This window comes from Streptomyces sp. BPTC-684, from assembly GCF_030028635.1.
Taxonomy (GTDB): Bacteria; Actinomycetota; Actinomycetes; order Streptomycetales; family Streptomycetaceae; genus Streptomyces; species Streptomyces noboritoensis.
In genome coordinates this window covers 2,650,001-2,707,671 of sequence record NZ_CP124863.1, presented here as the reverse complement: position 1 = coordinate 2,707,671, position 57,671 = coordinate 2,650,001, and the positions used below count along the sequence as shown (strand labels likewise).

General features: G+C 70.4%; 36 protein-coding genes, 1 tRNA gene, 5 pseudogenes and 1 riboswitch (2 of these 43 running past the window's edge). Of the genes and pseudogenes, 22 read left to right on the top strand and 20 right to left on the bottom strand.

Translation table 11 applies throughout. The annotated features are described in order from the left end of the window. Positions 1–2,054: the 5' portion of an FG-GAP-like repeat-containing protein gene (locus QIY60_RS12015; protein ID WP_283142407.1), read on the bottom strand. The gene continues 328 nt to the left of window position 1, outside the view; 2,054 of the gene's 2,382 nt are visible here — the first part of the coding sequence; it begins with the start codon at positions 2,052–2,054; the stop codon falls past the left edge of the window. Between the two features lie 1,040 nt (positions 2,055–3,094). Here QIY60_RS12015 and QIY60_RS12010 point away from each other — a divergent pair. Continuing rightward, on the top strand, positions 3,095–3,409 hold the full coding sequence (locus tag QIY60_RS12010) for a hypothetical protein (protein ID WP_283142406.1): 315 nt from the start codon (positions 3,095–3,097) through the stop codon (positions 3,407–3,409). A gap of 203 nt (positions 3,410–3,612) precedes the next feature. Here the strand turns inward: QIY60_RS12010 and QIY60_RS12005 are convergent, their stop codons facing one another. Next, positions 3,613–4,947, bottom strand: a complete 1,335-nt coding sequence (locus QIY60_RS12005; protein ID WP_283142405.1) for a tetratricopeptide repeat protein — start codon at positions 4,945–4,947, stop codon at positions 3,613–3,615. Positions 4,948–5,081: 134 nt separating this feature from the next. Between QIY60_RS12005 and QIY60_RS12000 the strand changes: the two genes are divergently transcribed. From QIY60_RS12000 to QIY60_RS11990, 3 genes are all read left to right on the top strand, one after another. Beyond that, the gene (locus QIY60_RS12000) at positions 5,082–5,867 is read left to right on the top strand and encodes a hypothetical protein (RefSeq protein WP_283142404.1); all 786 of its coding nucleotides are present in this window, start codon (positions 5,082–5,084) and stop codon (positions 5,865–5,867) included. Between the two features lie 289 nt (positions 5,868–6,156). After that, positions 6,157–7,629 carry an asparagine synthase gene (locus tag QIY60_RS11995; RefSeq protein WP_283142403.1) on the top strand — a complete coding sequence of 491 codons (1,473 nt, stop codon included), beginning with the start codon at positions 6,157–6,159 and terminating at the stop codon, positions 7,627–7,629. Positions 7,630–7,656: 27 nt separating this feature from the next. Beyond that, positions 7,657–8,376, top strand: a complete 720-nt coding sequence (locus QIY60_RS11990; protein ID WP_283142402.1) for a class I SAM-dependent methyltransferase — start codon at positions 7,657–7,659, stop codon at positions 8,374–8,376. A gap of 1,191 nt (positions 8,377–9,567) precedes the next feature. Here the strand turns inward: QIY60_RS11990 and QIY60_RS11985 are convergent. Then, the gene (locus QIY60_RS11985; RefSeq protein ID WP_283142401.1) at positions 9,568–10,104 is read right to left on the bottom strand and encodes a hypothetical protein; all 537 of its coding nucleotides are present in this window, start codon (positions 10,102–10,104) and stop codon (positions 9,568–9,570) included. A 382-nt stretch (positions 10,105–10,486) separates the two neighbouring features. Between QIY60_RS11985 and QIY60_RS11980 the strand changes: the two are divergent. Next, positions 10,487–10,600: pseudogene (locus QIY60_RS11980) on the top strand (NUDIX hydrolase); the annotation flags it as partial. A gap of 630 nt (positions 10,601–11,230) precedes the next feature. On the opposite strand, the gene QIY60_RS11975 reads toward QIY60_RS11980, so the two are convergent. The 4 genes and pseudogenes from QIY60_RS11975 to QIY60_RS11960 all read right to left on the bottom strand — a co-directional run bounded on the left by QIY60_RS11975 (position 11,231) and on the right by QIY60_RS11960 (position 13,610). Next, the gene (locus tag QIY60_RS11975; protein ID WP_283142400.1) at positions 11,231–11,461 is read right to left on the bottom strand and encodes a hypothetical protein; all 231 of its coding nucleotides are present in this window, start codon (positions 11,459–11,461) and stop codon (positions 11,231–11,233) included. A gap of 122 nt (positions 11,462–11,583) precedes the next feature. Next, positions 11,584–12,039, bottom strand: coding sequence for a hypothetical protein (locus tag QIY60_RS11970; RefSeq protein ID WP_283142399.1), 456 nt, complete (start codon positions 12,037–12,039; stop codon positions 11,584–11,586). A gap of 256 nt (positions 12,040–12,295) precedes the next feature. Next, positions 12,296–13,300, bottom strand: a pseudogene (locus tag QIY60_RS11965) (site-specific integrase); the annotation flags it as partial. An 82-nt stretch (positions 13,301–13,382) separates the two neighbouring features. Next, positions 13,383–13,610, bottom strand: a complete 228-nt coding sequence (locus tag QIY60_RS11960) for a hypothetical protein (RefSeq protein ID WP_283142398.1) — start codon at positions 13,608–13,610, stop codon at positions 13,383–13,385. A gap of 7 nt (positions 13,611–13,617) precedes the next feature. On the opposite strand from QIY60_RS11960, the gene QIY60_RS11955 reads away from it, so the two are divergent. Both QIY60_RS11955 and QIY60_RS11950 read left to right on the top strand, forming a co-directional pair. Beyond that, the gene (locus QIY60_RS11955; protein ID WP_283142397.1) at positions 13,618–14,694 is read left to right on the top strand and encodes an IS256 family transposase; all 1,077 of its coding nucleotides are present in this window, start codon (positions 13,618–13,620) and stop codon (positions 14,692–14,694) included. Positions 14,695–14,943: 249 nt separating this feature from the next. Next, positions 14,944–15,699 (top strand): hypothetical protein, encoded by a 756-nt coding sequence (locus QIY60_RS11950; RefSeq protein WP_283146148.1) that lies wholly within the window; start codon positions 14,944–14,946, stop codon positions 15,697–15,699. Between the two features lie 101 nt (positions 15,700–15,800). Here the strand turns inward: QIY60_RS11950 and QIY60_RS11945 are convergent. Beyond that, positions 15,801–16,014 (bottom strand): annotated as a pseudogene (locus tag QIY60_RS11945) (site-specific integrase); the annotation flags it as partial. 256 nt (positions 16,015–16,270) lie between these two features. Here QIY60_RS11945 and QIY60_RS11940 point away from each other — a divergent pair. The 4 genes from QIY60_RS11940 to QIY60_RS11925 all read left to right on the top strand — a co-directional run bounded on the left by QIY60_RS11940 (position 16,271) and on the right by QIY60_RS11925 (position 28,393). Next, entirely contained in the window at positions 16,271–16,420 is a 150-nt protein-coding gene (locus tag QIY60_RS11940) for a hypothetical protein (RefSeq protein WP_283142396.1), read from the top strand. A gap of 164 nt (positions 16,421–16,584) precedes the next feature. Beyond that, the gene (locus tag QIY60_RS11935; RefSeq protein WP_283142395.1) at positions 16,585–17,049 is read left to right on the top strand and encodes a BMP family ABC transporter substrate-binding protein; all 465 of its coding nucleotides are present in this window, start codon (positions 16,585–16,587) and stop codon (positions 17,047–17,049) included. A gap of 252 nt (positions 17,050–17,301) precedes the next feature. Then, entirely contained in the window at positions 17,302–27,885 is a 10,584-nt protein-coding gene (locus tag QIY60_RS11930) for a LamG-like jellyroll fold domain-containing protein (RefSeq protein WP_283142394.1), read from the top strand. Beyond that, positions 27,869–28,393 carry an SMI1/KNR4 family protein gene (locus QIY60_RS11925; RefSeq protein WP_283142393.1) on the top strand — a complete coding sequence of 175 codons (525 nt, stop codon included), beginning with the start codon at positions 27,869–27,871 and terminating at the stop codon, positions 28,391–28,393. The genes QIY60_RS11930 and QIY60_RS11925 overlap by 17 nt, the downstream gene beginning before the upstream one ends. A gap of 590 nt (positions 28,394–28,983) precedes the next feature. Here QIY60_RS11925 and QIY60_RS11920 read toward each other — a convergent pair. The 4 genes and pseudogenes from QIY60_RS11920 to QIY60_RS11905 all read right to left on the bottom strand — a co-directional run bounded on the left by QIY60_RS11920 (position 28,984) and on the right by QIY60_RS11905 (position 30,635). Then, positions 28,984–29,378 (bottom strand): annotated as a pseudogene (locus QIY60_RS11920) (PIN domain nuclease). Further along, positions 29,375–29,607, bottom strand: a pseudogene (locus tag QIY60_RS11915) (type II toxin-antitoxin system VapB family antitoxin). Before QIY60_RS11915 ends, QIY60_RS11920 begins: the two co-directional pseudogenes overlap by 4 nt. A 178-nt stretch (positions 29,608–29,785) precedes the next feature. Then, positions 29,786–29,977, bottom strand: coding sequence for a hypothetical protein (locus QIY60_RS11910; RefSeq protein WP_283142392.1), 192 nt, complete (start codon positions 29,975–29,977; stop codon positions 29,786–29,788). A gap of 211 nt (positions 29,978–30,188) precedes the next feature. After that, a complete protein-coding gene (locus QIY60_RS11905) occupies positions 30,189–30,635 on the bottom strand; it encodes a hypothetical protein (protein WP_283142391.1) in 447 nt (148 codons plus the stop codon). A gap of 797 nt (positions 30,636–31,432) precedes the next feature. On the opposite strand from QIY60_RS11905, the gene QIY60_RS11900 reads away from it, so the two are divergent. The 3 genes from QIY60_RS11900 to QIY60_RS11890 all read left to right on the top strand — a co-directional run bounded on the left by QIY60_RS11900 (position 31,433) and on the right by QIY60_RS11890 (position 33,626). Beyond that, positions 31,433–32,263, top strand: a complete 831-nt coding sequence (locus QIY60_RS11900) for a helix-turn-helix domain-containing protein (protein ID WP_283142390.1) — start codon at positions 31,433–31,435, stop codon at positions 32,261–32,263. A gap of 144 nt (positions 32,264–32,407) precedes the next feature. Beyond that, positions 32,408–33,505, top strand: coding sequence for a PhlD (locus tag QIY60_RS11895; protein WP_283142389.1), 1,098 nt, complete (start codon positions 32,408–32,410; stop codon positions 33,503–33,505). A gap of 47 nt (positions 33,506–33,552) precedes the next feature. Further along, positions 33,553–33,626, top strand: a tRNA-Met gene (locus tag QIY60_RS11890). A 64-nt stretch (positions 33,627–33,690) separates the two neighbouring features. Here QIY60_RS11890 and QIY60_RS11885 read toward each other — a convergent pair. Continuing rightward, a complete protein-coding gene (locus QIY60_RS11885) occupies positions 33,691–34,434 on the bottom strand; it encodes a GNAT family N-acetyltransferase (RefSeq protein WP_283142388.1) in 744 nt (247 codons plus the stop codon). A 117-nt stretch (positions 34,435–34,551) separates the two neighbouring features. Between QIY60_RS11885 and QIY60_RS11880 the strand changes: the two genes are divergently transcribed. The 4 genes from QIY60_RS11880 (at position 34,552) to QIY60_RS11865 (ending at position 38,530) form a co-directional block, all read left to right on the top strand. Beyond that, the gene (locus QIY60_RS11880; protein WP_283142387.1) at positions 34,552–34,845 is read left to right on the top strand and encodes a hypothetical protein; all 294 of its coding nucleotides are present in this window, start codon (positions 34,552–34,554) and stop codon (positions 34,843–34,845) included. A gap of 105 nt (positions 34,846–34,950) precedes the next feature. After that, a complete protein-coding gene (locus QIY60_RS11875) occupies positions 34,951–36,099 on the top strand; it encodes a PP2C family protein-serine/threonine phosphatase (RefSeq protein ID WP_283142386.1) in 1,149 nt (382 codons plus the stop codon). Between the two features lie 155 nt (positions 36,100–36,254). Further along, positions 36,255–36,403, top strand: a riboswitch (cyclic di-AMP (ydaO/yuaA leader). A gap of 62 nt (positions 36,404–36,465) precedes the next feature. Next, positions 36,466–37,494, top strand: coding sequence for a M23 family metallopeptidase (locus tag QIY60_RS11870; RefSeq protein ID WP_283145902.1), 1,029 nt, complete (start codon positions 36,466–36,468; stop codon positions 37,492–37,494). Positions 37,495–37,585: 91 nt separating this feature from the next. Continuing rightward, a complete protein-coding gene (locus tag QIY60_RS11865) occupies positions 37,586–38,530 on the top strand; it encodes an aldo/keto reductase (RefSeq protein ID WP_283142385.1) in 945 nt (314 codons plus the stop codon). Positions 38,531–38,542: 12 nt separating this feature from the next. Here the strand turns inward: QIY60_RS11865 and QIY60_RS11860 are convergent, their stop codons facing one another. The 4 genes from QIY60_RS11860 to QIY60_RS11845 form a co-directional block, all read right to left on the bottom strand. After that, on the bottom strand, positions 38,543–39,934 hold the full coding sequence (locus QIY60_RS11860) for a PrsW family intramembrane metalloprotease (protein ID WP_283142384.1): 1,392 nt from the start codon (positions 39,932–39,934) through the stop codon (positions 38,543–38,545). Positions 39,935–39,989: 55 nt separating this feature from the next. Beyond that, a complete protein-coding gene (gene trmB / locus QIY60_RS11855; RefSeq protein WP_283142383.1) occupies positions 39,990–40,769 on the bottom strand; it encodes a tRNA (guanosine(46)-N7)-methyltransferase TrmB in 780 nt (259 codons plus the stop codon). Positions 40,770–40,830: 61 nt separating this feature from the next. Further along, positions 40,831–42,057: an L-2-hydroxyglutarate oxidase gene (gene lhgO, locus QIY60_RS11850; RefSeq protein ID WP_283142382.1), complete on the bottom strand. Its 1,227-nt coding sequence runs from the start codon at positions 42,055–42,057 to the stop codon at positions 40,831–40,833. A gap of 63 nt (positions 42,058–42,120) precedes the next feature. Next, entirely contained in the window at positions 42,121–43,536 is a 1,416-nt protein-coding gene (locus tag QIY60_RS11845; protein ID WP_283142381.1) for an MFS transporter, read from the bottom strand. A gap of 724 nt (positions 43,537–44,260) precedes the next feature. Between QIY60_RS11845 and QIY60_RS11840 the strand changes: the two genes are divergently transcribed. Continuing rightward, complete coding sequence (locus QIY60_RS11840; protein WP_283142380.1) at positions 44,261–46,372, top strand: asparagine synthase-related protein; 2,112 nt, start codon at positions 44,261–44,263, stop codon at positions 46,370–46,372. 267 nt (positions 46,373–46,639) lie between these two features. After that, positions 46,640–49,798, top strand: a complete 3,159-nt coding sequence (locus tag QIY60_RS11835) for a BTAD domain-containing putative transcriptional regulator (protein WP_283142379.1) — start codon at positions 46,640–46,642, stop codon at positions 49,796–49,798. A 94-nt stretch (positions 49,799–49,892) separates the two neighbouring features. Here QIY60_RS11835 and QIY60_RS11830 read toward each other — a convergent pair whose 3' ends face one another. Beyond that, positions 49,893–51,797, bottom strand: coding sequence for a sigma-70 family RNA polymerase sigma factor (locus QIY60_RS11830; protein WP_283142378.1), 1,905 nt, complete (start codon positions 51,795–51,797; stop codon positions 49,893–49,895). A gap of 268 nt (positions 51,798–52,065) precedes the next feature. Then, positions 52,066–52,926: a helix-turn-helix domain-containing protein gene (locus QIY60_RS11825; protein WP_283142377.1), complete on the bottom strand. Its 861-nt coding sequence runs from the start codon at positions 52,924–52,926 to the stop codon at positions 52,066–52,068. A 323-nt stretch (positions 52,927–53,249) separates the two neighbouring features. On the opposite strand from QIY60_RS11825, the gene QIY60_RS11820 reads away from it, so the two are divergent. Beyond that, entirely contained in the window at positions 53,250–54,680 is a 1,431-nt protein-coding gene (locus QIY60_RS11820) for an NAD(P)/FAD-dependent oxidoreductase (protein WP_283142376.1), read from the top strand. 102 nt (positions 54,681–54,782) lie between these two features. Beyond that, entirely contained in the window at positions 54,783–56,435 is a 1,653-nt protein-coding gene (locus QIY60_RS11815; protein ID WP_283142375.1) for a SpoIIE family protein phosphatase, read from the top strand. Between the two features lie 19 nt (positions 56,436–56,454). Here the strand turns inward: QIY60_RS11815 and QIY60_RS11810 are convergent, their stop codons facing one another. After that, positions 56,455–57,671, bottom strand: partial view of an MFS transporter gene (locus QIY60_RS11810; protein ID WP_283145901.1) — the 3' portion only. The gene runs 61 nt beyond the window's last position; the window shows 1,217 of its 1,278 coding nt (coding positions 62–1,278); the start codon falls outside the window, past its right edge; the stop codon is at positions 56,455–56,457.

The following is a 57,671-nucleotide window of genomic DNA, read 5'->3' as shown; positions in this document are numbered from 1 at the left end:
CCTCGGCCGATCTTGATGCGGCTGCTGAAACTCGCCCCACCGTGGGTTTCGTACAGATACAGGTCGCCTGTCTTGGCCTCACGTGCGAGCAGGTCCGTGCGGCCGTCGCCGGTCAGGTCGCCGGGGGAGGTGAGCGTGTCGTAGATGTTCCAGCCGCCGCCGACCCGCGTGTACCAGGTGGAAGGGGTCAGGGCTTTGCCGCAGTCGGTCTGGTACGCGCGCAGGTCACCGCTGTTGACACGTACCAGCACGTCGTTGCAGCGGTCTGAGTCGATGTCCGTGAACGGGACAGCAGCCGTGACGGTGTTGGCGCCGGCCCAGCCGTTCGCCGTGACCTTGGCATCTACGTCGCCTCGGCCCGTGCCCGCCCGGAAGTCCGCGACTCCTGTGGGGGTGAAGGCCAGCAGGTCGCCGACGCCGTCGAGACGGCCGTTGGGGCCGACGTGGTCGCGCGCGACGGGCAGGGCCCCGGCCAGCGCGGCGGTCCCACTCCGCGTCAGCGCGTCGCCCTGGCCGTCGGCGGGCGATGCGGTGAGGGTCCAGTTGTAGGCGCCGTTGGAGAGGGTCCGGCGGTTCTCGTCGCTGCCGTTCCAGACGGCCTTGATCAGGCCCCGAGTCTCGCCGCCCGTGAAGGTGCGTACCGTCGCGCCTGTCACCTTGTCCTTGATCGTGAGCTGCCAGGAGGCGGCGGGCTTGGAGAGCCACCAGCGCGCTGACCAGGGCGACCCGCTGAGGGCGCTCGCCGCGGCCGGGGTGTCCGAGTCGATGGCGGTCAGTGGCGCGGTGGGGATGCGCGAAGGGATGACATGGAGGGTGTTCTGCCGGTCGGCGTGGATCAGATGCCCGCCGAACCGGTCGACGGTCCACGACTCTCCCGCGACACCGGGAGCGGCCTCGCCGACCTCGCGCGTCTCGGTGGTGCCCCGTACGTCGACGAGGCTGAGCCTGGAGCCGTTGGCTTGGACGAGATAGCCATCCCCCAGCCGGTTGCCGCGCTCGCCCAGTGCGTTGTGGGGAACCGGGCGGTTCGTCTTGGAGGACCCCGCCGTGTCGTAGACCCCGGCCGCGTCCGGGTCTTCCCAGAACAGGCGACTGCCGACGGCCTGGAGGTCGGTCAGATCGCCCTTGGCGAGATGGACGGTGTTCACCGTCTTGCCCGTGCGGACGTCGACGGCCTCGACGGTTCCGGTCTCCTTCGTCTCCAGCCAGAGCGTGCTGCCCCACAGCGCCAGCTCGCCCCGCTCGGGGGCGTTCCTGCTGAGCACCACTGTGTCGGTGTCGAGATCGGCGACTTGGAGCTTGCGCTGGCTGTCCGGGCTGTTCGCCGGGCGGGTGTAGTAGGCGGCGTACCGGCCGGACACGCGCAAGGAACTGCCGTCGCCTTCGATCGGCAGCAGGGTGTCACGGCCTGGCAGCTTCTTGCCCGGGTCGAGCACACGCAGGCTGTTGGACTGGTTCTGGTACCGCCAGAGACTGTGGACGACGCGGCCGTCACCGGTCGCCAGCAGCTCGGGGCAGTCGAAGAGGCCGTGGCAGGTCCCGGTGCCGTATCCGCCGCGTTCCGTGCGGCCGCTCGCGGTCAGCGGAGGCCGGGTGGACAGGCTGGTGTCCCGCAGTTGCTCGGCTCCACCGACCTCGGTGTCGTATGAGCTGAGCTGCCCCTGGGCGGCCGTCACCCGCAGCGGTTGGGCGGCGAGCGGGGTGATCTCACCCAAGCGCCGTACCTCGGGGGCGCCTTCGACTGTTTGGACGGAGTACACCCGCCGGGCCAGACCCTCTCCGGCGCCGATGACGAGCACGCGTCCGTCTGTACCAGTCACGGCGGTGTCGGCGGTTTTGTCGAGCAGGCGGCGGCGGGTGCCGTCTGTCGTGGAGACGGCCCACACCTCGTGGGACAGGGAACTGCTGCCTGCCGGTTCCGCGATGAGCAGATCGTCGCCGGTCATCCCCAGCAGAGTGGCCGAGGCGCTGTAGGGGAGGGCGATTTCGCGCGCGGGGGCGGAAAGATCGGCGAGGTTCATGATCACTACCCGCCCGTCCGCCGTCCACAGCACGGACCGTTCACCACTGAGTACATGATGGAGCGGGCCAGTGGGATAGGTCTTCCACGGTATGGGACGGGCCGTCCCGGAGGAGTCCACCCATGCCGCATGCTGGATACCGTTGTCCCGGTATCCGATCATCAGTCCGAAACCGTTGCTGTTCCCCCGTGGGTTCGTCAGAGTCGCCCCAGTCGGCAGGCCACTCACGGGCCTGTCCACCGTCTGTCCGTCCTCCACGGTAAGGACGTGCAGGCCCAACCCCTCCTCCCGGCTGTTTTGGGTGAACACTGCGTTGCCGACGACGGCCGCGAATCGCTGGCCGTCTGGCATCCGCAGCGTCTGCTCGACGCCCGTGACCATGTTCCGTAGCCGAACGTCGCTTGCCGGGTTGTACCGCCCTTGGAACGCCACTACGTCGCGGCCTGTCCCGATGATCCGCTCACGGTCGCCCCGGACGAGCGGGGTGGCGGAGTCGCCCGCGTACGAGTACCAGCCGTAGCCCGCAAAGTCGGACCCCCGCAGATAGCCGTGCGATCCGGCTGAGACGAGGATGCTGTACCCGTCCTCGTACGGTACGCCCGCGATACTCAATTCCCCCGGCGCGTCGGAAGCCGCAGCCGCGACCCCAACCGTTCCCGCCGACGCGGGCAGAGCCCCGCATGCCATCCCCACCGCTGCGGCGATCGCCACCGCGGCACGCGTCACTGTGTGACGTCTCAAAACGAGATCCTCCCCAAGAAGCGTCGGCACGGCCTCGGCGCGCCGACGAGTGCAGATGAAGCTGCCCGTGCGATCGCGCCCGCCTTGAAGTGGCGGCGGCCCCCCAGCCATGCCGATATGACGATCTCGGGACTTTAACAGCCGGGTTCCGCGGCCCCGGTGAGAGCGGGGAGCCGCCGTCGGGGCCACGGGTCCAGCGGAGGGTCAAGCGATGTGGTTGCCTAGTGCTCTGACCGCATAGGTGCACCGGATTGGGGCTCGCGGGGGTGCCTCTGGGTGTGCCGCGACATCCGGTCCAATGACGCAGGCGCGTGCCTGGCAGGATCTCCTGCATGCTCAAAGAGAAGCTTGACGAGCTTGCGCAGTTGATGGCCGACCACATGGCCAGGCCGTTCCCGCCCGGCTACAGGGGCCTGGATGTCGAGGGCCGGGACATGGTGTTGCTCGACGCGGATGCCTATGGCTATGCCGCAGGCGTCCGTGAAGGTCGGCTCAGCGAACAGCACCGGGCAGGCTTGATGCGACTGACGTCGGCGTTCGCGAAGATCCTCCCGGCGATCGACGACGATTACGCGGCCGGGTACTACACGCACGTGCGCGACATGGCTGTGCTGGCCGCTGAAATCGAGAGCCTGCGCGAGAAGTAGTCCTCCGCCCAGGAACATTCGGGCGCGCTCCTTGCCGGAGGCAGTCTGACCAAGCCGGTGAACCTATGCGGTCACAGCACTAGGGGATGCGCTGAGCGGTGCGGGGGACGCCCAGGCCCCTGATGACACCGAGCGGCACAATAACTGTCCCAAGAGGAAACTGCCCATCTGCGGCACGGGAAGATGCGGCGAGGTGGCGCGGGCTATCCGGGCAGGAGGCGTTCAGGTGTGACGATTCGTGCCTGTTCGTACAGGGCGCGGGCAGTCTGGTTTTTGAGGTACGGGCGGATGCGCGCGTGCATGGTGGTCATGCGCTCGTCGCATTGCCCGGATTCCACGTGCGGATAGATTTCGACGACCTTTCCCCAGGTGCCGCACGCCGCTTCGAGGTGGCCGAGTTCGAGTTGCCGCTCGGCGAGCATGGAGAGGTATCGCACGCGGTTGCGTCGGAATGAGTGATGCCGAAGGTTGTCCGACTGCTGTAGCGACTCGATCGACCCCTTGACGTCGCCCAGCTCGTAGCGGACCTGTCCGACGTGATACAGCAGGGACGAAGGGTTGTACGAGGCGAACGTCGTCGCTCGGGACTCGGCCTTGTCCATGGCCGCTTCGGCTTCCCGCAGATACCTCAACGCGCTGTGTCGGTCGTCGATCTGCGCGGCGGCGTGCGCTTGCTGTCCAGCGAGGAACGCCCGCATTCGGGGGCCTGCTTCAGGGGAGGCCGCTGCCGCCGAGTCGGCGAGCCGCATTGCTGTTTGCCCGTGTCCGAGGTCAACGGCCTGCACGCTCATGCCACGAAGCGTGGTGCAGTAGGTGAGGTGGTCCTTCGCGGCGCCGGCGAGTTCCAGCGCCTTAAGGTAGTACTTCTGTGCGAGGCCGTGCAGCCCTTCGTCGACGGCCATGTACCCGGTGAGGTAGCACAGGTCGGACGCGGCGGATCTCATCGCGTTCCGTACGTGCTCGGGTCCGTCGGCCAGGAGCGCGGGCGCGACCGTGTTGACGAGGAACGCGGCGGCCATGGGGCGCGCGTAGCGTCCGCCGAACTCGTCGTCCAGATCGGAGACGCGCTCGGTCATGGCGATGACCATGTCGACGTCGCTCATGCCGATGCGCTGGGCTCGGCCGGTCTGGACCGCCTCGGCACGGCCGACCACGTCCGGCCAGCCGGGGATGGTGAGGGCGACGGAGAAGAGGCTGGCCCCGAGAACACTCCGCCGGGACGGGTCCATGTCCTGCCTCCCTAAGTCGATCAGCCCTTCCACCGTATCCGGCGGGTCCTGCGCGTGATCGACCGAAATTGGGAAGCCCGCCTCGGCGTGGGTTACGGGGCGTCGTAATCGGCGCGTAAACGCCTCGACGACAAATCGGCGTACTGCGGGGCTGCGGGGAAGCGTTCCCCCCAGCCAGTGGTGGACCGCGGAACCGTTGTACTTGAGCGGGGTGCCGTTCTCTCCGCCGATCAGGTTCACGGCCCGCGCGCACTGGCTCAGCGTCCAGCCGCTCTCCGTGAAGAGGCGCTGTAAGGGCTCGTTCGGCATGCTCGCTCAACTCCCCGCGCCCGCAGGCGCTTTAAACGCTCTAAAGCCGCCGCTCTGCCGCAACGGTACCGCCGCCCGTAGCCGTGCGGTTGCGTAGAGGCAGGAGAGATCGCCAGGGGACGGAGTCGCGAGCCGTGAACGGAAGCAGCGTCACTCACCGGACACCCACCGAGCAGGAAGGCGGCTCGCAGGTCATGGCCAGGGCCTACTGGGCCGAGGTGTTCGCCGAGGGACCTGCCAACGGTGAAACGGTCCGGGTCCTTCTTGGCACCTTCCAGACGCCCTATCGCGGACGCGTCCTGCGATGGCTGCGAGGGCAAGCCCGCCGGATCGCCGACGGGCTCGACCCCAACCCCCGGGCGCCCTGGATCGACGGCCGTGAGCTGGTCCCGGTGTGCCGCGAAGTGCACGACGTGCCGGAGGAGTTACGGCGCTGGTGTGACGACGACGGGGCGCGCCAGGCCGCGTATGACGATCTCGGCAACGGAGACCCGTTCACCCTCACCGCGTCGGACGACACGGCCCAGTATTTCCTGGCCTTGGTCCCGGTGAACGTGCCCTCGACCCGCTCGGGCGGGATCACCTGGGCGGAGGCCAAGAACCACAGGAAGCCCCGCGCGTCGCATTGGCTCGGCCGGTCCTGGCGAGCGGGGCAGACAGCGACCCGGACCCATGGCCTTCCCGCCGCTGGACGGGCTGGCGAGGGCGACCGACCCCCCGTCCGGCGGCGGGACTCCACGCCGCTACCACCGAGGTTCACGGAGGGACGAAACGTGCCCACTGACCAGTGCACACCGCCAGAGCCCGAGTCGGCCGAGGCCGAGCACCAAACGGCCCAGGAGCCTGACCCGACCGCCGAGGTCTGGGGTGTGCCGCACGAGGGTGCCGCGCTGCCGCCGAGGCAGGGCCACCACCGATAGCCCCCGCCCGGCCGGCCTGGGGAGGCACAACGGCCGGGACGGGTCCACTCTCCGCGTGATCGACGCGGAGTCCGCTCATCACTGTAAGCAGGGAGGAGGTAAGGCCATGAACGTTGACGAGCTGTTCACCGGCGAACTGATCACCGGTGTCCCGAGCATGAGCGCGGCGCTGCTCGACAAGATGCCGGGCGGTGGCGACGACAACGGCGACCACTGCAAGTGATCCATACCTAGCGCGGGGCGGGGCTGAACGGGCCTCGCCCCGTCGCGTCAACGAGGAGGTAACCACGTGCTCTCACTGCGTCTGAGACTCGCTGATCTGGCGGCACCCGACTGGCAATGGAAACTTGATCGATGGATCACCGGGGTGAGCTGGATCAAGCCCGTGGCCACGAAGGCGCTCGCCTTGAAGATCGTCGCCAATGGCGCTCGCCACGTCACCGTCGTGGTTCGGGAACGAAGGGAAGGCGAGGCTGAGTTCACTGCGCTGGACATGCGGCCGGGGCGTGTCCATCTCACTGCGGGCGCGTTCGGTACGGCCCCGCTGTATCTCGTGGCGACCGGGGATGACTTGCGCGGCGAATGGGACCTCGCCGAGCTGCGCCCTCGGCTGCGGACCGATCGGCTCGTCCCGCGTGTGATGGCCCGGACCCTGAGCCGACGGCATCGTTACACCATGGACACCCTCTTCGAGGGTGTGTACCGGCTGACCGAGCGCGCTACGGCCGTCTTCACGGCGGCGGGGCTCACCGTGACCTATCCCGAGCCCGCCGAGCACGTGCTGGAGCCCCGCGCGCTCCGGGCCGGCGTGGACCCACTGACCGCGCTGGACTCACTGCTGTCCGAGGTGGTCGACGTGGCGCCGTCACCTTCGGGGCAGGTAAGTCTCGAACTCTCGGGTGGGGCCGACTCGGGCAATGTCGCCGTGTCGGTCTCCGCAGCCGGGTACGAGGTGATCCACAGCTTCGGGTTGTTGCTCAGCGGGCCTCTCGGCGCCCAACAGCGAGAGCGGCGCAGAGTGCTTGCTGATCAGTTCGGCTTCCGGGATACGGCCGTTCCCGCGATGCAGCATCCACCGTTCGTCACCGGCGGCGTGCGTGCCCGGGGAGTGCCGCACGACCCGGCGGGCGAGTTCTATCAAGAGGCGTTCGACGTACTTCGCGAGCAGGCAGCCGCCCGGGGCTGCGAGGTGATCTTCACGGGCCACGGCGGAGACGAGATCAACGCCCACCATTCGAGGACAGGCACAAGACTGCCCCCGCCGGAACCAGTGCCCTGGCTCGGCCCGGCGGCGGCTGAAGCCCTTGCCGAAGTGGACGAGCACCTCGCACCCATTCCCGTCCTTCCCGTACCGACCCTCATGGCGTTCGGGCGTCACAACCCGGGATACCTACGATCCGGAGTCTGGCCCGTCGCCCCGCTCGCACACCCCCGGGTCGTGCGGTTCATGGAACAGCTACCCCACGAACACAAGCGGGGGAAAGCCCTGTTCCGTGATCGGTTACGACGGGCGGGGCTGCCCGAATCGGTCGCCGAGCCAGCCGAGCCCGAGCACTTCCTTCCGCTGATGGACGCGGGGCTACGCACATACGGACTCTGCGCTCTCGATCGGATGTTGCGGGAATCGCTGCTCGTCGATCTCGGTTACGTTGACCATAAGGCGCTCGCTCTCGCCCGTGAGCACGCCGAGCATGCCCCCGTGGTGCCCGATCTGCTGTGCGACACGATCGCCCTGGAAATCGGGCTGCGGGCCCTCTCATGATCAGCCCCGACGCAGAGACCGAGCGACATGGACGCCACGAACGTCTTCTACCGGGACCCGGTGCTGTACGACGCGGTCCAGGCGGACAGCACCAGCGCCGAGACGTGCCAAGCCCTCGTCGAGCAGCATCGGCCGGACGCCGCCACGCTGATCGACTTCGGATGTGGGACCGGACGAGACCTGGAGATCCTGGCCAAGCGGTTCACCTGCGTCGGCGTGGATCTGCAAGCGGGCATGGTCGCGCACGCACGCCGAGCCCGCCCCGCCTTGGACATCCGAACCGGCGACATGCGGTCGTACCGGCTCGGACGACGCCTGGACGCCGTGACGTGCCTCGGCAACTCGCTGGCCTACGTGCACGACAACGAAGCGATCCGGGACGTGTTCGCCACATTCGCCGCGCACGCCAGCCCCGGCGCGGTCCTGGTGCTCTGCTCGCCCGTGTCGCCGATCATCCGGGCAGAGCCACAAACCGCCTCCGTCGCGCCGACACCGAGCACGCAAGCCATGGTCACCATTCGCTACGAGTGGGATCTACGGACGCAGATCAACACCATGCACCGGCATTGGGTGTTCGACTCGGGCACCGAAGCGCGGGACGTGATTCGGCGCCGGGTCCTGTTCCCGCGCGAACTGGAGCACTACGCGGCGGACGCGGGGTTCAAGTTGGTCGACATGGTGAACGAATCCCGGAACGGGACGCTCACCGGCCCGACCGCGTACACGGTGGCCCGGTACTACCCCTGACCCCGGCACGCCATTCGACGCCCTCGCCCTCAGAGGCCGGTTACTCCGGTGAACACTGCGTCGCCTCGGAGGCGCGGGCATGACTGCCGACGGACTGTTCCCGTCCCTCCCGCCTGTACGGGAGGCCGTCTGCATCCGCTGTTACCGAAGCACCACCGCCCCCATTCCCGTCCGCTGGATCGAGAGCAACAGTGGCCCTGGAACGACTCTGTACGCCTGTCCCGACTGCGCGCCCATACTCGGCGCAGGCCCGACCCCCGAGGACGCACGTAGTCCCATGGCCCTCGGAAGGCGCAGATCGCCCCGGGCAAATCACGGCTCACCCTAGGCCGATTGAGTGGCACCCGCAGCTGTCTCTCATCAGACCTCACACGGACGCGGCACGCCGACTGCAGAGCCTGGCGTGCCGCGTATGGCCCAGTGAGCTAGAGATCATTAATAGCTGGGGTTACGGAGGTTCGATGACCCTGAGGTGCCCGTACTACTGCGGGGGAACGACGGACGGTGACATCGTGGTGAGCCACACAAGCGGTCAGCTCTGACGCGCAACAGGGGGTGGGGCAGCACATGTGGGATGCACTGCTCGGAGCTGAGGTCGATGGATCTCGGATCTGCCCGTGCTGTGGAGGTGAGAACGAGCGGAAGTTCGCGCCACAGAGGGAGGGGAACCCGTACTTCTACTGGTGTGACAGTGCGAAGTGCCGAGCGGATCAGGAGTTCATCCGAAAGCGGGCAGCCCTGCATGGGATGACGCTTGAACGGTATGGCGAGATTCTTGAGCGGCAAGGCCGACGGTGTCCAATCTGTGCTAATCACCTGGGGAAGTTCAACAGGGACACCGTGATCGATCATGATCACGAACACTGCAACAGACCGTACTCATGCGGGGAGTGTGTCCGGGGGATCTTGCATCGAAGCTGCAACTCCCTGATCAGCAAGCTGGAGCGAGACCCGGGCATGTTCGACCGGATACGTGAGTACTTAGCCCCCTGAATAGGACCCTGCTGAGGATGCCCTGGGAGATCGACGCGGAGGCCGTGGAGCGCGTCGTGGACTCCGCATCGGGTACCTGACGCTGACTCCATGAGGGGCCATGATCTGCCAGCGGTTGATTTCCCACGTGAGGCCGATGAGGCGAGGAGGCACCTGGAGCCACGAGCGTAATTCGGGGCCGTCGGTTGCGCCCGTTACCTAGATGTCGTCGGCGGCTGTTGTCCTGAGAAAACGCTCAACTTCATTGGCTACACCTGGTTCTGCAGTCGAGGCGCGGGGCCCTAGGCGCGTTGAGCCCTCGTGAACTCCGAGCCCACCCACCCATACGTATCCGAACGATGACTCGCCGTCGATATGTGGACTGACTTGGATATCCATCTGCTTGAGCTTCATGGCGGGCGCCGCAGCGTAGAGGGTGGCTGTCACCCGTCGCTGGGGGTAGAGGTTGAACTCTCGGATGCGGTCGGCGTCGCTCTCGTCGACGAAGGCACTATGGCCATCCCGACCCACGCGAACGTCGTAGTGGTACGGATGTGAGCTCAAATTGATCGTGAAGTACTCGGAACCGCGATTCTCGAACGTCACCTGGAAGCTCACGTAGGTCAGGCCCTTGGCGGCCTGGTCACGGCCACGCTGTGGCACGGCCTTCTTGAGGCTGTGCACGCGCACGCGCAGGCCGGACAATTCTTCGGACTGGTACTCCTGCCAGTCCCCAACGACGTTCGGCACGTCCATGACTTCACCCCCTGCTTGGTCATGGAAGCCTAGAACGGGCAGGGGGAGCCAGAGAACCCGAGGCGAGCCCATGTGAGCCCGAATACCTGCGAATCGGGTGATATCGGGTGATATTGGGTGCCGGGTGGCACCTCCCCTGGCCAGCCATAACGGCATAGGCTGACATGAGGCGTTGGTCGACATCACTCGCCTCTCTTGCTGCCGACCACCCCCTCGGCTCCGTCCGTATCGTCCACCAACTTGATGCACTACAGGGCCAGTTGGCTCCTCGTCGGGATCACTTGTCGGTGCGGGAATCCTGGCGCGCCTCAACGACGTATGACGGGCCAGAATGCTGTTGCTCGCCGACATCGTCCCGCCGCCTAGGGAAGGGCACCGCACGATGAGGCCCACTCCCGCCGACCTCGAAGCCTGGAACGCCTACCTCGCCGAGGGCAACGCCACCCAGGCCCGCAAACGCGCCGCCGCTGACGTCGTCCCCTGCGACCCGGGCGGAAACACCCTCCACCTACAAAGCCGAGTTGGCCTTCGTTCCGTTCCATCAGGTCAGCGCCTGGCTGCGGGACCTGCTCAGCTGTAGGTTCGAAGCCGCGGCCTCCGTGCTGGCGGACGGACACCCGCGTTTCTGCATGACGGACAGCCGATCGGGCACCACCGGTAGCGACCTTCCTTCGGAGCTCACACGAACACGGCACGCCGACTACAGAGCCTGGCGTGCCGCGTCCGGTCGAGTGCGGCTTAGCCCGCGTAACTGCCCCAATGCAGAAACGGCCCGTGTGTGCAGGTCAGCGCCCTTGAAATGTGAGCCCGATGTGAGCCCGGATGCCTTCGGATCGGGTGTCATGAGCCGATCTTGGAGGTCAGGTGGCACCTCCTCTGACCAGCCGCAACGGCATAGGCTGGCATGGCGCGTTGATCGCCATCACTCGTCCTCCCCGTCTTTTAATCCGTTGGTTGTCGGTTCGAGTCCGACATGGCCTACCGGTCGCGGGAGGGGTCTTATGGCCTCTGACCTGCGGCGGAGCGCCCCGACCGGGTTCGACTGGTCGGGGCGCTCCGGCGTTTCGGGCGCTGTGCGGGGCCCGTGCGTGAGCGATGCGTGAGCGGACGTGCCGTCAGGGGCTGGTCAGGAGGCGGACCGGCGGTACATGGACGGATCTGTGAGCAGGGCCAGATGTTCGCGGGCCGCTCGGAGGCTCTGGAGGTGGCTGTTGAAGTCGGCGATGAGCTCGTCGACCTGCTCAAGGTTCAGCGAGGGCCATGAGCCGTCCCCGACGAACTCCATCTCGGGTACTGCATCCTCTGCCCAGCGGATGACCGTGAACTCCATGAGTGCATTGCCGTAGCTTCCGGTCATGGAGTGTGAGAGAGCACGGTGGAGACGGTCCTGAGAGGCGGCATCCTCCCCGCAGTCCCTGCCGGTGCACTGGTTGGCAAGAGCTTCGCAGTGGTCCGCATTCGGGGTCGGGAAAGGGCCCTTCACGATGCTGTCTCCGTCCACTCAGCATGGATCGTGACGAACCGGGCGTGGATTTCATCCAGGACGTCGCATTGTGCGCGGATCTTGGCAATGATCTCGGCGAACTCGTCGGGCGAGAGGTTCTCGATGACCTCGTCTTGGACGGGCTCAAGCACGAGGTGCGGCGCTCGCTCCTTCCGGTTGGTGCTGTAGGGACAGATCTCGACGCGGCCAGCCAGGACCGGGACGAGGGCGGACCCTTGCTCAGGGTCGAACAGAGGTAGCTCCGGCCCGTCGAAGTAAAAGCCGTGCGTCAAGTTGTCCACCGCGCCGGAGTCGTCATTGAAGTGGGTGTCGGTGCAGTACAGCGGGCAGGTCTCCGTGAGCTGGCCGCCTTTCGTAATCCTCCGGACCCAGGAGCGGGGTGGGGCGTCGCCGGAACTGGCTGTTGCCGGTGGAACGGGAGGGTTCGGCATGGGACGACTCCTCTGGTCTCTGGCAATGGGGCGGTGGCGGTGAGCCACCCCCGATGGGCCTCCGCCGTCCAGCCCATTTGCTGTCGCTGTGGCCAGCGCAGATCGGCAACGGCAGACCGGAGGCTTTTGGCCTAGGGGGCTGCCCTGCGGCGGGGGCGGCGATTCGGGTGCCGCCTAGGGCGACGATGCCGATCGGCTCTGCGACGAATTCATATTCGTCGCAGAGCCGACAGAGCGCACCCGGAGCGCGCCTTGATCAGGCTGAGGATGTGGACGGTCGGGCACGGGGAATCAGCTGTGCCGCCGCTTCGGCCGCAGCCTGGTCGACCTCGGGGAGCAAGCTCGTGTACGTGTCCGAGGTCAGCGTGATCGTGGAGTGCCGCAGCGTCTCCTTGATCGTGTGGAGGTCGCCGCCGCCTCCGTGCGTGAGCGTCGCGGCGACGTGTCGCAGGTCGCGGAGGGTGATCGGTGGCAGGTCCGTGGTGGCGAGGATGCGGCGGAAGGTCGCCGAGGCCGTCTCCGGGTGCAGCCACGAGCCGTCTTCCTGCGTGAAGACCTTGCCGGTCGCCTTCCAGGCGTCGCCCCACTTCTCGCGCTCTGCGTTCTGGCATTCTCGGTGCGCCCGCAGTACGGCGACGTTCAGGCTGTCGAGCGCGATGGTGCTCGCGCTGCCGTCCGTCTTGGGCGCCGATTCGTACGGGTCCCAGCCGTCGACGACCAGCTCCTTGGCCGGGGTGATCTGGCCGGCGTCGAGGTCGACGTCCGTCCACTCCTGGCCGACGCCCTCGCCACGCCGCAGCCCACGGGAGCCCATGAGGTGGAAGAGGGGGTACAGCCGGTCCCCTTCGGCCGCGTCGAGGAAGACGCCGAACTGGGCCGGGGTCCAGACCATGACGGCGGAGGGCTTCTCGCCGGTCTCCCGCCAGCGCGCCACCCGCTCCTCGGTCCACAGCAGAGGCTTGGGCCGCTTGCCCGACTCCAGCTCGACGTGGGAGGCGGGGTTGAAGGTGATGTACTGGCGGCTGATGGCGGCGTTCAGTGCCGCCCGGAGCGTGCGGCGGATGCTCTGTCGGGTCGCCGGGCCGGTCGGCCTGCGGAAAGGTTTCATCTCCGCGAGCGCGGCCCGCTCCTTCGCCAGCCGCTCGCGTTCGGACGTGACCGGACGTCCCGGCTTGCTCGGCTTGCACCGGGCGATCTGTGCGACCCGGGCCGCGTTCTCGGACGCGATCGCCTCGTTCTCGTCGGCGATCGCGTCGAACATCTACCAGGGGGACTGTCCTGAAGTTTGTGTTTGGCCTGGTGTGACCCGAGTTGGCATGAGATGAGGTCTCTGCCGGGAAGGATCACAGATGGGCAGCAAGAACGAGCAGGGCGGCCCCCGCGAGAGCGAGCGCCAGGTGCGGACGGGGGCCGAGTTGGCACGCATGGCCGAGCAGAGCCCTGGACTGGCCGAGGAGTTGGTGGAGCGAGCCCGCCGGGAAGGGCTCCAGCTGGTGGGCGAGGGTGGCCTGTTGACCGGGCTGGTGAAGCTGGTCCTGGAGGGTGCGCTGGAGGCCGAGCTGGCCGAACACCTGGGCTATGAGAGGGGTGACCGGGCCGATGCCCGGCGGCGGGAATGTCCGCAACGGCACCAGCCGCAAGACGGTTCTCTCGCAGGTCGGACCGGTCCAGATCGAGGTTCCCCGGGACCGGGCGGGCAGCTTCGCCCCGCAGATCATGCCCAAACACGCCCGCCGGGTGGAGGGTTTCACTGAGACGATCGTGTCCCTGTATGCGAAAGGGCTCACCACCGGCGAGATCCAGGCCCACCTCGCGGAGGTCTACGACGTGGAGGTCTCACGCGACCTGGTCTCCCGGGCCACCGCCCAGATCACCGCCGACATGACCGCCTGGCGCACCCGCCCGCTCGACCGCGTTTACGCGGTCCTGCTGATCGACTGCATCTACATCAAGATCCGCGACGGGGCGGTCGCCGACAAACCCGTCTACATCGCCGTCGGGATCAGCCTGGAGGGCGACCGCGACGTCCTGGGCATGTGGGTCGGCACCGGCGGCGAGGGTGCCAAGCAGTGGATGGCCTGGCTGACCGAACTCAAGAACCGCGGCGTGCAGGATGTGTTGATCGCCTGCTGCGACGGCCTGAAGGGTTTGCCCGATTCGATCAACGGCGTCTGGCCGCAGACCGACGTGCAGCTGTGCGTGGTCCACCTCGTCCGCACCAGCCTCAGATACGCGGCCAAGCAGCACTGGGGCACCATCGCCAAGCAGCTTCGGGAGGTCTATACCGCCAAGACCCCCGACGAGGCGGAGCAGCGGTTCGCGCTCTTCGAAGCCGAGTGGGGTGATAGATATCCGGCCGTGGTGGACACCTGGCGCCGGAGCTGGGAACACGTGATCGTCTTCCTGCGGTTCCCGGCCCCGATTCGCCGGACCGTCTACACGACCAACATGATCGAATCCCTCAACTCCCGCTTCCGCCAGGCCACCCGGCGCCGCGGGCACTTCCCCGACGACGACGCGGCCCTCAAGGTCCTCTACCTGGTCATCCGCAACCCGATCAAGAACCGGCCCAACATCACCGGCAAGACACCGGCCTGGAAACAGGCGATCAACAGCCTCGCCAGCTACTACGGCGACCGCATCACCGACCGCTAAACCACATCACCAGCACCAGGCCACCCACAAAGAATCAGACACTCCCCTGAGAGCGCGCCGGGGTGCGCCAGGCTTTTGCGGCCGCACAGCCGAAGATGCGGTCAGAACCGGTCGGGCAGCGAGCGTATCCGTTCTGATCTGGCTTGTCGTGCTGCAGAAAATCTCAAGCCGAGGCTCAGCTGGCAGGGGGACTCGCAGGATGAGAGCGAAATCTCTGACGACAAAGTCGTTCATGCACGGAGGGCAGCCGTGGCCAAACTGACCGAGGAACAGCGCCGGCAGCGCGCTGCTGCACGTGCCCGGCAGAAGGCTCTCGCTGCCGAGCAGGCAGACCGGCAGGACAACGAGCGGCGAGAACGGTGGGCGCGCGAAGGAATGCGCCTGACCTGGGAAGAGGTCTTGGCCGGAGAACCCTGTAGGGGCTGTGGAGAGCCGATGCACGACAGCTTGGGGGATTGGCCTCCACTGATGAAACTGTCCGAAGAACAGAGGCGGGAGCACGACGCCGCCGAAGCCCGCTTCAAGGAGAAACATCCGAACTGCAAGAGTTCGCGCTGGAGCTACAGCGGGTCTCGGGTCACGCACTGCTCTAGCTGCTGCCCGCCGCCCCCACTGAGTCCCCATACGCTCAGAAAGCTCGCGGACTTCTGCGCCACCTTGCCCTCGAAGGAGGAGCGCAAGAAGGATTTTGACACCTGGAATCTGACGCTGACGTGCGACCACGTTGCCCAGCACATCCAACACCGCGAACATGACCACGTCTCCACTCGCGTCGTGGACTGCCCGGAGTGCGGCGGCGAGCGCCGCGGTGTCGTGCAGAGTGTCCGCGTGGGCCCGGCCTACAGCGACGACGCCATACAGGCAGAACGTGCGGTGGCAGATGAAGAGCGCCTAGCGGGGGAGTTGGCTGCCGCGCAAGAGAAGCTACGGCGCGAAGAGCGCAAGGCGGAGTCGACACGACGCCGCATTGAGGAGATGCAGAAGCAGCTCAAGCCCGAATCCTGACCTCGTGTCGAGGGGCGGCATTGCGTGAGCGGAGGGGGCTGGAGACCTACTTTTCGGGGTTTCGCCGCTTGGCCTTCGAACTTGTCGACCTGGGGCGGGGCGCTCTGGTGAATGTCCCGTGTGATTCGGCTGTCGCTGTGCCCGAGGGTGGAACGATCTTTACGTCGAGACCGACGGCGAGCATGAGCGTGGCCGTTCCATCGCGTAGGTCGTGCAGCTGGATCGGCGGGAGGCTGCGATGAGCCACTCAAAGGGGTTGGTCACATCGTCGGGGTGGACCACGGGGCCGTCCTCCTGGATGAAGACCATGCCGGTCCCTTGATCCTTTATGCGGAATTGTAGGGTCCGCATCGTGAATGCTGTTCAGAATGCGACCGCTGGCTCCTCGCGGCGCCCGATATGCCCAGAACGAAGCCATCGCGTACTTGGTGCGCATGCAGGGCTTGCGCTGCTCCCCTTCGCCACGCTCGGCCTCCTGTGTCCTGTGCCGTCGTTCGTGATCGCCCTGCGTCGGCGCCGGACCTCCGAATGGGTGGCATTCGCCGCCTTCTGTGCGGTATGGGCGTCTTGGGTGGCACAGAACGCCATGACCGCGGAGGCCACGTACGGCGTGGAGTTCGCGGCCGACGCGCTGCTGCTTGCGCTGTCGACGGCCGGGGCGGCGGCCCATGCGTGGGTGGCGTGGCCGACTAAGCGCGGGTCGGCGGGTGGGCAGCGGTGAAGCAGGTCAAGCAGGTCAGCCAGGCTCAGCAGGCGAAGTCTGCCCAGGCGGAGCGGGACAAGCGCGGGCGCCACGTGCGCGCTCGGCGGCGACTTGCGGGTCTTGTCGCCGGTGCGCGGGCGCACCGGCGCCGGGGCTGGCTCGGCGCAGGAGTGGCGGTTGCCGTGGCCGCTGCCGCAATCGCCGGGTCGCTGCTCGCCTTGGACGACAAGCCGGGGCCGCCGGACGCGCGGGCCCGTCAGTACCGGAACGTCGACGCGTGTCTGCTGACCGGGCCGCAGGGCGTCACCGAGAGTACGCCGGGCGCGCCGGTGTGGGCGGGGATGCGGGACGCCTCCTCCGCGACGCACGCCCGGGTCAACTTCGTGCCGGTGACCGGTGAGCAGACGCAGGCCAATGCGACGCCGTTCGTCAACGGTCTCCTCCAGCGCTCCTGCGACGTGGTGGTCGCGGTCGGCAAGGCGCCGGTGGCTGCGGCCGCGGCGGCGGCGAAGGGGCATCCCAAGGTCCGTTTCGTCCTGGTCGACGGGCAGGCCGACGGGGGCAACGTGACGGCGGTCAAGTCCGGTGATGATCTGCGTGCGGAGGTGGCCCAAGCCGTCAAGCGCGGGGTCACTACAGCCGCATAGCGCGGAACCACTAGTTCCGACACGCCTGAATTGGTAAAGACAAGCTAAAGAGGTAGGGGGTGGAGATCCCCGTCTGGGAGGGGTGAGGCAGTATCGCGGGGCTTTGTCTTCTGTAAGCCACGTGTAAGTAAAGGCTGTTTCAAAATGCACGCTAGATGGGCTCGTACGTCCCGTCTGTTGTTCCCGCCGGGTCCGCCCGGTCGCCGTCGGGCCAGAAGGGTCGCCCTTCTGGTCCTGTTGGCGTTTTCGTTCATGCTCACCACCGAGACGGCTCAGGCCACAGGCGCGACGCTGCCGCGCCTGTCGATGCCGAAGTGGTCGCTCTCGGGTCTGTGGGAGTGGGCGAACAAGTCCCCGCTCGACACCCCGGACCAGCAGAGCGGTACGGCCAAGGGCAAGAGCCACTTCGCCACGGTGAAGCAGACCCGCGCCAAGGGCGGCAGCGGCCACAAGCCTGGCAAGGGCAAGGGTGAGCTGACCGAGTACCAGCGGCCGCAGGATCGGACCAAACCTGCCAAGACGGGCAAGGCGGTCGGCAACGCCAAGAGCTTCGACGCGCGCACCAGCAAGCGCGACGCGAAGAAGTCGACGGCGACCTCGGACGTCTTCGCCAACGCCGACGGCTCCACCACGGTGCGCCACTACACCGCCCGCACCAACTTCAAGGCGCCCGACGGCACCTGGAAGCCGATCGACACCACCCTGCGGGTAGGCAGCAGCGGCGTCCTGGCCGAGACCGCCAACTCGCTGGGCGTCGCCTTCGCGCCGGACGCGGCCGCTCCCGAGCTTGCCTCGGTGGGCTTCGGCTCCGGGCGCTCTCTGGCGTACAGCCTGCGCGGCGCCACGAAGGTGCCGGCGGTGGTGGACGGCGACTCCACGGCGACGTACAAGGATGCCCTCAAGGACACCGACCTGAAGCTGTCTCCGCTGGCGGAGGGTTTCAAGGAGCGCCTGGTCCTGAAGTCGAAGGACGCGCCGAACTCGTGGGTCTTCCCGCTGGAGGTCAAGGGGCTCACCCCGAAGATCGCTGAGAACGGTGACGTCGTCTTCACTGACGCCGACGGCAAGATCACGGCCACGATCCCGCACGCGTTCATGGAGGACTCGAAGATCGACCCGCGCTCGGGCGACTTCGCCCAGTCGCGCGCGGTGTCCTACGAGCTGACCACGGTGGACGGCAAGCCTGCGCTGCAGATGACCGCCGACCGCACGTGGCTGGACGACCCGAAGCGGGTCTTCCCGGTCACCGTCGACCCGACGGTGACGGCCAGCAACTCGACGTACACCCAGAACACCATCGGCGGGGACCACTCCACCGAGAACATGATCAAGGTGGGGTCGTACGACTCGGGCACCAACAAGGCGAACTCGTTCCTCCAGTTCTCCTCGCTCGGCACCACGCTGGCCGGCCAGAAGGTCACCGCCGCGACCCTGAACGTGTACGCGATCTGGTCCTCGACCTGCACCGCCGAGCCGTTCAACGTCCACCCGGTCACCCAGTCCTGGACGCCATCCGGCGTGACGAGCTATCCGGGCCCGTCCTACGGTGCCGCGATCGGCTCGGCGACGGTGGCGCCCGGCGCGTCCTGCTCCAATTCCTCCAGCTCGACGAGTGTCGGTGTGAAGATGCCGGTGCCGCTGAACACGACGTGGTTCAACAACATCGCGGGCGGCGGTGCCAACTACGGCCTCGCGATGACCGCGATCACCAGTGACATGCTGCACTGGAAGAAGTTCCACTCGGACAACTCCACCACCGCGGGCTTCCGCCCGGCGCTGGACCTCACCTACACGGCGAATGTCGCGCCGCAGGTCAACGCCCAGTACCCGCCGGAGAACTACCAGGCCAACACCCTGCAGCCGGAGCTGACGACCTACGCGACCGATGCGGACAAGGGACCGAACCCGCTGACGTACGCCTTCGACGTGTTCGACGCGGACTCCAGCGACCAGAACCAGGCCGCGCTGGCCTCCTCCGGCACGCTGTCCAAGGGCGCCTGGTTGGTCCCGGCCGGGAAGCTGAAGTGGTCGAAGAACTACCTGTGGATCACTACCGTCTCGGACGGCGTCAACTCCTCCAGCTACAGCAGTCGGTTCACCACCGCGGTGCCGCAGCCGCCGGTGACCTCAGGCCTGTCGCAGAACACCAACGGTCATGAGTTCGACCCGAGCGACGGCAACTACACCACCGACGACACCGACGCGGACGTCGAGGTCACCGGGCCGTCGCTGTCGATTGAGCGCTCCTACAACAGCCTCGACCCCCGGCTCGACAGTGCCTTCGGTGCGGGCTGGTCGACGATCGCGGACATGAAGGCCGCCGAGGTCAAGGACGGCTCCGGCGCTATCACCAGCGTGGTGATCACCTACCCCGGCGGTGAGCAGGTCGCCTTCGGCCGCAACACGGACGGCACGTTCGTGCCGCCACTGGGCCGCTACGCCCGCTTCCAGGCGGTGAGTGGCGGCTACACGCTGGTCGACAAGGACTTCACCACCTACAGCTTCACCCAGGCCACGGGAAGGGCCGGTGTCTTCGCGCTCGCGTCCATCAAGGACTTCGCGAACCGCACCGAGACCTTCACCTACGCCAACAACCAGCTGACGAAGATCACGAACACGACGTCGAACCGGTCGCTGGGGCTCAGCTGGACGACCCCGGCCGGTGCCACCGCCGCGCACGTCGACCAGGTGTATACCGACCCGTCTGACCCGAGTGACCCCAACACCGCGCAGACGTGGAAGTACGGCTACAGCGGTGACCAGCTGACTTCGGTGTGTCCGCCGGCTGACTGGTCCAAGTGCATCACGTACTCGTACGCCACCGGCAACCACTACCGCACCACGGTCCTGGACCAGGACCCGTTCGCCTACTGGCGCCTTGGTGAGGCGGCCGGAGAAGGCGTCGCCAAGGACGCCGTCGACCTCAACCAGGGCAAGTACAACGGCATCTACCACAATGTGACCACCGGCGGCGCGAACGTGCTCGCCGGGTCCACCCAGCCCACGGCGTCGTTCAACGGCACCAGCAGCTATGTGGAGATACCCAGCGCCCCCGGCGCGACCCCGTCGTACGCCTCGGTCTCGCTCTGGTTCAAGACCTCCCAGACGGGCGGTGTCCTCTTCTACTACGGCGACAAGCCGCTGAGCGATTCCGACCCTGTCGGTACGACGAACTACAACACCCCAGCGGTGTATGTGGGCACCGACGGCAAGCTGCGCGGCTGCTTCGCCTCGTCGCCCGGCTGCTACTCGACGATCGTGTCGTCGGCGTCGGTCAACGACGACAAGTGGCACCAGGCGGTGCTGACGGGCGCGGCGACTACCATGACGCTGTACCTGGACGGTGTGGCGCAGGGCAGCCGGTCGGCGACCATCAACGACTGGGCGCAGCCGTACCTGACGCTGGGCGCGGGTGTGAACACCCATGGCTGGCCGAACATGAACGCGGCCGACCCGCTGGGCCACTTCAGTGGGCAGATGGCCGAGGCGGCCATCTACGCCAAGCCGCTCAGCGCGGATGTGATCGCTGCGCAGTACCAGGCGGCGACCCGGTCGGCCGGGCTGCTCAACAAGATCACGACGCCGAACGGCAAGACCCAGTCGGCCGTGACGTACTCGACCGCCGACGACATGGTCGCCCAGGCGGTCGACGGCGACGGCGGCACCTGGAAGCTCAACCCGGCAACCGTGACCGGCTCCTCGCAGGTCTACCGCTCGTCCGTGATGGGTGTGGAGCCCTCCGGGTACTGGCGTCTGGGCGATACTCAGGGTGCGGCGCAGGCCGCCAACGAGCTGCACACGGGGCTCGGCACGTACAACACGGTGACTCAGGGCGCGGAGGGTCCGTTCGGTCCCAGTGACCAGTCGGCCGTGGACTTCGACGGCGCGTCCTCGTTCGCCGAGGTGCCCTACGGTCCGCTGCACCGCTCCGGCAACCGGGCGATCGAGCTGTGGTTCCGTACGACCAAGCCGGGTGTGATCGCCGCCGACCAGTCGCGCGCGCTCAACGACCCGGCGGGTGTGGGCGGCGACTGGGCACCGTTGCTGTACGTGGGTGCGGACAGCAAGCTGCACGGCCACTGGTTCACCGGCGGCAGCACCGCCACCGCCTTCGGCTCCACGTCGACGGTGACCGACAACGCCTGGCACCACGCGGTCCTCTCCGCCTCCGGCACCACCCAGACGCTGTATCTGGACGGCAAGAAGCAGGGCGACCTCACGGGCGCCGTAAACGACGAGGCCAAGTCGCGCACCTTCATCGGCGCGGGCTTCGCCAAGGGCTGGTACAGCGCCCCGGCGGACATCAGCTACTTCAGCGGCTCGATCGCCGAGGTCGCGGTCTACGGGCACGCGCTCGGCGAGGCCGAGATCGGCCAGCACTACTCGGCCGCGAAGTCGTCCTCGGGCGTCGCTCCGGTCCGCACGGTCAAGCTGACCGATCCGACCGACAAGACGCTCACCTACGTCTACGACGCCGAGCTGAACAACCGGCTGCTGGCCCAGATCGACCGCAACGGCAACCGGACCACCTACGGATACGACACCTCGGGCTTCCTGCACACGGTGACGGACGCCAACAGCAACCGCTCGGTGACCGGCCACGACGTGCGCGGCAACACGGTCTCCACGACCACCTGCCAGAACACGGCCGCCAACACCTGCGCCACCGAGTACTACACGTACTACCCGGACGCCACCACGCTGTTCCCGCCGATGGACCCGCGCAACGACCTGCTGCTGACGGAACGCGACGGCCGCTCCTCGGGCCCCACCGACAACACCTACCTCACCAGCCACACCTATGACGCGGCCGGGAACATCACGTCGGTGACCACGCCGCCGGTCCCGGGCTCGCCGAACGGGCGGACCGCCACCACCACCTACACCACCGCGACCACTGTCGCGGCCGAGGGCGGCACCAACTACGCTCCGGCCGGACTCGTCGCCTCGGTGCGCACGCCAGGCGGGCGCATCACCTCGTACACGTACTTCAAGAACGGCGACCTGGCGCAGGTCACCGACGCCAACGGCGCCTCGATGAAGCACACGTACGACAACCTGGGCCGCCAGATCACCAAGACGGAGGTGTCGGATGCGTATCCGGCGGGTCTGACGACGACGCTGGCGTACGACAAGGACGACCAGGTCGTCTCGGAGATCAGCCCGAAGGTCACCAACCGGGTGACCGGTGCGGTGCATCAGGCGAAGTCGGCCACGGTCTACGACCCGGACGGAAACGTTTCCTCGCAGACGGTCTCCGACGCGAGCGGCGGTGACGCCGCGCGCACCACGTCGATGACGTACGACGCCTACAACCGGGTCGCGACCCGGACGGACCCGGGCGGCGACACCACGGCGTTCGAGTACGACGTCTACGGCAACAAGGTCAAGGAGACGGACCCGGTCGGGAACGTCAACGAGTACACCTTCGACGCAGAGGGCCGTCCGCTCACCACGAGTCTGCTGAACTACACCGGCGATCCGAACAGCCCGTCATCCCCGACGAAGCTGGTGCAGGAGTCCCGGGCGTACGACCCGGGCGGACGCCTCGCATCGATCACTGACGCGATGGGGTGGGTGACCGAGTACACCTACACCGACGACGGCCTGTCCGCGTCCGTGGTCCGCAAGGACCCAGTCAACAGCAAGGTGTTCACCGAGCAGGCGAACACCTATGACGCGGCCGGGAACCTGGTCAAGCAGGTGACCAACGACGGCACCACGACCACCTCGTTCACGGTGGACGCGGCGGACCGCACCACCTCGACCACCCACGACCCGGGCGGCCTCGCCCGCACTACCAAGGTCTCTTACGACCCGGACGACAACGTCGTGTCCGAGACAGAGTTCGATCCGTCGGGCGACACCAGCACCAAGGACACTCGCTACGACCGCCTCGGCAACGTCACCGCCACCACTGTCCACGACGGCTCCACCGCGCCGGTCGGCCGCTGGAAGCTGAACGAGACCAGCGGCACGCTGGCCGACGATTCCTCGGGCGGCAACAACAAGGTCACCTTCGGCACCGGCGTCACCCGCTCCACCGAGCAGGGGGGCAGCGCGGTCTTCGACGGCACCGCCAACGCCTACGGCCAGGCCGCGACAGGGGCGGTGAACACCAACGCTGGCTTCACCGTCTCGACCTGGGTGAAGCTGGCCGACACCACGGCCAACCGCACCTTCGTCTCCCAGGACAGCAGGACCGAGAACGCCTTCCAGCTGGGCTATTCGACCTCACAGGGGTGGTCCTTCAACCGGACGTCCGGTGACGAGGCGAACCCGACCGTGACCCGTGCCGCCTCTGGTACGGCGGCGGTGACGGCCAACACCTGGACGCACCTGACGGGTGTCTACGACGCGGCGGCCGGCGAGATCCGGCTGTACGTCAACGGAGCCCTGAAGGCCACGACTCCGTACAGTGGGTCGTGGGAGGCTACCGGCCCGCTCCAGATCGGCCGCCGGATGTCGGGCGGCACGCAGGGCGAGTACCACAAGGGCGCCCTCGCGGACGTCCAGGTCTACGGCGAGGCACTCACCGCGACCCAGGTCTCCGGCGTCTACGGCAAGACCCTGCCCGCAGCTGACAGCTCGGTGCGCACCACCAGCTGGAAGCTGGACCAGCGCGGTCTGCCGATCGCGATGACCGACGCCAACGGCAACACGACGGACTACGGCTACGACGAGTCGGGCCAGCAGACCAGCGTCACCGAGCCGGCGGTCAACGCCGAGCAGAACGGCGGCACGCCCGCCTCGGTGCGTCCGGTCTCGATGACCGGCTACAACACCTTCGGTGAGAAGACGGAGTCCTCGGACCCACTCGGCAACGTCACGGTCACCGCCTACGACGGGGAGGGCCAGGAGTCTTCGACGACACTGCCCGACTACACCCCGCCGGGCGCCTCGACGCCGGTCAAGTCGGTGTCCTGGAACGAGTACAACGACCTCGGCCAGGTCTCGGCCGAGGTCGACCCGCTGGGCAACCGCACCGAGTACACCTACACCCAGCTCGGTGATGTGGCCTCGGTCAAGGACGCCAACGGCGACCGCACCAAGTACACCTACGACACCAACGGTGACCAGCTCTCGGCGACGCACGCGAACGGCGCGCGCGAGGAGTCGACCTACGACTACCTGGGCCGCGAGCTCACCAGCACCGACATCGTGCGCCAGCCGACCCAGCGGGCGTACACGGCCATCAACTCCTACGACGCGCCGGGACAGCAGCTGTCCCGGAAGGTGAGCCCCGCCGGGGTCTCCCAGTCCTTCACGTACAACGCGCTCGGCGAGGTCACGTCCACCACGGACGGGGCCAACAACACCACGCGCTTCACGTACGACAAGGACGGGGAGGTCCTCACCTCCACCGATCCGGACGGGACCTCGACCCGGAACACGTACAACGGGTTCGGCGATCTGGTCTCCATCAGTGATCTGGACGAGACGGGGAAGGTCCTGCGGACCACCGGTTCGACGTACGACCGGATGAGCAACCGGACCTCGACGACGGACTTCCGCGGGCACACCACCAGCCTCACGGTGGACCCGACGGGTCTGGTCACCAAGGCCGTCCAGCCGGTCTCCGCAACCGAGTCGATCACAACGACCTTCGGCTACGACATCGCCGGTCACCGCACCCGTTTCACCGACGGGCGGGGCAACCCGTTCCTGACCGCCTACAACTCGTGGGGGCTGCCGGAGTCGGCCACCGAGCCGGCCACACCCGCCTACCCGAACGCCGCTGACCGCACCTTCACCACGGTGTACGACGCCAACGGGCAGGTGAAGGAGCAGCGCTCGCCGGGCGGCGTGACCGTCACCAACGACTATGACGCCAAGGGCCGCCTCACCAGGCAGCACGGCACCGGCGCCGAGGCCGCGACGGCCGACCACACCTACACCTATGACTCGGACGACCGGATCACCTCGGTGACCGGCACCGACTCCGACACCGGAAAGGACACCTTCGGCTACGACGACCGCGGCCAGCTGCTGTCGACCAGCGGACCGTCCGGCGCCTCGTCCTTCGCCTACAACGGCGACGGAGCGATGACCTCCCGGACCGATGCCTCGGGCACGTCGACCTATGGGTACGACACCGCGGGTCGTCTGTCCACGGTCAACGACGGGGCCACCGGCTCCGCGCTGACCTACGGCTACGACGTCAACAGCAACGTCAAGTCGATCGACTACGGCACCGGCAAGGCCAAGCGGACCTTCGGCTACGACGCCCTGGAGCAGCTCAAGTCGGACACCCTCACCTCCCCGACCGGCAAGACCCTTGCCTCGGTGAGCTACGGCTATGACGAGAACGGCAACGAGACGTCGAAGACCACGACCGGGGTCGCGGGCGCCTCCGCCAACACCTACACCTACGACTGGGCCAACCGCCTGTCGTCCTGGAACAACGGGAGCACCACCGAGAACTACGGCTACGACGCCTCCGGCAACCGGACGCGCGTGGGCGGCGACACCTACACCTACGACGCCCGCAACCAGCTCACCTCCGACGGGCACAACAGCTACGCCTACACGGCCCGCGGCACGATGAGCTCGATGGCGGACGAGGCGGGCAAGGCCACCTCCATCCGCGCGGACGCCTTCAACCGTGTGATCAACGAGGGTGACCGGACGTACACGTACGACGGTCTGGACCGGGTGCTCAGCGCGAGCGACCCGGGCACGGGCCCGCTGTTCACCTTCGCCTACAGCGGCACCGGCAACGACGTGGCCTCCGACGGCTCGGCGACCTACAGCCGCAACGTCGACGGCTCGCTGGTCGGCGTGAAGGACGTTACCCAGTCGGCGCTGGCGATGACCGATCTGCACGACGATGTGATCGCGCAGTTCACGGCAGGCGGCGAGTCCCTGGTCGGCTCGACCACGTACTCGCCGTTCGGCAAGGTCCAGCAGTCCAGCACCATGCTGGGACGCCTCGGCTACCAGTCCGGCTGGACCGACCCGACCACCGCCAAGGTCAACATGGCGGCCCGCTGGTACTCGCCGCAGACCGGCCAGTTCAACAGCCGCGACACCGCGGACGTCTCGAACGTGGCGGCATCGGTCAGCGCCAACCGGTTCGCCTACGGCGACGACAACCCGATGACCATGACCGACCCCACCGGTCACTGGAGCATCGGCGGCGCGCTGAAGAAGCTCACGAAGAAGGTCACCAAGAAGGTCACGAGCGTCGCCAAGTCGACTTGGCACAAGACCACGGCGGCCGTGAAGAAGGTCGCCAAGGTCGTCAGGACGGCAGCCAAGAAGGTCAAGCAGACCGTCAAGAGGGCCGTCAGGACGGTCAAGCGCGCGGTCAAGAAGGCCGTGCACTACGTCCACGACGCCGTCAAAAAGGTCAAGAAATACGTCAAGAGGACCTACCAGCGCGTAAAGAAGTACGTCCACAAGGTCACCAAGACCGTCAAGCACGCCGTCAAGCGCGCCGCCAAGGCCGTCAAACACGCCGCCCACAAGGTGGTCAAGGCCGCCAAGAAGGTCGGACGGGCGGTCAAGCAGGCTGCCAAGGCAACCGCCCATTACGTAAAGCAGCACGCATCGACCATCGCCTCGGTAGCCACGGGCATCGCGGTGTTCGCCGGATGTACGGCGATCACCGCCGGCGCGGGTGCCATCGGCTGCGCGGCGGCCGCCGGAGCGGCAGCCAACGCAGTCGGCTACGCGATGAGCGACGGCCCGCACACCCTCAAGGGTTTCCTGGGAGCCACGGCGATCGGTGCCGTCACCGGTGTCGTGGGTGGCGCGGCCGGTGGTCTCGCCGTCGGCGCCGCCAGCCGGATGGTCGGCAACATCGCCAGCAACGCGATCCGTGGCGGTATCCAGGGCGCGGTCGGCGGTATGGCCGAAGGCGCATCCAGCTACGGCGTGACATGCGCTGCGAGCCCAGCGGGCTGCAGCGCCAGCGGGGCGGCAAAGGCCACCGCGATCGGCGCAGCAACAGGCGGCGTCTTCGGCGCCGCTGCGGGCAAGTTGGCCAAGGGTCCCTGCCACAGCTTCACCGGTGCCACTTCCGTGGTACTGGCCAGCGGTGCTGTCAAGCTCATCAGCCAGGTGAAGGTGGGCGACTACGTCCTTACTGCCGAGCCCGGCAAGACGGAGAAGGAACGCCACAAGGTCACGAAGGTCCACAAGACCATGCACGACCGTGACTTCGTGGCGTTGACCATCGCCACGAAGAACGGCTCGGAGGTCCTCAACACCACGGCCCTGCACCAGATCTACAACGCGACCACCGACCAGTGGACGCGTGCGCAGGATCTGCGGCCCGGGGACCGGGTCCAGACGGCCAACGGGAAGGAGGCCCAGGTCACCAAGGCTCACGGTTACACCGGTCGCCAGGTCACCTACGACCTCACGGTCGACAGGCTGCACACGTACTACGTGGTCGCTGGCGACGCCGAGCTCCTGGTCCACAACTGCAACGCCGCCGGCGAGGCGGAAGTCAGGATCCCGGATTGGGCTACGGATGATCACGTTAAGCAATTTGAGGCTTACGTGGATGCCGCAAACGACGCGATCAACAAGGGGCAGGTTTCGCCCTCGGGCCGTGTGTCCACTAAGGGTGCTATTCGCAGGGATGCGGCGCGCGAGGCGAAGAGGGAGCGCGCTCGTGCTGAAGCAGCGGGCACCCCGTACAGTGGAGTGGCTGGCCATGCGCCGGATGCCATGTGGCTGGGGCAGGGAAAGCCGCCGACCTGGATAGACATGGCGATGAGGGTGAACAGCAGTCTTTCTGCTCAGGGGCAGCGTTGCCCTGTCGGATGCAAGCCGAAGCGATTCGTCATAGTGGACAATAGGGGCAACAATGGAATGGGTCAGTGAAATGCGGCGGATGGCCGCCGCCAAAGAACTGGTCCGTGAGAACGACGTTGAAAACCTGTGGCGTTATGAAATGCCCAGGTCGCCGGCGAGTCAGGATCGACTGCAGGAGGTATCCCTGGCGCTGGGGCACGGACTCGACAGCGAGTACGCCTCGTTTCTGCTGCAGGCCGATGGCTGGCCCGCAATCATGCAGGACGTCGATCTGTTCGGCACCGAGGAGCTGATGGGCCCGAGCATGGACATGGCGCGAGAGCTTGTTGAGACCCTTGAACCCGAGGGGCTTGCCAACTCACAACTCGATCGAGATGCGCTCCTCCCGATCGCGGCTTCTACTACGACGATCGACTTTTTCGTCATGCCCGTCGTGGGTGGAGGCCAGTCGGCCCCTGTTATCTGGATTGCCGGTGCAGAGGTTGAGCGGTACTCTTCATTCACTGATTTCTTTCGAGCGATGATCGAAGAAAACATCAGTGAGGCTGGCGATCTGCGATCGCAAAACAATCACTGAGTGACAGATGTTTTCAACGGAAAATGACTAGGTAAATCGACGGCATGTTCGGGCATGGGCAAGTTGAAGCAGACTAAAGTCCGCACCGCTGGTCAAGTAATTTTCCGTTAGAATGTCAATTCGGCTCAGGTGGATGTAAAACTGGAGCCCCGTCAGGTACGCCCTGGCGGGGCTCCAGCGTTGTGCGGTCGCAGTTCCTGGGACACGTTGGCGGGACAGGTACGGCTGACTGTGATCGGGGCAGGTCAGATCACAGTCATGCGTGAGCGATGCGTGAGCGGATGCGCCATCACAAGCCACCCGGACCTGGACCGATCGGCAAGCCACCCCTCGCTGACCAGGCAAAACAGGACGGCGGGGGAGCAGCCAATACCGCCCGGCATGATCTTGCCGGGTCTTTTAATCCGTTGGTTGTCGGTTCGAGTCCGACATGGCCTACCGGCGGCGGCAGTGGCTATATAGCCTCTGACCTGCGCTTGAGTGCCCCGTCCGGGTTTCCTGGGCGGGGCACCTCGCGTGGTCGGCAGTGCCGTCGGCCCGGTGTGGGCCCGAGATCCCCGGAGAGGGGTCCCGGAACAGGAACCCGGGGTCTATGGCTTGAGGTCGATCCGGCGGACGGGCTGGGAGGTCGTCCGCGCGATCGTCTCGAAGTCCTGGTCGCAGTGGAGCAGCGTCAAGCCCGGCCTCCTCGGCGACCGCGGCGAGGAGCAGGTCCACGGCTCCGGCGCTGCGGTGCTCGCCCTTCGCGGTGAGCTGTTCCTGGACCACCCGCACGCGTCGGTAGATGCCGTCCGGCATGGGGCACCGGGTGAACTGGTTCAGCCGCAGCCGGATGCTCTCGCGGTCTTCGGCCGAGCGGGCGGAATGGAGCAGCTCCAGCTCGGTGAGGTCGCACAGGGATGTGCCGTTCCCAGACGTCGGTCGCCTGGCGCAGCAGGATCCGGGCGAGAGCGGAGGTGTCGATCAGGTAGTCGGCAACGCTCACCGGGCGGCACCGCGCCGGTAGGTGCGCTTGTCGAGCAGGAGCTCGGCGTCCAGGGCGCCGTCGGCCGTCAGGCCCTGCAGCTCGTGCAGGGCGCGCAGACGACGGTTGCGCTCGACGATCTCGCGCAGGGCGGTGTTGACCGTGTCCCGCTTGGTCGTGTCGTGGTGCCGAGCTCGTTGGCGGCAGCCTCCAGGGCCTCGTCGTCGAGGTCGATGACGGTGCGGGTCATGAGCAGGCTCCCCTCGCGTATATCTCGCTGGATATGTCCAGCTGCATTGCTCAGGATGTACGGCCCGCTGCGGTGCACCACGCGGTCGAGCGGGAGTGTGCGGCGACCCTTCCGGGCCCTGCCCCCCAAGCCGTCGGCCCCCACCGCGCAACGCGCGATGAGGGCCGGGCGGTCAGGCTCAGACGGTGTGTTTGACCTGCTGGGAGTAGACGCCGACGAAGTAGTGGCCGAAGTCCGGGGTGTTGAAGATGTAGTACGGCTCGTTCATCCCGGGGAAGAGCGGCCAGCGCAGGGTCACCGACTTGTACGGGCCGGAGTAGTGGGCCTTTTCCTTCAGTAGCTTGTCGGCCGCGGTGAGTTCCAGGCTCACGGGCCAGGGGATGACGCGGTCTTCCAGCCACGGGTGCGAGGCCGTCGCCTTCCAGCAGCTGGGTGTCGGGGAACTTGTCGCGCACCAGGCGTACGGCCTCGTTGGCCAGCCCGAGGAAGCCCAGGGTTTCGCTCGCCCTGTCCTCACTCCTGGATGGGTGGGAAGGGGACGCGGGGTTCGGGATCCGGGGGTCCCCCGGATCCCGACCGGTCTACTCCTCGTTCATCGGGCTCACGAACTCCAGCGTGAACGTCTCCTGGAACTCCGGCTTCGGCGCGGCGAGTACGAGCTGGGCGCCGCGGTGGCCGGCCCGCAGGGCGAGGCCCTTGTCGGAGAGGATCTTGACGCCGCCGATGACGTGCTCGAACGTGAACTTCGCCCACTCGGGGCGAGGGACCGAGTTGACGTAGAGCTTGTCCTCCTGGATCACCAGGCCCGCCGCCTCGTGGTGGGCCAGGTGGATCACGTACGGCGCGCCGGGGATGGGCTCGGTGGGCTCGATGATCCAGTCCTGCTCGATCGGGAGCGGGTTGAGGCGGTCGGTGATGACGGGGGCGCCGTGCTTCACCGCGTACTCGGTTGCCGTCACCAGGGAGGTCGGGCCGATGATGTGCGCGTGGATCTTGTAGATGCCGGGACGTACCGGGATCGGAGGCATGCGGGAATTCCTCTCGCTCGGTTCGGTTCGCGGTTCGAACGTGCCGCCGACGGACCGTCGGCGGCACGGATCAACCTTCGCCGGGTGCCCCACCGCCGTACAGGATCAGATAACGCCAAAGCGACTGTGACCTGGATCGATCGGTCATAGTTGCGAAAATTGCGATTTTCGGTCATTCCCTGGCAGGGGAGGAACACGAAAAGACGGCCGGTGCCGTGGGGCCGCCCAAGGGGGCGGGCTCCACGGCACCGGCCGTTCAGCCCCGGCCCGCATGCCGGAGCTGGCCGGAGACGGGGGAATGTTGCTCTCCGGCGCGCCGCGGGCGGCCGGTGTCGAGGACGCGACGTATTGGCGATTGTCGACACCGGCCGCTGAATGGGGTACGTGTACGCCGGCCGTCCCCGCGGCACAGGGGCGGCCGCCGCGTCCCGGGTGAAGGGCGGGATGCGGTGTCCGGTGAAGGACACCAAGCAACCGCTTTGGCCTGGGTCGATGCGTACGAGACCCGTGAGGGCTTCGTGCGGAACAGTCTGGAGGGGTACCCCGCCCCCTTTCCAGGGGGCTGAATTGCAGATAATGATCCAGCCATCAACATTCGGCCCCGGACATCAGCGTCACCGAAGAGAAGATCGAAGAGAAGATCGAAGAGAAGGCCGAGAGAAGGCCGACGAAGAGACCGAAGAGGAGGTCGTCGCCGACAGACCGTCACCACCCGTCGTCCCGCCGCGACGACAGCCGTTCGTCCCCGTCCCCCCGTGAACGAAGGTCCCGCTTTGCCGCTCGCCGCCCGTGACCGCATGCCCCTCAAGACGCTCCTCCAGGAACGGCGCGCCGCCATCCGCCCGGAGTCCGCCGGGTTTCCGCCGCGTCAGGCGGGGCCGGGCCGACGGGTCGCCGGGCTCAGCCAGGAGCAGATGGACATCCTTCTGGAGCGCACGCCGGGTACGTACAACCGGTTCGAGAACGGGCAGCTGAACCCCACTGCCGAGTTCCTGACCAATGTGGCCCGCACCCTGCGCCTCAACGAGCAGGAGTGGACGTTCCTTTGGCGGCTCACCCGGCGCGAGTACCCGCCGTACACCCTGCACCGCGACTCCGGCATGTCGGTGCCCGGCGTCTGGCAGCGGGTCGTCGAGCAGATCGACGGGGCGATGGCCTACATCACCGACGCCGCCTGGAACCTGCTCGCCCACAACGCGGAGTTCGCCGCCCTCTTCCCGCGCGGTCAGGTTCCGGCCAACACCATGCGGTGGATGACCCTCGACCCCGAGGCGCGCGAGGACGTGCTGACGGACTGGGAGACCCGGTGGGCGCCCATGGTGCTGCCCCAGTTGCGGCACGGGGTCGAAATGCGGCCCAACCACGTGGAGTTGCGGCGCCTTGAGGCCGAGGTGCAGGCCGACCCCGTCGCCGGGCCGCTCTACCGGGAGGCCGGGGCCACCCCGATCCCGTACCCCGACGGGTCCGAACGGCCCATCCGGCACAGCGAGTTGGGGTCGGGGTGGGTTACGACCTGCGTGGCCGAGCCCGTCACCTCGCCCGGGGCCCGGGTGATGCTGCTCCTCTACACCCCGGGGGCGTCCCTGGTGAGCCGTCACCCGGTGCTGCGTGCGCCGTTGACGAGCTGAGCGCACGACCGGCGTGCCCCAGGGGTGGGGCAACGCGTGGAACGACTCCCTCCGGCTGAGCTCTGTTCGAATTCCCAGGAACGAATTCCAGCCGTCTCAAGTAGGTTGAGGTTTCGCTCGTTGGCCACCCGAGGGAGCCCACTCGTGCCCGCTCACATAGCCCTCCCCGCCATAGTGCTGCCGGACCACCTCATCGCCACGGATGAGATCTGCGCGGACATCCGACGTGCCAACCCCGATCGCCCGCGGCTGGAGGCACACCTGCGGATAGCCCGGGCCACCACCGTCCGTACCCGCCGTTTCACCCGCCCTCTCGACGCCCCGACCGTGGCCGGAAATGCCACCGTCGAGGAGCGCAACAGGGCGGCGTACGAAGACGCGTTGCGGCTCGCGGTCCGCTCCGGGCGCCGGGCCCTGGCCCACGCCGGCCTCGCCCCCGACGACATCGACTGCGTCATCACCAGCCACACCACCTCCTGGACCGTGCCCTCCCTCGACGTCGCCCTCGTCCGGGAACTGGGCCTGCGGCCGGACGTACGGCGCGTCCACCTGTCGACCGTCGGCTGCGCGGGCGGCGCCCACAGCCTGGTCCGGGCGCACGAGGACATCGCCGCGCACCCGGGCTCCCACGTCCTGGTCGTCGTCTCCGAGTGCCTGTCGACCGCCACGTACAACCACACCGACACCAGCCGGGAGTCGATGATCTACAAAGTGCTCTTCGGGGACGGCTCGGGCGCGGTGGTCGTCTCGGACACCCCGGCCTGGAGCGGGCCCAGCTTCGTCATCGAGGACACCTTCGAGTACGTCCTGCCCGACAGCATCGACCGCTACCGGGGCCGCCTCACGGCCGCCGGGCTGCACTTCGACTCCACGGCCGCCGCGACCACCGCGCTCAGCGACAGCCTCCCGGCGGTGCGCAAATGGCTCGGCGGCAGCGGCCGGGCCCTGGAGTTCGCGGTCGTCCACCCCGGCGGGCCCCGGATCCTGGAGGACGCGGCCGCCGGGTTCGGCCTGGACGGCGACCGCGACCACGGCGATCTGCGGCACGCCTGGGCGAGCCTGGCCGCCAACGGGAACCTGGGCGGCTCCGCCGTCCTCGACGTGCTGGCCCGCACCTTCGCGCAGGCCCCCGGCGACCGGCAGTCGGGCCTGATCATCGGTTTCGGGCCGGGGTTCGTGCTGGCCGCCTCGCGGGGCCACTGGTCGGCGGGGGCGGAGGCCCCGCGCACGGGCTCCTCGTAAAGCGGTACGGAGCACCGCCCCGCATGCCGTACAGTTGTGTTTACCGACGCGGGGTGGAGCAGCTCGGTAGCTCGCTGGGCTCATAACCCAGAGGTCGCAGGTTCAAATCCTGTCCCCGCTACTGAAGCCCTGAGGCCCGGCACATGAGAATGTGCCGGGCCTCAGGCATTCCCGGGCCGCCCCGGCTATACCGCCAGTTCCGCCGCCAGGAAGCGCCGGTACGCGAAGCCCAGGTCCTCGTACAGGCGTATCGCCGCGTCATTGGCGCCGTCCACCATCAGGCCCGCCGTCCCGTGCGCGGCCAGCGCCTCGGCGAGCACCTTGGCGACGACCGTACGGGCCAGGCCCCGGCCCCGCGCCGACGGGTGCACGGCGACCCCCGCGAGCAGCCCGACCTCGGGGGACGACCAGGCGAGCGCGGCGACGGCGGTGAGGCGGCCCGCGTCGTCCCGGGTGCCCGCCCACCGCTCGACGCCCGGCGCGCCCGGCAGCGCGTACGAGCCGGGGAAGGCCTCGGCGAGCAGCGCGGTGATCTCCTCGGCGTCGTCGTCCGCCAGCCAGCACGCCTTGCCCTCGTCCGCCGCGCCCGCCTCGGTGGGCGACAGGGGGCGGGTACGGCCCATCCAGCCGAACGCGGCCACCGTGCGCAGCTCCGGCAGTGCCTCCACCAGCGCCCGCACGGTCGTCTCGTCGCCGAGCGGGCGGTAGGACGGGCCGGTCTCGGCGAGCACCGAGGCGACCAGCGGGGCCAGCGACCCGACGGGCCCCGAGACGGCCAGCCGGTCGTGGCGGGACAGATCGGGGGCGGCGACGGCGAAGGCGCGGCCGTCCTCGCTCGCCCAGGCGCGGGAGGGCCCGGTCAGGCCCTGGGCGGCCCACAGGAGCGGCGGGTCGGACGGCAGGGCGGCGGTCGAGCGAAGTTCGTGCATGGGCCACGAGCCTGCGGTCGGCCTTCGCGCGACGTCAAGTTCCGGCGTGCGGGTCGTGAAGCGCCCAGCGGCACCTCACCGGCCGAGAGATGTACGTCAAGTAGTCTCACGGATGCTATGCGTGACCACATGGCGGGGCTGCTGCGAGCGGCGAGGCGGCGGAAGGTGCCCGCCGTGCCGCTGTTCGTCGCCCTGTGCGCGCTGCTGATGTGTCTGTCCCTGCCGCTGTCGCTGCCCCTGTCGCCGGCCGCGCCCTGGGTGACCGCCCCCTCGTACACGAAGGGCGGCGTCCCCTCCGTCCACGGCGCCCCGGCGGCCCGACGCCATGCCCGGGGGACCTGTGTACGGGGCCGGGCCGGGCCCCGCAGGTGCCGGGCGCGGCTGATCGCGACGGGCGCGGAGCGCCACTGAGGCCGCACCCGGTTGGCCGAGGTGAGGTCGCCGCTGGCGGAGAGGCCCGGCACCCTGGGTGGGGCGCGGAACGCCGCTGCCCTGCGGACGGGCTGGAGGCCACGGGTGCGGCAGCGATCGGACGGCGGCGGCCGGGACGGCTCCCGGCGCCTCGCCCTGGTGCGCGTGCTGCCCGCGCTGCTCCTGGTCGTCGGGGTCGTCCTCGACGTGGCGACGCCGCCCGATCTGACCGCCGCCGCCCTCTTCGCGGCCGCGCCCCTGATCGCGGCCCCCTTCTTCGGACCGGTCGGCACCGCCGTCGCGGGTGCGTCGGCGGTCGGGGCGGTGCTGGTCACGGAGTATCTGCACGACATCCCCAGCACCGGCGAGGCGGTCAGCGAGCTGTTCACCGTCACCACCGTCGGCGCGCTCGCCCTCTTCATCAACCGCATGCTGCGGCGCAGCGGTGAGCGGCTCGCCTCGGCCCGGGTCATCGCGGAGACCGCCCAGCGCGCCGTGCTGCCGACGCCCGCCGAGCGCATCGGGGGCCTCCAGGTGGCCGCGCGGTACGAGGCGGCCCAGGCCGACGCGTTCATCGGCGGGGACCTCTTCGCCGTCCAGGACACGCCGTACGGGGTGCGCCTGGTCGTCGGGGACGTGCGCGGCAAGGGGCTTGAGGCGGTGGAGGCGGTGGCCGTGGTCATCGGGGCGTTCCGGGAGGCGGCCGAGCAGGAGGCGACCCTGGAGGCCGTGGCCGGGCGCCTGGAGCGCGCGCTGACCCGGGAGGGCACCCGGCGCGACGGCCTGGACGCCGTCGAGGGGTTCACCACGGCCGTGCTCGCCGAGATCCCGCGCGGCGCCGGGCCCGTACGACTGGTGAACCGGGGTCACCCCGAGCCGCTGCTGCTCCACGCCGACGGGGCCCTGGACGCGCTCACCCCGTCCGACCCTGCGCTGCCGCTGGGGATGGCGGAGCTGGGGGTGTGGCCGGACCGGGCGGAGGCGTACCCCTTCCCGGCCGGGGCGACGCTGCTCTTCTACACCGACGGCCTCTCCGAGGCGCGCTCGGTGGAGCCGCCGGGAGTCTTCTACGACCCGCACGAGCGGCTGCGCGGCCGGATCTTCCCGGGCCCCGACCGGGTCCTGGACGCGTTGGTCGACGACGTGCGCAGACATACGGGCGGGGGCGCCAGCGACGACATGGCGCTGCTCGCGGTGGGGCGGCCCGGGGTGCGGCAGCCGGAGCGGCGGCGGACGATGCCGGTGGTGCCGTGACCGTACGTAGTCGAACGGCATCCCTGTGCATAACAATTGACACACCGTCAACTCTTGCCCCCGACGATCAGGGGGAACCGCTTGGAATCCGGTCCCCCTGTCTATTAACGTTCGATAACGCAGCGCGGTCGTCCCAGCCGTCGCAGAGGCGGCACCGTGCGCACGCGCCGAATCCCGAAAGGGAACCGGGGAACCACCAACTTGGGGTGAATCGGGCACCTTTGCACCTTCGAAGAGGTGCCCGTAGGAGACCTTCCTGCTCCGAACCCGTCAGCTAACCCGGTAGGCGAGAAGGAAGGAAAGGAGTGCGCCTCCGTGGCGTCCAACGAGCCTGCCCTCGGCACCCCGCCGGTTTCCCCCGTCTCCCTGTACGGGACCGCGCCCAGTGACACCGAGGTGTGGGAGGAGTGGAACCCCACCGAGGAATCGGTCGCCACCCGCGGCCGGCACCGGGTCGTCAAGCAGCGCGGCGGGCTCGCCCGCAGCTCCACCGTCCTCGGCGTCGGCGTCATCGCGGCCGTCGGCGCGGGCGGCATGGCCAGCGCGCAGAGCAAGCCGCCGGTCTCCATATCCCTGCCCGACTCGGTCGCGGACAACCTGCCCGACGTCAAGTCCCTGCCGGGCGTGGGCACGCTGATATCCGACATCGCGGGCGACGACGAGAAGCCCGACACCTCCCCGGCCGCCCAGGCCGACAAGGCCGTCGCGAGCGCCCCCCTCACCATGGCGGGCGTCTCCCGGGCCGACGCGGAGCAGGGCGCCACCGGCGCCGGCGAGGCCCTGCGCGCCCGCATCCTCCAGCAGGCCGAGCAGCAGCAGAACGACGCCGAGGCCGAGGCGAAGGCGACCGCCGAGAAGGCCGCGGCCGTGAAGGCGGCGTCCGAGGCGAAGGCCGCGCAGAGCGCCGCCGAGCAGAAGGCGGCGGCCGAGAAGAAGGCCGCCGAGGAGGCCGCCGCCAAGAAGGCGGAGGAGGAGCGGCTCGCCGAGCTCGCCAAGAGCTTCTCGCTCCCGGTCGCCTCGTACACGATCACCTCGACGTTCGGCGAGGCCGGCTCGATGTGGTCCTCCGGCCACCACACCGGACTCGACTTCGCCGCCCCCACCGGCACCCCGCTCAAGGCGATCCACGGCGGCACGGTCAAGTCGGCGGGCTGGTCCGGTTCGTACGGCTACCGCACGGTCATCGAGCTGGAGGACGGCTCGGAGCTCTGGTACTGCCACCAGTCCTCGATCGCGGTCAGCGCGGGCCAGAAGGTGACGACCGGCGAGACGATCGGCCGCGTCGGCGCCACCGGCAACGTGACGGGCCCGCACCTGCACCTGGAGGTGCACACCCCGGGCGGCACGGGCATCGACCCGATGGCGTGGCTGCAGTCGAAGGGCCTGAACCCGTAGGACGTGCGCGTGTGGGGCGGGGGCGCCTCGGGCAGGGGCTCCTCGGGCGGGGGCGCGGAATAGCCGTGCCCCGCCCGCCCGTTCACTCCCCATGACCTCTCTGCGCCCCCTAGGCTCCTCCGACCTCTCCGTCTTCCCGCTCGCCCTCGGCGGCAACGTCTTCGGCTGGACCGCCGACGAGGCCGCGTCGTTCGCGGTGCTCGACGCGTACTCCGCCGCGGGCGGCAACTTCGTGGACACCGCCGACACGTACTCGTCGTGGATCCCCGGCAACAAGGGCGGCGAGTCCGAGGAGATCATCGGCAAGTGGCTGGCCGCGCGCGGCAACCGCGCGGACGTCGTCGTCGCCACGAAGGTCGGCGGGCACCCGGAGTTCAAGGGGCTCGCGGCTCCCACCATCAAGGCCGCCGCCGAGGCGTCGCTGCGCCGGCTCGGCACGGACTACATCGACCTGTACTACACGCACTTCGACGACGAGTCCGTCCCGGTCGAGGAGATCGTCACCGCCCTCGACCAGCTGGTGCGGGAGGGCAAGGTACGTGCCGTCGCCGCCTCCAACATCTCCCCGGAGCGGCTCCAGGACTCGCTGGACTTCTCCGACCGCGAGGGCCTGGCCAAGTACGTCGCCCTCCAGCCGCACTACAACCTGGTCTCGCGCGGCACCTACGAGGGCGCCCTCCAGGACACCGCCGGCCGCTCGGGCCTGGCCGCCGTCCCCTACTTCGCGCTCGCCTCCGGGTTCCTCACCGGCAAGTACCGCCCGGGCCAGGACGTCGAGAGCGCGCGGGCCGGGAGCGCCGCCAAGCACCTGGAGACCGACCGGGGCGCGAAGGTGCTGGCCGCGCTCGACCGCGTCGCGCAGGCGCACGACGCCGAGCCCGCGAGCGTCGCGCTGGCCTGGCTGGCCGCCCAGCCGACCGTGGTCGCCCCGATCGCCTCGGCCCGTACGGTCGAGCAGCTGCCCGCGCTCCTCGCGGTCGCCGACCTGGAGCTCACGGACGCGGAGCTGAGCGAGCTGAAGACCGCGTCGGCGTAGGCGTCGGCCGCCTCAGCGCAGATAGGGGTTGTACGGGGAGGAGGACCGGTCGTGTCCGTACGGGGCCTGGTGTCCGTACGGCGGCCGGTGCCCGTAGGGGTACGGCTGGGGCGGGATCCAGAGGCGGCCCGCCGCGCCCGCCGCGTAGAGCAGCGCGGGTCCGGCCACCGCACGGCGCTCCCACAGGTGGTGCAGCAGCTCCTGCTCGCGGGCCGTGAAGTCCGGGCCCGCCTGGGCGCGGCGGGCCCGGCGGCGCAGGAACGCCAGGGCCGTCGCGAACGCCTCGTACTCCGCGACCGTCCGCGCCGCCCGCTTGCCCCCGTAGGTGCGGTAGGCGAAGTCGCGGGCCATCGAGCGGGCCCGCATCGAGGAGAGCGCGAGTGGTTCGGCCGGGCCCAGCCAGCCCGCCGCCGCGTACGCGGGCAGCTCGGCCGCGACCGTGCGCAGCTCCCGCTGGCGGCTCCAGATCGCCAGCCAGGTGAGCAGGCCGAAGACGGGGACCATGAACGCGGCGTAGACGAGGTAGAAGCCGTACGTCCCGAACGACGACGAGCCGTTCCACAGCGCGTGCATCCCCATCGCGGACAGCAGGCCCAGCACCGGCAGACCGATCCGGCGCCGGCGGCTGCCCGGTACCGCCAGCGCCGCCGCCCCGAATCCGATGCCGGTGCACACCGTGAACAGCGGGTGCGCGAACGGCGACATCACGATCCGTACGAAGAAGGTCGCCGCGGTCGTCGAGGAGAGGCCCGCGGTGTGGCTGACCTGGTCCTCGCCGAAGGCGTTGCCCAGGTAGAGGATGTTCTCGGTGAAGGCGAAGCCGGTCGCGGTGAAGCCCGCGACGACGACGCCGTCGACTATCCCCTTGAAATCCCGTCTCCGGAACAGGAAGAGCAGCAGCACGGCCGCCGCCTTGGCGCTCTCCTCGACTATCGGCGCGATGACGGTCGCGCCGAGGTGGTCGGCGGAGGACGGGTCGGCGGTCGCGGTGGCTATCCACTTGGTCGCGAACGAGTTGGCGATGATCGCCACAAGCGCGGCGGCGCAGGCGCCCCAGGCGAAGGCGAACAGCAGGTTGCGCCAGGGGCCCGGGTCCACGCGGTCGAGCCAGCGGAACGCGGTGCCGAGCAGCGGCACCGGCAGCACCGCGAGCGCAAGGCCCACCAGGAACCCCTCGGTGCCGGTCTGCTCCCGCACGATCGCCAGGATGACCAGACCGCACAGGGCGAGCAGGGTGATCAGCGCGCCGGCCCGGACGGCCCTGGAGCGCCAGAAGTCGCGCCGCGGCCGGTAGCGCCACTTGGCGCGCTCCGGCACGGCGTCGAACCGCGGCTCGGCGCCGCGCTCCGGGACCGGCTGGAGCGGGCCCGGCGGCTGGCGTTGCGGAAGTGACTCGGACGACACCAGACGACCCTAACGAGGGGTACGGACAATCCGCGACGGTGCGTGGGGGCGGCCGTCAGGCGGAGGGCAGCTCGGCGACACGGGTGAAGAGCAGGTCGTGGACCACATGGCCCTTGTCGAGGCCCTGCCCCTCGAAGCGCGTGAGTGGCCGGAACGCGGGCCTGGGCGCGTAGCCGCCGTCCGCCTGGGTGTTCTCGAACGCGGGGTGCGCGTTGAGCACCTCCAGCATCTGCTCGGCGTACGGCTCCCAGTCGGTGGCGCAGTGCAGTACGGCGCCGGGCTTGAGCCGGGGTGCGGCGAGGGTGAGGAAGTCGGGCTGGATGATGCGGCGCTTGTGGTGGCGCTTCTTGGGCCAGGGGTCCGGGAAGTAGACGCGCAGCCCGTCGAGCGACTCGGGCTCCAGCATCTCGCGCAGCAGGATGATCGCGTCGCCGTTGCCGACGCGGACGTTGCCGAGGCCGCCGCGCTCGGCGAGGCCCAGGAGGTTGCCCTGGCCCGGGGTGTGGACGTCGACGGCGAGGATGCCGGTGCCGGGGTCGGCGGCGGCCATCTCGGCGGTCGCCTCGCCCATCCCGAAGCCGATCTCCAGGACGACGGGCAGCCCGTCGAACATCGCCTTCAGGTCGAGCGTGCCGCGCCCGTCGATGTCGAGCCCCCACAGCGGCCACAGCCGCTCCAGGTACTCGCCCTGGCCGGTGGTCACCCGGCTGCGGCGCGGCTGGAAACTGCGGATCCGCCGCTCGTGGTGCGATCCGGCGGGATCGGCGACGGGACCCCCGGGAAACCGGGGCTCGCCCTTGGGGCGACGGGCGGAGGCGGGGGGCTGCTCAGACACAATGACCGGATTCTACGTGCCCGGCCCCCGGGGCCGCCTGCTCACACCCTCCCCCAAGCTCTTAAGGAGCAGGGGGGACCCCCATCGCCCCCAGCACCCCGAGCGCCCGCCGGGCCACCTCGCGGCCGATCGGCAGGGACGCCGTGGCCGCCGGGGACGGGGCGTTCAGGACGTGGATCGTACGGGGGGCCTCGCGGATCAGGAAGTCGTCGACCAGGGTGCCGTCGCGCAGGACCGCCTGGGCGCGCACGCCGGACGGGGCCGGGTGGAGGTCCGACTCCTCGACCGCGGGGAGCAGGCGGCGCACCGCCTCCGTGAAGGCGCGGCGGGAGAGCGAGCGGTGGATCTCGCCCGCCCCGTACCGCCAGTGGCGGCCCGCTATCCGCCAGGAGCCGGGCCAGGTCAGGGTCGAGGCGAGCTCGGCCGGACGGACCGTGCGCCAGTCGTAGCCCTCGCGGGCCGCCGCCGGCACCGCGTTCGGCCCGACGTGGACGCCGCCGTCCACGCCCCGGGTCAGATGCACCCCGAGGAAGGGGAACGCCGGGTCCGGGACCGGGTAGACCAGCCCCTTGACCAGGCCGGGCCGCGCCAGCTCGTAGTACTCGCCCCGGAACGGCACGATCCGCACCCCCGGGTCGTCCCCGGCAAGGCGTGCCACCCGGTCGCAGTGCAGCCCCGCGCAGTTCACCAGCGCCCGGGCCCGCAGCACCGCCCCGGTCGAGGTGCGCACCGCCACGCCCGTGTCGGGGCGGCGCGATATCCGGACGACCTCCGTCCCGTACCGGATCTCCGCGCCCGAGAGCTCGGCCAGGCGCGCCGCCACCGCCGGGTAGTCGCACACGCCGGTCGTGCCGACGTGGATCGCGGCCAGGCCGCGGACCTCCGGCTCGTACTCCGCGATCTGGGCGGGGCCCAGCTCGCGCACCGGGATCCCGTTCTCCCTGCCGCGCTGGACCAGCGCGTGCAGCCTCGGCAGCTCGGCGCGCTCGGTGGCCACGATCAGCTTGCCGGTCACCTCGTGCGGGATGCCCTGCTCGGCGCAGAAGGCCACCATCTCGGCCGCGCCCCGCACCGCGTACCGCGCCTTCAGGGAGTCCGGGCGGTAGTAGATCCCGCTGTGGATCACGCCGCTGTTGCGGCCGGTCTGGTGGCGCGCCGGGCCGTCCTCCTTCTCCAGCACCGTCACCCGGGTGCCGGGAGAGGCCTGTGTCAGGGCATACGCCGTCGACAGACCGACGATCCCGCCGCCGATCACCAGCACGTCGCAGTCGAACCCGGTCACCCGCACACCTCCCACCCGAATAGTGCACTGGCCCACTGACAATGCCCGTAAACCCGTGGGGGAAGTGATCTACGCCGGAGCGACCAGGAGCGGCCGTGCCCGTTCCCGCAGCTCGACCACGCGCGGCTCGTCCCCGTACGGCTCCAGGCGGTGCAGCAGGTCCCTCACGTACTCGGTGGTGCGCGCCGAGGAGATGCGCCCGGCGACCTCCACCGCGCGCGTGCCCGCCGCGCACGCCGCGTCCAGATTGCCCGACTCCAGCTCGGCCACCGCCGACACCACGAGCCGCAGGCCGTGCGAGCGCACGTACTCCTCGGTCGGCCGGGACAGCGCCTGCTCGGTGAAGCGGCGCACCTGGCGCGGGGCCTTCAGATCGCGGTAGCACTCGGCCGCGTCCGCCGCGAAGCGGTCGTACGAGTAGAAGCCCAGCCAGGACGGGTCGGAGTCGCCGTCCCGGGAGCGCTCCAGCCACGCCTCGGACGCCTTGAGCGCGGCCCCGGCCGCGAGCGCGTCGCCCGCCTTCGCGTGCGCGCGTGCCTCGACGAGCCGGAAGAAGCTCATGGTGCGGGCGGTCGCCAGGCCCCGGTTGCGCTCGACGGCGGCCTGCGCCAGGTCCACGCCCTCGTCGGCGAAGCCCCGGTAGGTGGCCTGGAGCGACATCGAGGCGAGGACGTACCCGCCCAGCGGCACGTCGGCCGCCGCGCGCGCGAGGCGCAGCGCCTGGATGTAGTAGCGCTGGGCGGCCTCCTGCTGGCCGGTGTCGAAGGCCATCCAGCCGGCCAGTCTGGTCAGTTCGGCCGTCGCGCCGAACAGGCCCCGGCCGACCTCGTCGGAGTACGAGCCGAGCAGCAGCGGCGCCGCGTCCACTCGTAAGCACTCGGGAACCATCGACGAACGCCAGTCCCCGCCCCCGTACTTGGAGTCCCAGCGGCGCGCGTCCTCCGCCGCCTCCCGCAGTTTGGCCACATCGCTGTGGCCGACCTTCAGCGGTGTCCCGGCCGCCCCGTCGTGGTCGCGTGCGACAGACGAGTCGGCGGGGGTTATGAGCCAGCGGGAGGCGGGGGTCGCGTACGCGGTGACCGCGAAGGATCCGGCCAGCGAATGCCAGATGCCGCCGCCCGCCCGCCGTCCGGCCAGATCGAGCCGGTAGAGCTCGGTCGCGGAGCGGACCGCCTCGCCCACGTCGCGCGGGAACGCCAGACCGACCTCGGGCGCCGGGTCGGCGTCGGCGAGCCCGATCTCGTGCAGCGGCACCGGGCGGCCCAGCTTGGCGCCGATGGCCGCCGCGATCAGATGGGGCGCGGCGCCCTGGGGCACCATGCCCTTGGAGACCCAGCGGGCCACCGACGTCTTGTCGTAGCGAAGGGTCAGGCCGCGCTGAGCTCCGAGGTCGTTGACCCGTCGTGCGAGTCCGGCATTGCTGATTCCCGCGAGGGCGAGAACGGTGCCGAGCTTCTCGTTCGGCCCGCGTTGCTCCCTGGACATGCGCCACCCCTCGACACAGACGGCGTCCCCCGGGGCCGCGCCCCGGGTCCGTCCGGCCGCACAATCGTGTGGCCGAGCCCCCAGGAATATGCCGCCCGCGGAGAACAGCAGTACACCCAGCGTAGTTCGCCGCATCCCGACCGTTAAGAGGCGGTGTTCCGGATGGCGAGATTGTTTTCCGTACGGACGAGTTCGGGCGCCGTTCGTGTGCTCCGGGTGTGTGGCCGTGCGCGGTGCGTGCGCTCTGGCCCGCGCGGAGCGGGGAGCGCTTCCATGTCAGGTGCGTGGGTCGGCCCGCTGAACTGGATCCAGTGGGCTGGGGGACACCGTCGCCTCAATCCCCGCGGGCGGCGGACCGGTCCGGGGGGCGGACAGCGCCTCCCGGACTGTGGGTCTTCTCCGCCGGCTTCGCTGCCGGTTTCATGCCCGCTTCGGGGCGTCCGCCACGCGCGCCCGGGGTGAAGTTGGCCGAAAACCGACGGTCCCGCACCGCCCGGAAACGTCGCTCCCGGCCGCCGGGAGCGCTGTCAATCGGCCATCCGCGGGGGCGCGTTCACTTTTTGCGCGCGCTACCCCGAGGCCCCTCTCGTACGCCATTGTCATGGCAGCATGGTCCCGAGCGCCCTCGGAACCGCACGGACACACCCCGCCGTACGTCCGCGTACGGCCGGTCCCGGTTCCGTCGGCGCGTGCGACGGGTTGTCCACAGGCTGTGGAGGCGGCGATGCGGTGGCTGGTGGGCTGGAGCAGTGTCGCCGCGAGGTTCGGTGCCGTGGGGACGGCCGGCGCCGTGGGTGCGCCCGAGGAGGGGCGCACCGTCCACCCCGTCGGCTCCCAGCTCCTGTGGGGCGACCCCGATCCGCTCTGGGCGGTCGGCGACTGGCGGCCCGACGAGATCCGCGTGGTCAGCGTGGGGGCGGACACCCGGCTCGCGGTCCTCGGCTGCTGCGCCGCCAGTGACGAGGAGCTGCGGGTAGGGCTGTTCGCGGCACGCGGGGGCGCACTGCGGCACCTTTCGGCGTGGCCGGGCAGCTATACGGCGGTTGCCCAGGTCGGCCGCAGGGTCACTGTCGTCGGCGACCTGGCCGGCGCACGCCCCGTCTTCTACACGCCGTGGGCGACGGGTACCGCGTACGCCACGGCCGCCCTGCCGCTCGCCGACCTCATCGAAGCCCAGCTGGACATCGGCCACTTGGCGGCGCTGCTCGCCTGCCCGGACGTACCCGAGGCGCTCGGCGACTCGACCCCCTACGCGGGAGTGCGGCGCATCCCGCCCGGCCACGCGCTGGTCCTTCGGGAGGGCTCGCGGGAGATCACCGGGTACGAGCCGGTCGCCTCGCTCGCCGTGGCCGCCGCCCAGGTCGACGAGGAGAGCGCGGTGAACGGGGTACGGGAGGCGCTGGTCGCGGCCGTACGGGCCCGGCTCACCGCGCCGCGCCACGCCCCCGAGACGCTGCCGCAGGACCCCGGGCCTGTCCCCGGCATGGGCCCCGCCGAGCGGCGCGCCGCGCGCGGGGGCCCGGCGCCCGGCATCGGCGCCGACCTCTCGGGCGGCCCGGCCTCGGCCACCCTCGCCCTGCTCGCCGCCGGGCTGCCCGGCAACCCCGGCACGGTGCTCGGCCACGGCACCGGCGCGGGCGAACGGCTCCTCGCGGTCACCTTCAACGACCTCGCCGTGCCCGGCCGCAGGAGCGAGGCCGAGCTGGAGCGGGCCGGGGCGATCGCGGCCAACCCGCGGCTGCACCACGTGGTGGTGGCGGGCGACGAGGAGGCCCTGCCGTACGCGGAGCTGGCGGGCCCGCTCACCGACGAGCCGGGCCCTTCGCTGGTCATCGCCGAACGCCACCGCCGCCGGCTCGCGGCGGGCAGCGCGGACCACTTCACGGGCAGCGGGGCGCGCCAGGTCCTGGACGCCCATCCCGCCCGCCTGGCCGACCTGCTGATGGACCGTCAGCGCCGCCACCTCCTCCGCCCGGCGGCAGCGCTCGCCAAGGCGGGTGGCCCTTCGGCGCACTCCCTGTTCGTCCCGCTCACGGTGTACCGGGCGGCGCGGAAGCTGGCCCGCACGCCGTACCGGACGGGCATCGAGTCGGCGGCCGAACGGCTGCGCCGCGACGCGGACCTGGCCGTGGCGGAGGCGGAGAGCCCGCTGGACGCCTCGCTCGCGTCCCTGGCCTGGACGCGGCCCGGTCCTGCGGCGCGCTGGCTCACCGGGGAGGCGCTGGCTGAAGTATCGATCCGGCTGATGGCGTCGGCGACGCGCCCGGCGACGGTGCTGCGGCCCGGCGAGGCGCGGGCGCGGGCCGCGCTCGCCCGGTACGCCGCCGACCACCGCGTCCTGGAGCAGGCCGCCGAGATCCGCAGCCAGCGGCTGCACGCGCCGTTCCTGGACAACCAGGTGGTACGGGCGTGCCGCGTCCTGCCCGAGGCGCTGCGGGTGCAGCCGGGCGCCCGGGCGGCGATCCTGCGGACGGTGCTGGCGGGTTCGGGGGTCCGCGACCTCCCGGCCGGCTGGGGCGCTCCGTCGCACGCCTCGTCGTCGGCGGCGGTACGGGCGGGCCTGCGCCGCTCGATCGACCCGCTGATCGCGCTGTTCGAGGCGCCGCTGCTGGCGGACGCGGGCCTGATCGAGGCCCGCACGGTCCGCCGCGCCCTGCGCGCGGCGGCGTCGGGCGAACGCCTCCCGCTGGACGGCCTGGCGGACCTGATCTCCACGGAACTCTGGCTCCGCCGCCTGCTGTCCCGCCGGGGGACGTGCTGGACGGGGACGGCGGCGCCGAAGCAGCGGGCGGTGGCGGGAGGGGTGGCGCCGTCGCGCCCGCCGCTGCGAGCGTAAGCCTCCTGGGGCTGCGCCCCCGGGCCCCGGTTTGCCTGCGGACCGTGCTGGGTCGCTCGCGCAGTTCCCCGCGCCCCTAAGATGCGCCCCTGCGGGGCGCCCAGGGGGATGCCGCGCAGCGGCATTTAAGGGGCGCGGGGAACTGCGCGAGCAACCCAGCACGGCCGGCAGCCGAAGCACCCGGCCGCCCGCCCAGGGCTTTAGGGAAGGGGCGGGGTGGGGAAAAAGCCCGCCGCAGGCGGAGCGAGCCCGAGACACAATGACCCCGTGCGGTACAGAATCCTGGGCGCCACCGAGGCGCAAGACGAGCACGGCCACAACGTCCCCCTCGGGGGACCCCGGCTGCGCGCCCTGCTCACCGCCCTCGCCGCCCGAGCCGACCGCCACACCCCCGTAACCGTCCCCACCCTCATCGACGAGATCTGGCCCGAAGACCCCCCGCACGACGCCCCCGCCGCCCTCCAGGCCCTCATCGGCCGCCTCCGCAGAACGCTCGGCCGCGACGCCGTCGCCTCCGAGCCCGGCGGCTACCGGCTCACCGTCGACGCCCCGCACGACGTAGACCTGTTCGCGTTCGAGCAGCAGGCCCGCAACGGAGCTCGGCAGCTCGCGGACGGCGACCCCGACACCGCCGCCGAAACGCTCCGCACCGCCCTCGCCCTGTGGCGCGGCCCCGCCCTCGCCGACCTCCCCGACCGGGCGTCGGCGGCCGCGGGCCCCGACGCCCAGCACCTCACCGCCCTGCGCACCCGCATCGAGGCCGACCTGCGCCGCGGTGCCACCGCCCACCTCCCCACCGAGCTCACCGAGCTGATCGAGGACCACCCGTACGACGAACCCCTCCACGCCCAGCTGATCCGCGCCCTGCGGGCAGAGGGGCGTACGGCCGACGCGCTCCTGGCGTACGAGAGTGCCCGCCGCACCCTCGCCGACGCCCTCGGCGCCGACCCGGGCCCGGAACTGGCCGCACTGCACCAGGAGCTGCTCGACCCCGCCCCCGAAGTCCTCGGCAACCTGCGGCCCCGCCTCACCTCCTTCGTCGGCCGCGAGCCCGAACTCGCCGCCATCCGCGACGACTTGGCGGCCCATCGACTCGTCACGTTCACCGGCCCCGGCGGCTCCGGCAAGACGCGGCTGGCCGAGGAGTCCGCCGTACACACCCCCGCCTGGCTCGTCGAGCTCGCGCCGCTCGACCACCCGGACGCCGTCCCCGGCGCCGTCGTCTCCGCGCTCGGGCTGCGCGAGACCACCCTGCTCGGGCGGGACGGGCAGCCGCACCCGGACGACCCCGTCGCCCGGCTCGTCGACCACTTCGCCGCCGCCCCCCGCACCCTCCTCGTCCTCGACAACTGCGAGCACGTCGTCGACGCCGCCGCCCGGCTCGCGGAGACGCTGCTGACGCGCTGCCCGGCGCTGCGGATCCTCGCCACCAGCCGCGAACCCCTCGGCGTGCCCGGCGAGCGGGTCCGGCCGGTCGAGCCGCTGCCGCCCGACCCCGCGCACCGCCTCTTCGCCGAGCGCGCCCGTACCGTACGACCCGACTTCGACCCGGCCGACGACCCCGAGGCGATCGACGAGATCTGCCGGCGGCTCGACGGGCTGCCGCTGGCGATCGAGCTGGCCGCCGCCCGGCTGCGGCTGCTCGGCCCGCGCCAGATCGCGGACCGGCTCGACGACCGCTTCCGCCTGCTGACCAGCGGCAGCCGGACCGTACTGCCCCGTCAGCAGACCCTGCGCGCGGTCGTCGACTGGTCGTGGGACCTGCTCGACGAGCGCGAGCGCGCGGTGCTGCGCCGCGCCTCCGTCTTCGCCGGCGGCTGGGACCTGGCCGCCGCCCAGGCCGTCTGCGGCTCGACCGACGACCTGGCGGCCCTGGTCGACAAGTCCCTGGTCGTGGCCGCCCCCGACCCGGACACGGGCGGGATGCGCTACCGGATGCTGGAGACCATCCACGAGTACGCCGCCGAGCGCGCGGCCGAGACCCCGCGCCTGCGCGACGAGGCCGCCCGCGCCCACACCGCGTACTACCGCGAACTGGCCCAGGAGGCCGACCCGTTGCTGCGCTCGCACGGGCAGCTGGTCTGGATCCGCCGCGTCGAGCGCGAGCTGGACAACATCCGCGCCGCCCTGCACCGCGTCACCACCACCGCCCCCGACCCGGCCGAGGCCCGTGAGATCGCCCTCGCCATGGGCTGGTTCTGGGGGCTGCGCAACTACCGCGGCGAGGGGGTGGGGTGGGTCGACCGCGTCATCGGACTGGACGACGGGGCGGACGCCGGTCCGGGAGATCCCGGCTACTGGCCGCGTATGCAGATCGCCCTGCTGCGGATCTTCCTGCTGGAGGTGGCCGGTCCGGGCGAGCGGCTGCGCAGCCCCGAGATGGTGGCGGAGATGGAGCGGCTGCGCGAGGCGTTCGGGCGGGGCGGGCCGCAGGCCGCGCGGTTCCCGGGGCTGCTCTGGCCGTTCGCCGCGTTCCTCACCCAGACCGCCGGGCAGGTGCGCGAGTCCGTGGACGACGTGGTCGCCAACTGCCGTGCGTACGGCGGCGAATGGGAGATCGGCGTCAGCCTCATGTTCCGTACGCACATGGTCATCGACATGCCCGGCGGGGTGTGGGACGTCGACGGCGACCTCGCGGAGCTGCGGGCGCTGAGCCGCCGCGTCGGCGACCGCTGGATGCGCGCCCAGGTGGCCAGCGCCGCCGGGGAGGCCGCGTTGATGCGCGGGCTGCCCGCGCGGGCGCGGCCGGAGTACGAGGAGGCGCTCGGCCTCGCCCGCGAGGTCGGCGCCCACGCCGAGGCGCCGTTCCTGCTGGCCCGGATCGCGGAACTCGCCTATCGCTCGGGCGACTTGGAGGAAGCCGACAAGATCCTCGACGAAGCGGCCTCGGAAGCCGTTCGCTACGGCGTCTTCGACTCCGCCTCCTACGTCCACTACGTGCGCGCCTGCATGGCCCTGGACACCGGCGACGCCGCCGCCGCGCGCGCCGAGTGCGACGCGGCCCACACGGCGAGCGCCCGCACCACCCCGCCGCCGCACTTCGCCGCGATCCTGGAGAGCCTCCAGGCCCGGGTCGCGGCCGCCGAGTCGGGCCCGACGGTCGGCGTACGCGGCTTGGCGTCGGCACTGCGCACCGCCATCGCCGCGGACTGCGCGGAGATCCTGCTGGCTCATTTCGCGGAGAGCGCGGCCCAACTCCTGCCGGAGCTGGGTGAATCGGGTCTGACGGTACGAGTGCTGGCGGCCGCCGAGGCTTGGCGCGCGGGGATCCCGCTATGGCCCCGGGACAGGGAGGCGCTGGACAAGCTCCGCACCCGCCTGCGATCCGACCTCGGTTCGCAGCGGTACGAGGAGGAGCAGGCGGAGGGTTCGGGGCTCAGCACGGGGGAGGTGGCGGGGTTGCTGGAGGGGGCCGTCGCCCCTTAGGGGCGCGGGGCTGTGTCATTGTGCGGCTCCGCCGCGTGGGCGCGACCAGCCCCCACCGGCCCGCAGCCGAATAACCACGCCCCCCGGGGGGGGGCTACCGGCAGTTGATGACCGACTTGGCCCAGTCGGCCAGCGCCACCGACCCGAACGGCGTATGCGGCTCGACCACCAGCCGAAGGGTCCGCTGCCCAGTGAGATCCGCGTGCACCGGCACAGCCGGATCCCCACCGTGCATGACGGGCGACCGCCACAGCAGGGTCCGGTCCCCGTACACGGAGAACCGCACCGCACCCAGCCCCATGGTCAGGTCGTCGACCCCGGCGAACGCGTCGTAACTGGAGCACTGCCGGTTGAGATCGATGGTCACGGACGACCGCGCGTGCACGGTCACCCCATGGCCGTACGGCTTGCCGTCGATCTCCATCCCCCACCGCTGCCACAGCCAACTGGACGCCCCGAGCCGCACCTCGGGCTTGGTGTGGTCACCGAACGCCCCGTACTGGAGCCGGTTGACCTGGTACACCGCCGCCGGCGGGGGCGGGGGCGGCGGCGGAGGAGTCGGCGTCGGCTTGGGCGGCGTGGGCTTCGGCGGCACAGGGGACGGCGTCGGCTTCGGCGTCGGCTTGGGTTTGGGCTTCGGCGGCACCGGCTTGGGCGCGGGCTTCGGCGGCGCCGGCGGTACGGGCGCGGGCGGCGCCGGGGGCTCCGGCGTGGGGGAGGGCGGCGGCTTCTGCGGGACCACCGGCACCACGGCCGGCGGCTTGGCCTCGGGCTTCGGCGCGGGCTTGGTGTCGTTGCCGCTGAGCGCGAAGACCACGCCCGCGGCCACCGCGACGGCGACCGCCGCCGCGATGCCCGCCTTGGCCGGGGCACCGAGCCCCTCGGAGGCGGCGGCCCCACCGGCCGCGCCCCCGGACGAACTCCCGCCCGAGGCCGCCGCGGCGGCACCCGCGCCCGCCGCACCGGCGGCGCCTCCCGCCACGATCCCGGCGGCCTTGAGCGAGTACCCGGCGGCGAACCAGCCGACCATCGCGACCGGCAGCAGCGCGGGGATCCCGGCGTTGACGTCCTTGAGCTCGACGACCGCGACCCGGCACTTGGCGCACTCCTCCAGGTGCTTGCTCAGGCCCCGCTCGGCCCGCACCCGCAGCCCGCCGCGCGCGTACGCCCCGAGCCGGTCCGCGTAGCGGGCGCAGTCGCCGCCCTCGGTGAGCGCGGTGGAGACGTGCGCCTGCAAGTACGCCTGTTTGAGGCCCTCCCGGGCCCGGCTGGCCAGGACCGCCGTGGCGTTGGCGGTGAGCCCGAACAGCGGCGCGATCTCGCTGGGCGACTCCTCCTCGACGGTGGTGTGCCAGAGCACCGCCTGCCACCGCTCCGGCAGCGACCGGAACGCCTGCATGGCCAGCGACTGCTCGGCCTCGTGCATCGCCCGTACGTCCGCGCCGAGGTCGACCGTGTCGTCGTCCCGGCCGTCCGAGGTACGGGCGGCCTGGTCGGCGAAGAGAGCGAAGTCCTCGACCAGTTGCTCCCGCTTAGCCGTCTTCGTCCAGGAGGCGGCGACGCGGCGCACGGTGGTCATCAGATACGCGCGCACGGCCTGCTCGGGACCGGCGCCGCCGCGCACCGCCTGGAGCGTACGGGCGAACACCTCGGCCGTGAGGTCGTCGGCCGTGTGCGCGTCCCGGCAGCAGCTGCGGGCGTACCGGCGGACCGCGTCCGAGTGCCGCCGGAACAGCTCCTCGTACGCGGTGTCGTCGCCCGCCCGCATGCGCTGGATCAGCTCGGCGTCGGCGGTGGTGCGGTCGCGCTGCTGCGGAACACCGGGTGCGGCCGGGACGTCGGACTCCTGGGCCGGGCCCCACGGCCCGGGCAGCACGGTCCCGCCCTCCGCGTCCGGCCGGCCACCGGGACCGCCCTGGCTGGGGACCTGCCGCGAGGGCAGACCGTCCGGCTCGGTGCCGCTGCCGCCGCCGAGCTCGTCCCGCCCGTCAACGTTCATCGCGGAAGCCCCCGTCAGCACGCTCAGACCCAACCACGAGCCAAGCGTCCCACAGAGCCCCACACCCAAGCAGCCCCCGACCACCCAACCACCCGTTAGTGGATACGGGCCGGGCGCCGCCTGCCTACCCCGCCGCCGCTGTGGGCGTGCGTGCCGCTAGGGGCGGCACGGGCGGGCACAGCGGCACCCCGGCCCCGCCGGACCCTGCAACCCGCCCTGACCCGGCCCCGCACAAACCCGCAGCCCGACCGGGGCCCCGCACAACCAACTACGCGGGCCGCGACCGCAACCCCTCCAGCAAAATATCCAGCAGCCGAGCAGAAGCCGCAGCCTGCTGATGCGGATCCGGCAGCGACGGCGCCGCCGTGGCTATCACGAGCAGCACATCGGCCACGGTCACATCAACCCGCAGCTCCCCCGCCTCCCGAGCCCGCTCCACCAGCTGCCCGACGACCGCGAGCAGCTCCGCCGCCCCCGCGTCGTCCAGCTCGTCCGCCGACGCCGTACGCGGCTCGACGACCCGCAGATCGGGTACGACGGGCGCACCCGCCAGCCCGGCCTGCCGCTGCTGCGGCACCCGCGCCTCAGAAGCGGCGGAGCCGGACACGTCGAGCGACTCGACCGGCTCAAGCACCGGCACCGGCGACACCGCGCCGCCGCCGACCACCGTCGACTCCTCGGAGTCCACGTCCACCCCGACCCGCAGCACCTGCGGCGGCAGCAGCCGCCCGGCGCCCGACGCCACCGACGTCCGCAGGAACCGGGAGAGCGCCGACCACGGCTCCTCCTCCTGGCCCAGCGCCGTCCGCGCCTGGTCGGTGAGACGCGCGGTCTCCTCCTCGGCTATCCGCCGCACCAGCACGTCCTTGCTCGGGAAGCGCCGGTACACCGTGCCGACTCCGACGCGGGCGCGGCGCGCCACGTCCTCCATCGGCGCGCCGTACCCCAGCTCGCCGAACACCTCGCGCGCGGCGCGCAGCACGTGCTCCAGATTGCGCTGGGCGTCCACCCGCAGCGGCGCGGAGCGGGAAGCGGAAGCGCTCCCACCACCGCCGACCGCGCCCACGCGACCATTGCCGTCCGCCGACGCGACGACGGCGGACTGCCAATGAGAGTCCTGAATATGCATAACCGTTCCCCCGGTAATGACGTCTCCCCCCGGAGACTCCCCGCCCTGACAGTCGGGTGGCCGGACCCGACACCCCGACGAGGTACGAACATAGTTGAGCCGGAGTCAATTCAGAAGGGGGTTGTTCCGCACGGTGTGTGCCCCGATCGGAGCAAGGACCGGAACCTTCCCGATTCGGACCCCCGCGCCGCCCCTATCTCCCGGCCCTGACCTGCACATTCTCCCCGACCGGCGAGAAATCCCGGCACGTGTTCCGGCCACATCCGTCAGTCACACAATTTGCCGGGCCTGTGGACAAACACCGGTGGCCGATGCCTCATGGGATGGTGAAGGCTGCGATCAATCGGGGGCCGAGCCCCGAACCACCGCCCGGCACGCGCATTCTCGTCGTCGGCGGCGGCTACGTGGGGATGTACACGGCGCTGCGTCTGCAGCGCGAGCTCAAGGCGCAGCTGCGCGACGGCCGGGTGGGGATCACCGTGGTCACCCCGGACCCGTACATGACGTACCAGCCGTTCCTGCCGGAGGCGGCCGCCGGATCCATCTCACCCCGCCACGTCGTCGTCCCGCTGCGCCGCGTCCTGGACCGCTGCCACATCGTCATCGGCGAGGCGCGGCGCATCGACCACGCGGCGCGGACCGTGACCGTCACCACCCTCGCCACCGAGGAGGAGGGCACGGGGCCGGTCGAGATCGCGTACGACGAACTGGTCCTGGCGCCCGGCTCGATCTCCCGCACCCTCCCGGTCCCGGGCCTGGCCGACTACGCCATCGGCTTCAAGACCGTCGAAGAGGCCATCGGGCTGCGCAACCACGTCATCGAGCAGATGGACATCGCCTCCTCCACCCGCGACCCCGCCGTCCGCGACGCGGCCCTCACCTTCGTCTTCGTCGGCGGCGGCTACGCGGGCGTGGAGGCGCTCGCCGAGCTGGAGGACATGGCCCGCTACACCGCGCGGTACTACCACAACATCAAGCCCGAGGACCTGAAGTGGATCCTGGTGGAGGCCAGCGACCGGATCCTGCCCGAGGTCGGTGAGGAGATGGGCCGGTACGCCATCCGCGAGCTGCGCGGCCGCAACATCGACGTACGTCTTGAGACGCGCCTGGACTCCTGCGAGAACCGCGTCGCCGTGCTCAGCGACGGCGCCCGCTTCCCCACCCGTACGGTCGTGTGGACCGCCGGGGTCAAGCCCGCGCCCGTCCTCGCCGCCACCGATCTGCCGCTCACCGAGCGCGGCCGCCTCAAGTGCACCGCGAAGCTCCAGGTGGAGGGCGTCGAGCACGCCTGGGCGGCCGGGGACGCCGCCGCCGTACCGGACGTCACCTCCGACGAGAAGGACAAGGAGTGCGCGCCCAACGCGCAGCACGCGGTGCGCCAGGCCAAGACGCTCGCCGAGAACATCGCCGCGTCCGTCGACGGACGGCCCCTGCGCGAGTACGCGCACAAGTACGTCGGCTCGGTCGCCTCGCTCGGCCTCCACAAGGGCGTCGCCCACGTCTACGGACGCAAGCTCAAGGGCTACCCCGCCTGGTTCATGCACCGCGCCTACCACCTGAGCCGTATCCCCACCTTCAACCGCAAGGCGCGCGTGCTCGCCGAGTGGACGCTCGCGGGCCTGTTCAAGCGCGAGATCGTCTCGCTCGGCTCGCTGGAGCACCCGCGCGCCGAATTCGAGCTCGCGGCGGGCGGCGGGCCCGCCAAGCCGGGTCCTGAACCGGGTCCCCAAGGGCCCGGCGGCAAGGAGAACTGACGGTTGTCAGTGCGGTCCGTCACACTGGACGTGTGACCATAGGTGGGCCCACACCTGCACAGCGTGACCCAGCAGCCAGCGACACACGAGGCCAAGAGATCCGTGAACTTCACGCGTTGGAGCGCCCGGCTCCCCGGTACGCAGCGCCGCGCCGCCGCACGGACCGACCGGGGCTCCGTGCCCGCCGCGCGCGGTGAGTCCGGCCCGGGGCCCGACACCTGGCCGGACGGCGACGGGACGGACGGCCCGGCGGCGCCCGCCCTGGAGGAGCTGTCGGTGCGTCAGCTCCTCGGCCAGCTCCCGGCCCTCGCCGCCCTGGTGTACGGCCCGGAGCACCGCGTGGCGTACGTGAACGACGCGTACGCGACGACGTTCGGCCCCCGCCCCGTGGGCGCCCCCGCCGCCAAGGCCCTGCCCGAGCTGGACGAGCTGGGCCTGCTGCCGCTGATGGACCAGGTGCTGCGCAGCGGCAAGCCCCGTACGGTCAAGTCCCGCAAGGCCCAGGGCGGCGGGTCGTACACGGTCACCTGCACCCCGGTCGAGATCCCCGCGCGCGGGGAGGCGGGCGGCGGCGTGCTCGTCTTCGCTGCCGACGTCACCGACCACGCCGAGGCCGCCGAGCGGCTGCGCGCCAGCGAGCGCCGCCACCGCGAGACCGCCGTGACGCTCCAGCGCTCCCTGCTCCCGCAGGAGCTGGAGCAGCCCGACGACCTGCGGGTCGCCGCCACGTACCAGCCGGGCGGCACGGACGCGGCGGTCGGCGGCGACTGGTACGACGTGATCACCCTGGGCGCCGGGCGCACCGCGCTGGTGATCGGGGACGTGATGGGGCGCGGGGTCCGCGCGGCCGCCGTGATGGGCCAGCTCCGCACGGCGGTGCGGGCGTACGCGCGCCTGGACCTGCCCCCGCACGAGGTGCTCCAGCTGCTCGACGGCCTGGCCGCCGAGATCGACGCCAGCCAGATCGCCACCTGCCTCTACGCGGTCCACGACCCCAACGAGGGCCGGCTCGTGTACGCCTCGGCGGGCCACCTGCCCCTCCTCGTACGCCACGCGGACGGCAGCGTGCACCGCGCGGCGGACCCGACCGGGCCCCCGCTGGGCACCGGCGGCTGGCTGCACACCTCCGGCACCATCGCCCTGCCGCCCGGCGCGACCGCCGTCCTCTATACGGACGGTCTGGTCGAGCGCAGAGGAGAGGACATCGACGAGGGCGTCGCCGCCCTGGAGCGCGCGCTGTCCGGCGCGGTCGGCACCCCGCAGGTCGTCTGCGACCGGCTGATCCGCTCGCTCGGGGTGACCGCCGAGCACGACGACGACGTGGCGGTCCTGGTCCTCCAGCACCCGGCCCGCACCGGCCCGGACGCCGAACTGTTCCACAACGCGGCGCTCGACCTGCTCGGCGGCGTGGAAGCCGCGCCACGCGCGCGTGCCTTCGCGTCCGGGGTCCTGGCCTCCTGGCGCTTCCCCGTGGAGCTGCGCGACCTGGGCGTCCTGGCGGCCAGCGAGCTGGTCGCCAACTCCCTCCAGCACGGCACCCCGCCGATGCGGCTGCGCCTGCGCCGCACCGACCGCCGACTGATCATCGAGGTGACGGACGGCGACGACCACCTGCCGCGCCGCCGCCGCGCCGAGCCCGGGGACGAGTCAGGACGAGGCATCTCGATCGTCGCGACGATCGCCTCGTCCTGGGGTTCGCGCCGCACGCCGGGCGGCGGCAAAGCGGTGTGGTGCGAGTTCGCCCTGCCGGGCTGAGGGCCGGGCGGCCGATGGCTCAGGCCGCCGCGCCGACCTGCTCGCTCTTGTGCACGGCGACCACCCGTGACGGGGCCGCGAGCACCGGCTGGTCCTGCGCGGGGGTGAGCCCACGGCCGAGCCGCAGCGCCAGCACGGTGATGCCGAGCGAGAACAGAATGAACGTGACGATGTACGGGCCGTGCAGCGTGGCGCCCATGGGCCCGCCCACGAACGGGCCGAGCGCCAGCGCCATCTGCTTGACCAGCGCGAACGCCGAGTTGTACTGGCCGACCATCGCCTCCGGCGCCAGGTCCGCGACCAGCGGCGCCACGGTCGGCGACAGCATCGCCTCACCGAGCCCGAAGAGCGCGTACGTGGAGATGAACGCGGCGGTCGCCATGGTCTGGCTGCCGTGGCCGAGCCCCGCGTACCCGGCGAAGAGCCAGGCCACGGTCCAGATGAGCCCCACGGACGCGATCACGCGGCTGCGGCGGCGGCGCTCGACGAAGCGCAGCACCAGGAACTGGGCGACCACGATGACGGCGGTGTTGGCGGCCAGGGCGAAGCCCAGGGCCGACGGATCGATCCCGGCGGCCTCGGTGCCGTACGCCGCGAGACCCGACTCGAACTGCCCGTAGCAGGCGAAGAACAGCACGAAGCCGAGGACGCAGAGCTGGAGCATGGCGCGGTGCGCGAGCACGGCCCGGAAGCCGCTGCCGCCCTTGCCGCCCTTGGGGCGGGCGTCCGCGATGACCGCGTTGCGCGGCAGCTTCACGGACAGCGCGATCGCGGCGAGGACCAGGAACATCCCGGCCTCGATGGCGAAGAGCAGGGTGAAGGACGCCGGACGGCTCTCGTCGACGATCTGGCCGCCGAAGAGCCCGCCGATGCCGAGCCCGAGGTTCTGCAGGAAGAACTGCATGGCGAAGGCACGGGTACGGGAGGTCGGCCCCGAGCACCACACGATCATGGTGGCGAGCGCCGGCTGCATGACCGCGGTGCCCGCGCCGAGCAGGGCGGCGGACCCGAGGACGGTCACCAGGTTGTCGGCGAGTCCGAGGCACAGCGCGCCCACGGCGGCCGTCACGGCGGCGCCGACCAGGACCGGCAGGGGGCCGCGCCGGTCGATGACCCGGCCGGTGAAGAGCAGCGCGACGAGCGCGGCCAGGGCGAAGACGCCGAGGACGATCCCGGCCCAGAAGGAGCCGAGCCCGCGCACCGAAGCCACGTAGATGTACAGATACGGAACGGTGA

What these genes read in the sequence shown, in the direction of transcription:
- QIY60_RS12010 (WP_283142406.1), top strand. Translation starts at nt 3,095, where the DNA reads ATGCTCAAAGAGAAGCTTGACGAGCTTGCGCAGTTGATGGCCGACCAC.
- QIY60_RS12005 (WP_283142405.1), bottom strand. Translation starts at nt 4,947, where the DNA reads ATGCCGAACGAGCCCTTACAGCGCCTCTTCACGGAGAGCGGCTGGACG.
- QIY60_RS11990 (WP_283142402.1), top strand. Translation starts at nt 7,657, where the DNA reads ATGGACGCCACGAACGTCTTCTACCGGGACCCGGTGCTGTACGACGCG.
- QIY60_RS11985 (WP_283142401.1), bottom strand. Translation starts at nt 10,104, where the DNA reads ATGGACGTGCCGAACGTCGTTGGGGACTGGCAGGAGTACCAGTCCGAA.
- QIY60_RS11975 (WP_283142400.1), bottom strand. Translation starts at nt 11,461, where the DNA reads ATGACCGGAAGCTACGGCAATGCACTCATGGAGTTCACGGTCATCCGC.
- QIY60_RS11970 (WP_283142399.1), bottom strand. Translation starts at nt 12,039, where the DNA reads ATGCCGAACCCTCCCGTTCCACCGGCAACAGCCAGTTCCGGCGACGCC.
- QIY60_RS11955 (WP_283142397.1), top strand. Translation starts at nt 13,618, where the DNA reads ATGAGAGGGGTGACCGGGCCGATGCCCGGCGGCGGGAATGTCCGCAAC.
- QIY60_RS11930 (WP_283142394.1), top strand. Translation starts at nt 17,302, where the DNA reads ATGCTCACCACCGAGACGGCTCAGGCCACAGGCGCGACGCTGCCGCGC.
- QIY60_RS11925 (WP_283142393.1), top strand. Translation starts at nt 27,869, where the DNA reads ATGGAATGGGTCAGTGAAATGCGGCGGATGGCCGCCGCCAAAGAACTG.
- QIY60_RS11905 (WP_283142391.1), bottom strand. Translation starts at nt 30,635, where the DNA reads ATGCCTCCGATCCCGGTACGTCCCGGCATCTACAAGATCCACGCGCAC.
- QIY60_RS11900 (WP_283142390.1), top strand. Translation starts at nt 31,433, where the DNA reads ATGCCCCTCAAGACGCTCCTCCAGGAACGGCGCGCCGCCATCCGCCCG.
- QIY60_RS11885 (WP_283142388.1), bottom strand. Translation starts at nt 34,434, where the DNA reads ATGCACGAACTTCGCTCGACCGCCGCCCTGCCGTCCGACCCGCCGCTC.
- QIY60_RS11880 (WP_283142387.1), top strand. Translation starts at nt 34,552, where the DNA reads ATGCGTGACCACATGGCGGGGCTGCTGCGAGCGGCGAGGCGGCGGAAG.
- QIY60_RS11865 (WP_283142385.1), top strand. Translation starts at nt 37,586, where the DNA reads ATGACCTCTCTGCGCCCCCTAGGCTCCTCCGACCTCTCCGTCTTCCCG.
- QIY60_RS11845 (WP_283142381.1), bottom strand. Translation starts at nt 43,536, where the DNA reads ATGTCCAGGGAGCAACGCGGGCCGAACGAGAAGCTCGGCACCGTTCTC.
- QIY60_RS11840 (WP_283142380.1), top strand. Translation starts at nt 44,261, where the DNA reads ATGCGGTGGCTGGTGGGCTGGAGCAGTGTCGCCGCGAGGTTCGGTGCC.
- QIY60_RS11830 (WP_283142378.1), bottom strand. Translation starts at nt 51,797, where the DNA reads ATGAACGTTGACGGGCGGGACGAGCTCGGCGGCGGCAGCGGCACCGAG.
- QIY60_RS11825 (WP_283142377.1), bottom strand. Translation starts at nt 52,926, where the DNA reads ATGCATATTCAGGACTCTCATTGGCAGTCCGCCGTCGTCGCGTCGGCG.
- QIY60_RS11820 (WP_283142376.1), top strand. Translation starts at nt 53,250, where the DNA reads ATGGTGAAGGCTGCGATCAATCGGGGGCCGAGCCCCGAACCACCGCCC.